Annotated in this window: 52 protein-coding genes, 4 tRNA genes, 1 other RNA gene, 1 pseudogene and 1 riboswitch (1 of these 59 cut by a window edge); of the genes and pseudogenes, 44 read left to right on the top strand and 14 right to left on the bottom strand. The window is 43.8% G+C overall.

Annotated features, from left to right (window positions below; all coding sequences use genetic code 11):
• The 3 genes from metH to ppnP all read left to right on the top strand — a co-directional run.
• Positions 1-925 carry the 3' portion of a methionine synthase gene (gene metH, locus BM528_RS09805; protein WP_083595252.1) on the top strand. The gene continues 1,700 nt to the left of window position 1, outside the view, so the window shows 925 of its 2,625 coding nt (coding positions 1,701-2,625); its start codon lies beyond the left edge, outside the window; the stop codon is at positions 923-925.
• Positions 926-974: 49 nt separating this feature from the next.
• On the top strand, positions 975-1,559 hold the full coding sequence (locus BM528_RS09800) for a DUF938 domain-containing protein (RefSeq protein ID WP_071981250.1): 585 nt from the start codon (positions 975-977) through the stop codon (positions 1,557-1,559).
• Between the two features lie 161 nt (positions 1,560-1,720).
• A complete protein-coding gene (ppnP, locus tag BM528_RS09795) occupies positions 1,721-2,005 on the top strand; it encodes a pyrimidine/purine nucleoside phosphorylase (protein ID WP_071979637.1) in 285 nt (94 codons plus the stop codon).
• A 53-nt stretch (positions 2,006-2,058) separates the two neighbouring features.
• On the opposite strand, the gene BM528_RS09790 is transcribed toward ppnP, so the two are convergent.
• Both BM528_RS09790 and BM528_RS09785 read right to left on the bottom strand, forming a co-directional pair.
• Positions 2,059-2,964: a LysR family transcriptional regulator gene (locus tag BM528_RS09790; protein WP_071979636.1), complete on the bottom strand. Its 906-nt coding sequence runs from the start codon at positions 2,962-2,964 to the stop codon at positions 2,059-2,061.
• Between the two features lie 11 nt (positions 2,965-2,975).
• Positions 2,976-3,917, bottom strand: a complete 942-nt coding sequence (locus BM528_RS09785; protein WP_071979635.1) for a hydrogen peroxide-inducible genes activator — start codon at positions 3,915-3,917, stop codon at positions 2,976-2,978.
• Positions 3,918-4,070: 153 nt separating this feature from the next.
• Here BM528_RS09785 and BM528_RS09780 point away from each other — a divergent pair, with 153 nt between their 5' ends.
• The 3 genes from BM528_RS09780 to betI all read left to right on the top strand — a co-directional run bounded on the left by BM528_RS09780 (position 4,071) and on the right by betI (position 7,222).
• Complete coding sequence (locus tag BM528_RS09780; RefSeq protein ID WP_071979634.1) at positions 4,071-4,733, top strand: carbonic anhydrase; 663 nt, start codon at positions 4,071-4,073, stop codon at positions 4,731-4,733.
• A 12-nt stretch (positions 4,734-4,745) separates the two neighbouring features.
• The gene (locus BM528_RS09775) at positions 4,746-6,389 is read left to right on the top strand and encodes a SulP family inorganic anion transporter (RefSeq protein WP_071979633.1); all 1,644 of its coding nucleotides are present in this window, start codon (positions 4,746-4,748) and stop codon (positions 6,387-6,389) included.
• A 254-nt stretch (positions 6,390-6,643) separates the two neighbouring features.
• Positions 6,644-7,222: a transcriptional regulator BetI gene (betI, locus tag BM528_RS09770; protein WP_071979632.1), complete on the top strand. Its 579-nt coding sequence runs from the start codon at positions 6,644-6,646 to the stop codon at positions 7,220-7,222.
• Positions 7,223-7,475: 253 nt separating this feature from the next.
• Here betI and BM528_RS09765 read toward each other — a convergent pair whose 3' ends face one another.
• The gene (locus tag BM528_RS09765) at positions 7,476-9,554 is read right to left on the bottom strand and encodes a M13 family metallopeptidase (protein WP_071979631.1); all 2,079 of its coding nucleotides are present in this window, start codon (positions 9,552-9,554) and stop codon (positions 7,476-7,478) included.
• Between the two features lie 19 nt (positions 9,555-9,573).
• Positions 9,574-10,782, bottom strand: a complete 1,209-nt coding sequence (locus BM528_RS09760; RefSeq protein ID WP_071979630.1) for a GNAT family N-acetyltransferase — start codon at positions 10,780-10,782, stop codon at positions 9,574-9,576.
• Between the two features lie 205 nt (positions 10,783-10,987).
• Here BM528_RS09760 and BM528_RS09755 point away from each other — a divergent pair, with 205 nt between their 5' ends.
• The 9 genes from BM528_RS09755 (at position 10,988) to BM528_RS09715 (ending at position 18,802) form a co-directional block, all read left to right on the top strand.
• Positions 10,988-11,437 (top strand): regulatory protein RecX, encoded by a 450-nt coding sequence (locus tag BM528_RS09755; protein ID WP_071979629.1) that lies wholly within the window; start codon positions 10,988-10,990, stop codon positions 11,435-11,437.
• A 225-nt stretch (positions 11,438-11,662) separates the two neighbouring features.
• Positions 11,663-14,260 (top strand): alanine--tRNA ligase, encoded by a 2,598-nt coding sequence (gene alaS / locus BM528_RS09750; protein WP_071979628.1) that lies wholly within the window; start codon positions 11,663-11,665, stop codon positions 14,258-14,260.
• 132 nt (positions 14,261-14,392) lie between these two features.
• Positions 14,393-14,584, top strand: a complete 192-nt coding sequence (csrA, locus tag BM528_RS09745; RefSeq protein WP_032094439.1) for a carbon storage regulator CsrA — start codon at positions 14,393-14,395, stop codon at positions 14,582-14,584.
• A 325-nt stretch (positions 14,585-14,909) separates the two neighbouring features.
• Positions 14,910-14,999, top strand: a tRNA-Ser gene (locus BM528_RS09740).
• A gap of 39 nt (positions 15,000-15,038) precedes the next feature.
• Positions 15,039-15,115, top strand: a tRNA-Arg gene (locus BM528_RS09735).
• 52 nt (positions 15,116-15,167) lie between these two features.
• Positions 15,168-15,244 (top strand) — tRNA-Arg (locus BM528_RS09730).
• Positions 15,245-15,433: 189 nt separating this feature from the next.
• The gene (locus BM528_RS09725; RefSeq protein WP_071979627.1) at positions 15,434-15,733 is read left to right on the top strand and encodes an OadG family transporter subunit; all 300 of its coding nucleotides are present in this window, start codon (positions 15,434-15,436) and stop codon (positions 15,731-15,733) included.
• A gap of 15 nt (positions 15,734-15,748) precedes the next feature.
• Positions 15,749-17,668 carry a sodium-extruding oxaloacetate decarboxylase subunit alpha gene (oadA, locus tag BM528_RS09720; protein ID WP_071979626.1) on the top strand — a complete coding sequence of 640 codons (1,920 nt, stop codon included), beginning with the start codon at positions 15,749-15,751 and terminating at the stop codon, positions 17,666-17,668.
• Positions 17,669-17,671: 3 nt separating this feature from the next.
• On the top strand, positions 17,672-18,802 hold the full coding sequence (locus BM528_RS09715) for a sodium ion-translocating decarboxylase subunit beta (protein WP_071979625.1): 1,131 nt from the start codon (positions 17,672-17,674) through the stop codon (positions 18,800-18,802).
• A gap of 106 nt (positions 18,803-18,908) precedes the next feature.
• On the opposite strand, the gene BM528_RS09710 is transcribed toward BM528_RS09715, so the two are convergent.
• From BM528_RS09710 to pspF, 6 genes are read right to left on the bottom strand one after another with little or no spacing between them, the layout of a single operon-like run.
• A complete protein-coding gene (locus tag BM528_RS09710) occupies positions 18,909-19,715 on the bottom strand; it encodes an ATP-binding cassette domain-containing protein (protein ID WP_071979624.1) in 807 nt (268 codons plus the stop codon).
• Positions 19,712-20,707, bottom strand: a complete 996-nt coding sequence (locus BM528_RS09705; protein ID WP_071979623.1) for a peptide ABC transporter ATP-binding protein — start codon at positions 20,705-20,707, stop codon at positions 19,712-19,714. Before BM528_RS09705 ends, BM528_RS09710 begins: the two co-directional genes overlap by 4 nt.
• Position 20,708: 1 nt before the next feature.
• On the bottom strand, positions 20,709-21,602 hold the full coding sequence (locus BM528_RS09700; RefSeq protein ID WP_071979622.1) for an ABC transporter permease subunit: 894 nt from the start codon (positions 21,600-21,602) through the stop codon (positions 20,709-20,711).
• Positions 21,589-22,620 carry an ABC transporter permease gene (locus BM528_RS09695; protein ID WP_071979621.1) on the bottom strand — a complete coding sequence of 344 codons (1,032 nt, stop codon included), beginning with the start codon at positions 22,618-22,620 and terminating at the stop codon, positions 21,589-21,591. Before BM528_RS09695 ends, BM528_RS09700 begins: the two co-directional genes overlap by 14 nt.
• The gene (locus BM528_RS09690; protein ID WP_071979620.1) at positions 22,617-24,350 is read right to left on the bottom strand and encodes an ABC transporter substrate-binding protein; all 1,734 of its coding nucleotides are present in this window, start codon (positions 24,348-24,350) and stop codon (positions 22,617-22,619) included. Before BM528_RS09690 ends, BM528_RS09695 begins: the two co-directional genes overlap by 4 nt.
• 3 nt (positions 24,351-24,353) lie before the next feature.
• Positions 24,354-25,463 (bottom strand): phage shock protein operon transcriptional activator, encoded by a 1,110-nt coding sequence (pspF, locus tag BM528_RS09685; protein ID WP_071979619.1) that lies wholly within the window; start codon positions 25,461-25,463, stop codon positions 24,354-24,356.
• 319 nt (positions 25,464-25,782) lie between these two features.
• On the opposite strand from pspF, the gene pspA reads away from it, so the two are divergent.
• The 7 genes from pspA (at position 25,783) to maiA (ending at position 31,975) form a co-directional block, all read left to right on the top strand.
• Positions 25,783-26,466, top strand: a complete 684-nt coding sequence (gene pspA / locus BM528_RS09680) for a phage shock protein PspA (protein WP_071979618.1) — start codon at positions 25,783-25,785, stop codon at positions 26,464-26,466.
• 71 nt (positions 26,467-26,537) lie between these two features.
• Entirely contained in the window at positions 26,538-26,777 is a 240-nt protein-coding gene (gene pspB, locus BM528_RS09675; RefSeq protein ID WP_071979617.1) for an envelope stress response membrane protein PspB, read from the top strand.
• The gene (pspC, locus tag BM528_RS09670; protein ID WP_071979616.1) at positions 26,774-27,223 is read left to right on the top strand and encodes an envelope stress response membrane protein PspC; all 450 of its coding nucleotides are present in this window, start codon (positions 26,774-26,776) and stop codon (positions 27,221-27,223) included. The genes pspB and pspC overlap by 4 nt, the downstream gene beginning before the upstream one ends.
• Positions 27,224-27,414: 191 nt before the next feature.
• Positions 27,415-28,215: a phenylalanine 4-monooxygenase gene (phhA, locus tag BM528_RS09665; RefSeq protein WP_071979615.1), complete on the top strand. Its 801-nt coding sequence runs from the start codon at positions 27,415-27,417 to the stop codon at positions 28,213-28,215.
• 235 nt (positions 28,216-28,450) lie between these two features.
• Complete coding sequence (tyrR, locus tag BM528_RS09660; protein WP_071979614.1) at positions 28,451-30,007, top strand: transcriptional regulator TyrR; 1,557 nt, start codon at positions 28,451-28,453, stop codon at positions 30,005-30,007.
• Positions 30,008-30,261: 254 nt separating this feature from the next.
• Positions 30,262-31,272, top strand: coding sequence for a fumarylacetoacetate hydrolase family protein (locus BM528_RS09655; protein WP_071979613.1), 1,011 nt, complete (start codon positions 30,262-30,264; stop codon positions 31,270-31,272).
• Between the two features lie 49 nt (positions 31,273-31,321).
• Positions 31,322-31,975 carry a maleylacetoacetate isomerase gene (gene maiA / locus BM528_RS09650; RefSeq protein WP_071979612.1) on the top strand — a complete coding sequence of 218 codons (654 nt, stop codon included), beginning with the start codon at positions 31,322-31,324 and terminating at the stop codon, positions 31,973-31,975.
• Between the two features lie 110 nt (positions 31,976-32,085).
• On the opposite strand, the gene BM528_RS09645 is transcribed toward maiA, so the two are convergent.
• The gene (locus tag BM528_RS09645; protein WP_032094572.1) at positions 32,086-32,553 is read right to left on the bottom strand and encodes an Lrp/AsnC family transcriptional regulator; all 468 of its coding nucleotides are present in this window, start codon (positions 32,551-32,553) and stop codon (positions 32,086-32,088) included.
• Positions 32,554-32,747: 194 nt separating this feature from the next.
• On the opposite strand from BM528_RS09645, the gene BM528_RS09640 reads away from it, so the two are divergent.
• Together BM528_RS09640 and ffs are read left to right on the top strand one after the other, a co-directional pair.
• Complete coding sequence (locus tag BM528_RS09640; protein ID WP_071979611.1) at positions 32,748-33,806, top strand: Glu/Leu/Phe/Val dehydrogenase dimerization domain-containing protein; 1,059 nt, start codon at positions 32,748-32,750, stop codon at positions 33,804-33,806.
• Between the two features lie 83 nt (positions 33,807-33,889).
• Positions 33,890-33,986, top strand: an RNA gene (gene ffs / locus BM528_RS09635) — signal recognition particle sRNA small type.
• 29 nt (positions 33,987-34,015) lie between these two features.
• Here the strand turns inward: ffs and BM528_RS09630 are convergent.
• On the bottom strand, positions 34,016-34,321 hold the full coding sequence (locus BM528_RS09630; RefSeq protein ID WP_071979610.1) for a late competence development ComFB family protein: 306 nt from the start codon (positions 34,319-34,321) through the stop codon (positions 34,016-34,018).
• 300 nt (positions 34,322-34,621) lie between these two features.
• On the opposite strand from BM528_RS09630, the gene BM528_RS09625 reads away from it, so the two are divergent.
• From BM528_RS09625 to BM528_RS09585, 9 genes are all read left to right on the top strand, one after another.
• Positions 34,622-35,719: a tryptophan 2,3-dioxygenase family protein gene (locus tag BM528_RS09625; RefSeq protein WP_071979609.1), complete on the top strand. Its 1,098-nt coding sequence runs from the start codon at positions 34,622-34,624 to the stop codon at positions 35,717-35,719.
• 323 nt (positions 35,720-36,042) lie between these two features.
• Positions 36,043-39,309, top strand: coding sequence for a TonB-dependent receptor domain-containing protein (locus BM528_RS09620; RefSeq protein WP_071981249.1), 3,267 nt, complete (start codon positions 36,043-36,045; stop codon positions 39,307-39,309).
• A gap of 599 nt (positions 39,310-39,908) precedes the next feature.
• On the top strand, positions 39,909-40,241 hold the full coding sequence (locus tag BM528_RS18380; RefSeq protein WP_083595251.1) for a 2OG-Fe(II) oxygenase: 333 nt from the start codon (positions 39,909-39,911) through the stop codon (positions 40,239-40,241).
• A gap of 308 nt (positions 40,242-40,549) precedes the next feature.
• Complete coding sequence (locus BM528_RS09610; protein ID WP_071979608.1) at positions 40,550-41,311, top strand: DUF3450 domain-containing protein; 762 nt, start codon at positions 40,550-40,552, stop codon at positions 41,309-41,311.
• Positions 41,312-41,317: 6 nt separating this feature from the next.
• Positions 41,318-42,676 (top strand): MotA/TolQ/ExbB proton channel family protein, encoded by a 1,359-nt coding sequence (locus BM528_RS09605; RefSeq protein WP_071979607.1) that lies wholly within the window; start codon positions 41,318-41,320, stop codon positions 42,674-42,676.
• A gap of 1 nt (position 42,677) precedes the next feature.
• Positions 42,678-43,202, top strand: a complete 525-nt coding sequence (locus BM528_RS09600) for a MotA/TolQ/ExbB proton channel family protein (RefSeq protein WP_071979606.1) — start codon at positions 42,678-42,680, stop codon at positions 43,200-43,202.
• An 11-nt stretch (positions 43,203-43,213) separates the two neighbouring features.
• A complete protein-coding gene (locus tag BM528_RS09595; protein WP_071979605.1) occupies positions 43,214-43,612 on the top strand; it encodes an ExbD/TolR family protein in 399 nt (132 codons plus the stop codon).
• Between the two features lies 1 nt (position 43,613).
• Positions 43,614-44,225, top strand: coding sequence for an energy transducer TonB (locus BM528_RS09590; protein WP_071979604.1), 612 nt, complete (start codon positions 43,614-43,616; stop codon positions 44,223-44,225).
• Positions 44,226-44,227: 2 nt separating this feature from the next.
• Complete coding sequence (locus BM528_RS09585) at positions 44,228-45,493, top strand: tetratricopeptide repeat protein (RefSeq protein WP_083595250.1); 1,266 nt, start codon at positions 44,228-44,230, stop codon at positions 45,491-45,493.
• 48 nt (positions 45,494-45,541) lie between these two features.
• Here BM528_RS09585 and BM528_RS09580 read toward each other — a convergent pair whose 3' ends face one another.
• Positions 45,542-47,932: a GNAT family N-acetyltransferase gene (locus BM528_RS09580; protein ID WP_071979603.1), complete on the bottom strand. Its 2,391-nt coding sequence runs from the start codon at positions 47,930-47,932 to the stop codon at positions 45,542-45,544.
• Between the two features lie 60 nt (positions 47,933-47,992).
• On the opposite strand from BM528_RS09580, the gene BM528_RS09575 reads away from it, so the two are divergent.
• From BM528_RS09575 to BM528_RS09535, 9 genes are all read left to right on the top strand, one after another.
• Positions 47,993-48,418 (top strand): acyl-CoA thioesterase, encoded by a 426-nt coding sequence (locus BM528_RS09575; protein WP_071979602.1) that lies wholly within the window; start codon positions 47,993-47,995, stop codon positions 48,416-48,418.
• Between the two features lie 155 nt (positions 48,419-48,573).
• Positions 48,574-48,678, top strand: a riboswitch (TPP riboswitch).
• Between the two features lie 56 nt (positions 48,679-48,734).
• Positions 48,735-50,846 carry a TonB-dependent receptor gene (locus tag BM528_RS09570; RefSeq protein ID WP_071979601.1) on the top strand — a complete coding sequence of 704 codons (2,112 nt, stop codon included), beginning with the start codon at positions 48,735-48,737 and terminating at the stop codon, positions 50,844-50,846.
• A 12-nt stretch (positions 50,847-50,858) separates the two neighbouring features.
• Entirely contained in the window at positions 50,859-51,122 is a 264-nt protein-coding gene (locus BM528_RS09565; RefSeq protein WP_071979600.1) for a YkoF family thiamine/hydroxymethylpyrimidine-binding protein, read from the top strand.
• Entirely contained in the window at positions 51,122-51,769 is a 648-nt protein-coding gene (gene pnuC / locus BM528_RS09560; RefSeq protein ID WP_071979599.1) for a nicotinamide riboside transporter PnuC, read from the top strand. The genes BM528_RS09565 and pnuC overlap by 1 nt, the downstream gene beginning before the upstream one ends.
• Entirely contained in the window at positions 51,726-52,571 is an 846-nt protein-coding gene (locus BM528_RS09555; protein WP_232230463.1) for a phosphotransferase, read from the top strand. Before pnuC ends, BM528_RS09555 begins: the two co-directional genes overlap by 44 nt.
• Positions 52,572-52,685: 114 nt before the next feature.
• Positions 52,686-52,762: transfer RNA gene (locus BM528_RS09550), tRNA-Trp, on the top strand.
• A gap of 268 nt (positions 52,763-53,030) precedes the next feature.
• Positions 53,031-53,585, top strand: a complete 555-nt coding sequence (locus BM528_RS09545) for a hypothetical protein (RefSeq protein ID WP_071979598.1) — start codon at positions 53,031-53,033, stop codon at positions 53,583-53,585.
• A gap of 6 nt (positions 53,586-53,591) precedes the next feature.
• Complete coding sequence (gene rimI, locus BM528_RS09540; RefSeq protein ID WP_071979597.1) at positions 53,592-54,083, top strand: ribosomal protein S18-alanine N-acetyltransferase; 492 nt, start codon at positions 53,592-53,594, stop codon at positions 54,081-54,083.
• 205 nt (positions 54,084-54,288) lie between these two features.
• Positions 54,289-55,215, top strand: a complete 927-nt coding sequence (locus BM528_RS09535) for a DMT family transporter (RefSeq protein WP_071979596.1) — start codon at positions 54,289-54,291, stop codon at positions 55,213-55,215.
• Positions 55,216-55,268: 53 nt separating this feature from the next.
• Here the strand turns inward: BM528_RS09535 and BM528_RS09530 are convergent, their stop codons facing one another.
• Positions 55,269-55,448, bottom strand: coding sequence for a hypothetical protein (locus tag BM528_RS09530; RefSeq protein ID WP_156844047.1), 180 nt, complete (start codon positions 55,446-55,448; stop codon positions 55,269-55,271).
• Positions 55,449-56,581: 1,133 nt separating this feature from the next.
• On the opposite strand from BM528_RS09530, the gene BM528_RS09520 reads away from it, so the two are divergent.
• Both BM528_RS09520 and BM528_RS09515 read left to right on the top strand, forming a co-directional pair.
• Complete coding sequence (locus tag BM528_RS09520) at positions 56,582-56,902, top strand: helix-turn-helix domain-containing protein (RefSeq protein WP_000122829.1); 321 nt, start codon at positions 56,582-56,584, stop codon at positions 56,900-56,902.
• Positions 56,895-57,602 (top strand): annotated as a pseudogene (locus tag BM528_RS09515) (type II toxin-antitoxin system HipA family toxin); the annotation flags it as partial. The gene BM528_RS09520 and the pseudogene BM528_RS09515, both read left to right, overlap by 8 nt.
• Positions 57,603-57,671 lie beyond the last annotated feature (69 nt).

Raw genomic sequence — 57,671 nt, 5'->3', positions numbered from 1 at the left:
TGATTTTTCCACACCGCCGGTAACGCCTGCAAAGCTTGGTGTTACACCGATTACCGCTGATCTAGCCACATTGCGTGAATACATAGATTGGACTCCTTTCTTTTTAACTTGGTCACTGGCGGGTAAGTACCCCCGTATTCTAGATGATGAGGTAGTCGGTGAAGAGGCAACTTCACTGTTTGCAGATGCGAACGCAATGCTAGACAAAATCATTGCAGATAAAGCCTTGCAGGCAAAAGGGGTTATTGGGTTGTTCCCTGCCAATAGGTTGGGGGATGATATTGAGATTTACGCAGATGAGAGCCGCACTACTGTGAAAGGCGTCGCCCATCACCTGCGTCAGCAAACCCAGAAGGACAAATTTGCCAACTACTGCCTTGCCGACTTTGTTGCGGATAAAGAAAGCGGCATTGCCGATTATGTCGGTGCATTTGCAGTGACTAGTGGAATAGGTGAAGACAGTCTAGCAGACACTTATATAAAAGCGGGCGATGATTACAACGGGATCATGGTTAAATCGGTAGCTGATCGACTCGCTGAGGCCTTTGCTGAATATCTGCATCAACAGGTTCGACTGAAATACTGGGGATATGCGCCAGATGAAACTCTGAATAACGATGAGTTAATAAGAGAGAAGTACCAGGGTATTAGACCTGCGCCAGGCTATGCTGCATGTCCAGAGCATACTGAGAAACAGCTTATCTGGGATCTGCTTGCTGCCCAGGAACATACCGGGATGAAACTTACCGAGAGTTACGCAATGTGGCCGGGAGCGTCAGTGTCCGGGTGGTACTTTGCCCATCCAGAGTCCAAATACTTCGCAGTAGCAAAAATTCAAGCTGACCAAGTTGAAGACTATGCGAAGCGTAAAAACTGGACGCTGGAAGAAGCTGAAAAATGGCTGGGGCCAAATTTAAGCGATTAGAGCCCGCTAACTGCCGCTGTCGTTAATAATCAGAATGGATGACAAAGTTATGGATAAGCCATTTAGTCAAGCATGTGAAAACAACAAGCGCCCTATTTTAGCCGTGTTAAAAAGGGCGTTTGCTAACAGTAAACAGGTGCTTGAAATTGGCAGTGGTACTGGCCAACACGCGTCATATTTTTCTGCTCATTTGCCTCATTTATTGTGGCAAACAAGCGACCAAGTACATTATCACGACGGAATTAATGCATGGGTAAGTGAGTCTTCACTACCCAACTTAGCTAAGCCAATAGAGTATACCGTTGGGGTTGATTCATTTCCAGAAGGTAGTTTCGACGGAGTTTTTAGCGCCAATACCGCCCATATCATGCAGAAAGACGAAGTAGAATTGTTGATGAAATCGGTAATGAACCACTTGCCCAAAGGGGGAGTGTTTTGCCAATACGGGCCTTTTACCCAAGCTGGGGCTTTTTCATCAGCAAGTAATGAAGAATTTCATAAATCGCTTGTTGAGCGAGGCTATGGCGGTTACCGTGATATTGACGACCTGTTGAGTTGGGCGCCAAATTTAATGCTAAGTGAGCAAATATCGATGCCAGCAAACAATATGATGCTGGTTTGGACTAAAAGCTAGGTCAAAAGCGCGCTAGTAAACCCCCTAATTTTCTTTATACATAAACTCATAAACGCAATGCTCTGAAGCATTGCGACAAATCGCACGGCAAAACCGCCAATGCAACAATGACGTTTTAACTAAAAACGTTCTTTTTCTTAAAACACAGATAGGAACACACCATGACATTTGCAGTGAATCACTACTTTGATAACAAAGTCACCTCAATATCATTTGAATCGGCTAGCGGGCCTTGTACATCGGGCGTTATGTCGCCGGGGGAATATACTTTCGATACGACTAAAAAAGAGCTTATGAAAGTTGTTGAGGGCGAACTTACAGTAAAACTACCAGGCAGTGAAAGTTGGGAGTCTTTTCCAGCGGGCACCGAGTTTAATGTAGATGCGAATGTGTCTTTTGATGTCAAAGTGTCGTCAGCTTCGGCATACCTTTGTTTTTATAGCTAAGCGCATTGTAAGCCAGGTATTCTATACATATATAGTTATTGTGCACGGAGGCATTACTCCGTGCGTTTTGCTTGTTTACCTTGCTCTATGGCCATAGCAACGAAACTGTCAATAAACCCTAGTGTATCTGACTGTTTCCTATGCCCCACGTACAAGGTTTTCTCTAAACCCTTCTCGCCAAGAGACCTATATATAAGGCTCTCACATTCTTTCGATTCTTCTACAAGCCATTTCGGTAACGCAGTTACTCCTCTGCCTGCCGTCACCATTTGTAAAATGATCTCAGTCGTTTCTATTGTTTTATGGCTTTTCACCGACGCGTTGGCAGGCGTTAGAAATTGCGAAAAGATATCTAGCCGACTTCTCTCTACTGGATATGAAATAAGTGTTTCTTTAACTAAATCTCGCGGTGTTATAAATGCTTTATCGCCCAGCTCATGGTCGTTGTGCATCACTAATACCTGCTCGTAACTAAAAACGGGCGTATAAGTAATGGCATCTAAATGCAAAGGGTCAGGGGTGATCAGCACATCAATATCATACCCATGCAATGCCTGAAGCCCACCAAAGGAAAAGGCCCTTCGTACATCCACATCAACATCGGGGAACGCTTTTAAAAAAGGCGCCACTATTTTGAGCAGCCATTCAAAACAAGGGTAGCACTCCATACCAATACGCAAAATTCCCTGCTTTCCCTGTGCAAATCTACGAAGCTGCGATTCGGTATGTTCGAACTGAGGTAGTATGCGCTGAGCCAAGCCCAGCAAACTCTCTCCTGCCTGAGTGAGTATTAAATGCCTTCCCTCTTTTTGCCACAAAGGAACGTCAAACTCATGCTCTAATTTTTTCATAGCATGACTTAGCGCTGATTGTGTCAAAAACAACGACTTAGCTGCTTCTGTCATTGTTCCGTGTGTTTGTATTGCTTTTACAATACGCAGGTGTTGTCTATCAATCATTCAATAAAGCCCTAATCACACATGCTTACGGCATCTGCCAGTCTCGCCTCGATTATCCGCTTTAGAATTATGGATATCTCTCGGAATGTTTGTCTGCTGGGTGAGGTATTTCGCCATGCTAGTGAATGCTGCCTTTCTATAGGCATATCTGCAATTTCACAGACATGCAGAGCCTCAGGTTTGTGCAGTTCTGAGTGAATATAAAGGCCGGGCAAAAATGCCACTCCCATTCCCATCACAACCATTTGCCTCAATGTATCTAAGCTCGTTCCTTCGTAATCACGCTGTAAATCTGCACCAATATCTTCGCATATTCGCTGTACCTGATGATGGAAATGATGTCTATCTTCCAGCGTAAGTACTTTTTCACCACTGATATCCTGTGGGTGCACGAAGGCTTTGCCGGATAGGAAGTGGTCAGAAGGCGTGACAAATTTAAGTGGCTCTTTGAAAAGGGGATAGGTAATTAATTGGGAGTTTTCTGTCGAAAGTGGCGACAAAATCAGATCATATTCTCCTCGTAATAAACCGTGTTGTAGATCATCAGGAGAGGCTTCCCTCACGTAAAATCTCAACCCCGGTTTAAGTTTGTGTAAGTCAGGTAGCACAAACGGAAGTAGATAAGGGCCTAGTGTAGGGGGAATGCCGAGGCGATAGGTAATGATTTCCCCTTTAGACAGATCTCTAGCCATTTCGGTAAAACGTTGAGTTGATTGCAATACCTCTTCTGCACTCGCCAATAAGGCTTTACCTTGCGGTGAAAGTAGGGTTCCAGTGCGGGAGCGCTCAAAAAGCGTTAAATTGAGTGTGTCCTCCAACGCATTTATTTGGCTAGTCAACGTGGGTTGGCTAATACCTAGTGCGCCGGCAGCCTGTCGAAAATTGAGGTATTTAGCAACAGCTACAAAGTAGCGTATCTGGTTAAACGAAGGGGCTTTGCCGCCTAATTGCATGCTGATATTTCCTACTTTCGACTATATTTTTCAATAAAAAACGCTAGCGTGATAGCGACTGGGTATCACGAGCTACTATATTAAACTATTAATCTATCAAGTGACACTAGAGTATTAATATCATTATAACTATTAAAATACCGGGAGTATTCTATGGATCATGTTTTTTCAGGTGTTACCAAATTTCAAAAGGAAGTGTACCCTAGCAAAAAGGCGACCTTTCAAAAGCTAGCTAATGGTCAAAATCCAGAAGTTCTTTTCATAACCTGCTCAGATTCTCGCATCGACCCCAACTTAGTGACCCAGACAGAGCCGGGTGAGCTATTCATTTGCCGTAATGCGGGTAACATCGTTCCACCGCACAGTAATCAAACAGGCGGTATGACAGCGTCTATCGAGTTTGCCGTTGCAGCGTTAGGCGTTTCTCACATTGTTGTTTGTGGACACACAGACTGCGGCGCTATGAAAGGGGCAATTAACCCAGAAGGGCTTGATTCTCTACCTCATGTAAAAGAGTGGCTAGGTCACTGCCGTGTAGCCACTGATGTGGTAAAAGAGCGCTGCGGTCACGATAAATTGTCTATTGACGATTTAGAAGCCGTAACCAAAGAAAATGTACTTCAACAAATACAGCACCTTCGCACTCACCCTGCGGTTGCAGCAAAAATTGCAACAGGTCAAGTTGAACTTCATGGTTGGGTGTATAATATCGGTAGCGGTGACATGCTTTGTTACAGCAGTGAAACAGGTGACTTTATCACTATGGATCAGTCAGAAGCTGAAGCTAGATTTAAACGTGCAAACGCTGCTGAATAAGAGGGAACATTTGTGGTAAAAGTTAATTTTTCAAATTTAAGGGGTGATCTTACTGGTGGTTTAACCGCCGGTATCGTTGCATTGCCCTTAGCGCTAGCACTGGGTGTAGCTTCAGGTCTTGGGCCTATGGCTGGCCTGTACGGCGCAATTGCAGTGGGCTTTTTCGCTGCACTTTTTGGCGGTACACCCGCTCAAATTTCTGGTCCAACGGGCCCTATGGTTGTTGTGCTGGCGGGCTTGTTTGCCAGTCTATCAGGTGACGCTAGCTTAATTTTCACAGCAGTGATGCTAGCCGGTGTTTTCCAAATAGCCTTCGGATTATTTGGCGTAGGACAGTACATCCGGCTTGTTCCTTATCCAGTGATATCTGGCTTCATGTCAGGGATAGGCGCTATCATTATTATTCTGCAAATTGGTCGATTGCTTGGCCATGAGCCTCCTGGTGGAACAATTGGTGCCCTTTCTTACCTTCCAACTGCGTTGGCAGATATCAATTTCTCTACACTAGCGCTTGGTTTGGGCACGCTTATCATTGCTTATAAATGGCCTGCGTCGCTAGGAAAGTATGTTCCTGGTGCTTTAGCGGCACTAATTATCGGTACCTTAGTGAGTTTGGCGTTAAGTGTACCTGTGCTTGGAAATATTCCAACGGGTTTACCAAGCTTACAGCTACCTGTATACGACCAAAGTAAACTATGGTTGGTGATAGAAGCTGCGTTCGTACTAGCGTTGCTTGGTGCAATAGACAGTCTGTTAACGTCTCTTGTTGCGGATAACATGACGCGTACCCGCCACGACAGTAACAAAGAACTTATTGGTCAAGGTATTGGTAATACATTTGCAGGTTTAATTGGCGGTATCGCTGGCGCAGGTGCCACCATGCGTACCGTAGTTAATATTCGTAGTGGCGGTAAATACAACGTGTCGGGTATGGTGCATGCACTCGTATTGCTTGCCATCGTGTTGGGTCTTAGCCCACTTGCAGCACAGATACCGCACGCAGTACTTGCGGGTATTCTGGTCAAGGTTGGCCTAGACATCATTGACTGGGGCTACCTAAAACGTGCTCACAAAGGCCCAAGATGGGACTTCGCTCTAATGCTAGTAGTGCTGTCTTTAACGGTGTTTGTAGACCTTATCACCGCAGTAGGTGTTGGTGTGGTACTTGGCGCGCTAGCGTATGTTAGGCAGGTTGCGCAATTGCAAATTGAAGAGCTGCAAAAAATACCTCAAGAGCTCAACGACCCGAAAGAGAACGCATTGTTTGAAGAGCTTAAAGACAAGGTTTCTATCTTTAGTTTTGGCGGCCCGCTAAGCTTTGGTGCTGCAGCAGACCTTGGCCATCGCGTTCGCGAACGAGTGCCTGCAGGCTCTCAGTTCACGATTCTAGACTTCTCTCGCGTACCGCTTATGGATGTTTCTGCCGCAATGGCGGTTGATACGGTAACCTCTGATGCTCTAGCGGCAGGTAGGCAGTTAATATTGTGCGGAGCCAATGAAAAGCTTAACAAGGTTTTAGAAGGGGTGAATGAAGCTCATCCAGGTATACCTAATTTTGAAACTTTGCATGAAGCGTTGGTATTTGCAAAAAAGAAAGTGGGCGGTAATGGTGATGCCGACGATCAAGCGCCTTTAAAAGCAGCCGCTCAATCTTAATTGATGCTACGCGGTTAAGAGTAAACCGCCAAAGCAATGTTTAATATACAAAGCTCCCTGTTCTTCACGAACAGGGAGCTTTTTTATTTGTGAGTTTAATTGTGTCGTTTATTTTTGTGCAACAATCGCATTTTATGCCTTACTGAGTGAAGTTAGTGGAATAAAGGAGTGTTGATATTTACAATGCGTGCATAAAATTATGAGGCATTTAACGCACAGAGACGCGTGTTAAGTTGATAAGCAGGAGTGGTAGTATGCCCAAAGTCGGTATGGAATCGATTCGCAAAAAACAGTTAATAGATGCAACCTTAGCTGTCATGGCCGAAGTGGGGTATCACGGCACAACAATTAGCTTAATTAGCAAACGAGCCGGGTTGTCGTCAGGCATTATAAGCCATTATTTCGGCGATAAGCAGGGCCTGATTGAAGCGACGATGCGTTATCTTTTAGAGGCGCTAAAAATAACCAAAAAGATTTCAGACCCTCTAGCTCGCATAGATTTTATAATCGAAAATAACTTCTCTCAAACGCAAGGGGCAGCCTCCGCAACGAATACATGGTTTAACTTTTGGGCTCTTTCACTTCATAATGAAAACTTGCACAGGCTTCAATGTATTAATCATAAGCGTTTAGAGAGCAATTTAGCCTTTAGCTACCGTCAACTTTTGCCAAAAGCACATGCAAGACATGCAGCGGCATCAACGTCAGCATTAATTGATGGCTACTGGTTACGCTATTCTATGGGAAGCGTTGGACATGGCGATTTTGCAGAGCCAGTCACTCGAATCAAACAATACGTAAGAGACTTGATAGCACAACACGGCAAATCGTAAGTTTTGTTATTTTGGGCTATTAATCAGCCTTAAACCTAAATCAAAAGTGCTATTCAACTCCAGGGCTTACATTACAGATCTAGTAACGTTTTTACGTATCTCCATCGCTAAATTACCCTAGGCCCAATAAAAAAGGCATCATAGATTACTATGATGCCTCTTAACTTAAGCAGTTTAAATCATGTATAGCAGCTGAACTGAATCCGTCCAGCAATCCTTACTAGTTCGGCTGAATACAGTCTTTCAATACCTATTACCAAATACGTACGCGCTCTTCTGGAGCAAGGTACAGTTCATCGCCAGGCTGCACGTTAAACGCTTCATACCACGCATCGTGGTTACGAGGTGCTTGTGCACGGAAGCGCCCTGGAGCGTGAGTACCTGCGCGAAGCTGATTTAGCATACTTTGCTCAGTACGTTTCTCTTTCCAAACTTGAGCCCATGCTAAGAAAAAGCGTTGGTCGCCAGTAAGTCCGTCGATAACGGGCGCTTCTTTACCATTAAGGCTTAATTTGTAAGCGTGATATGCCATTGCCAAGCCGCCCACATCACCGATGTTCTCGCCTAAACTGTTTCTACCGTTTACAAAGTTGCCTTCAATTGGCTCATATTTGCTGTATTGAGCAGCAAGCGCGTCTGCTTTTTCTTCAAATGCGGCGCGATCTTCGTCTGTCCACCAATTAGTTTGAATACCGTTTGCATCTGACTTAGAGCCTTGGTCATCAAAACCATGTCCCATTTCGTGTCCAATGACGGCACCAATTGCACCATAGTTAACCGCAGGGTCGGCATTGGGATCGAAAAACGGAGGCTGCAAAATAGCAGCAGGGAATACAATTTCGTTGAACGAACTGTTGTAGTAAGCGTTAACTCGCTGTGGTGTCATGCCCCAACGCTCACGGTCGGTTTTTTTAAGCTCACGTTCAACAGACTCTGCATGGAAGAATTCACGTAAATTGCGAACATTACCAACCAGGTCGCTATCACTAATCGTGACGCCATCAAAAGACTGCCATTCATCTGGGTAGCCAATTTTCGGGCGGAAAGCCATCAGCTTTTCTTTAGCGTTTACTTTTGTTTCCTCACCCATCCAGTCTAGTGTGTCTATGCGCTCACCCAAGGCTGCGCGAAGATTTTCAACCAATTCGGCCATCTGAGTTTTAGAACTTTCAGGGAAGTACTCATCAACATAAATTTTGCCTATCGCAAAGCCAAGTGACTGGGTGCTAGACATCTGGCTTAGCGCGCGCTTCCAGCGCGGACGTGGCTCTTGCTGACCGTTTAACGTGCGACCGTAAAAATCGAAGTTGGCCATATAGACATCTTCTGAGAGCAAGTCCGCATTATTAGAGATGGTGTGATACTTAAGGTACGATTTCCAATCTGCAAGGTCTGCTTGATTGATAAGCTTGATGACATCTTTCACCGGTTCTGGCTGAGTGATGTTTAGCTCAGGTACTTGGTAGTCCATTTGTGCGAAGTAAACATCCCAGTCAAAGCCAGGGTAAGTATCTGTAAGCTTACTGCGCTCTATCTGGTTAAGAGTAAGATCGCGGTTACGGCGTTTTTCACGCGGCCACTGTACTTCTGCCAGCTGTGTTTCAAGGGCCATAATATTTGCCGCTTTTTCAGCAGCGTTCTCTTCGCCAGCAAGGGTAAGCATCTCTTCAATATGCGCAACATAGGCTTCGCGAATTTTTACAAATCGCTCGCTATCGCTTAAGTAGTAGTCTCTGTCGGGTAAACCTAAGCCACCCACACCAACGCTTAGCTGATATTCGTTAGGATCGAGTCGGTTATACCACATACCACCGCCAATAGGCGTGCTGTAACCGTATAGCCAGCTTTTACCAAATGCTGCGGTCAGATCTTTTGTGCTTTCGATGTTGTTAATGGTGTCCAACACATCGCTGATCGGAGCAATTCCTTTTTCATTGATTGTGTCTGTGTCCATGAATGAAACATAAAAGTCTTTCACTAACTTTTCGTCAGCATTCAGGTTTTCTTTTTCTGTTAGCCCGTCAATAATGGTTTTTACTTGCTCTTCACTGCGCTCTGCAAGTGCCGTAAAGGCACCGTAGCGAGTTTTGTCAGCGGGTAGCTCATAGTTGTCGTACCAAGTGCCGCTTGCATACATAAAGAAGTCGTCACCAGGCTTCACTTGTTCGTTGCGTGCAGAAAGGTCTACACCGAATGACCCCAGTTCAGCTTCCGTTTTTGGTTGTTCCGCAGGCTCTGCTTTGGTCATCTGTTCTTTTGCTTGTTCTGGTTGACCACAACCGGCAAGGCCTAGTGATGCCGCAACTGCTACGGCTAATAATTTATATTTCATAAGATTTCTCGTTTTGATTTTATGTGTCGTCGTTAGGATGAATGACACTTTTTGTTTTTAAAGTAGGCACAAATTCCTGATTAAAAGGTAAAGCATTCTGTGCCTGATTAAAATAGTGAACGATATGTTGGTTTTCTTGCTGTAAAAAATTTGCGACAGCATCGTGAAAAGCAAACTCTAAAAGTTGATGTTTAGATTTACAGTAAACGGGTTCAAAGCCCCGGAGTATTTTGTGCTCGCCCTGGGTACCGGGGTTAAAGTGAGGTAGCTTGTTGTTAATGGCGAACTCTATTCCCTCAAAATAGCAGCAGGCAAAGTGTAAGCTATCAACCTGCTTTAACGCTCCCCAATATCTGCCGTAAAGGCCTGAGCTGTCATAAAAAAATAGAGCGCTGGCAATGGGCACTTGGTGTTCTTCGGCGGTAACAATAAGAATGCGTTCGCTCATCGTGTTCACCAGGGTTTCAAAAAATGCTTTGTTAAGATATCCCACATGACCGCTTCGTTTTAGATAAGTCGATTGATAGCACTTAACAAAGAAAGAGAGAGTGTCTGCATCAATACTACGGCCAGTTCGATGTGAAAAGCGGATCCCTTTGCCTAACAGCGCTTTTCGAGTTTTTTTAATAGATTTTCGCTTTCTTGACGTCAGTGCGCTAAGAAAGTCATCGAAACCGGCATAATTGTAGTTATGCCATTGAAACTGAACGCTGTGGCGAGTTAAGTATTGGCGTTCTTCATCGAGAGCCTGGTCTTCATCTTCGCCGACAAACAACCAGTGAAGAGAGGAAAGGCTTTCACCGAATCGAGATTCACATTCTGTCTTCAATGAATTGCCAATATCGTGAACGAGATCAGCGCTAAGTAGGTTTTCCTCTTTTACTAATAGTCGTGGTCCCGTAACCGGTGTAAAAGGTACCGCCGCAATCCATTTAGGGTAGTATTCCAATCCATGCTGATGATAAGCGTTGGCCCAGGCATGATCGAAGACGTATTCTCCGTAGCTATGAGTTTTGAGGTAGCCGGGAACGGCAAGAACAATACTGCCCTCGCGTTCCACCGTAACATGAAAGGGCTGCCAACCCGTGTCGCCTCCGCAGCAACCAGAAACCTCTAATGCGCTTAAAAATTCATACTGAAGAAAAGGCCCAGCATTGTGTGCAAGCTGGTTCCACTGTTCTTTCGCAATGGTTGCTATGCTGTCATGTATTACTATTTTTTCGTTCATTGATTTACGCACATTGTTATTTCAGCAGTAATTTTGCGTTAGGGGGTGCGACTCTCAAGCGGTAAAGCTAGAATGTGCTCGTTATTTATGGCTACTTGTTATTGCGGACTTTCTTTATGACAAAAACCTTTATGACAAATACGACACGCCACGTTTATATAAAACAAAATGTTTACGAAAATTGATAAGGGGCTAGTTCACAAAAATGTCAGAGTTTGACAGAAAGATCATTATTGACGCGATTACTCGCATGCTGGCACGACGAGAGCATAGTTACAGTGAGGTAGTGCGCAAGCTTTCTCAAAAGGGAATTGAAAGCGATGATTTCCTGCCCATATTGGATGAATTTCGCAACAGAGACTTGCAAAGCGATCACCGGTTTGCCTGTAGCAGAGCGCGCACGCTTTACTTAAAGGGGAAGGGGCCTAGAGTCATAAAGTTAGATCTGCAGCAATACGGCGTAGATGAGGGCATAGTGCGAGACGCGCTTCTTGAAATAGAAGCCGATTGGTTTGAAAGCGCGAAAAAAGTAAAGACCAAAAAGTTCGGTGATTTTTTTGAAACCGACTACGCACTGCGGCAAAAGCAAAAACGCTTTCTACAATACCGGGGTTTTTATCAAGACCATATCGATTACGCAGTGAGCAACGAGTAAGCACCGAAACACCCTCAAATTAGCGAAATATATGACAGATTTGCGCCATTACAAAGCGTCTTACACTTAACAGAAATGACTGAATCGTGGTATTGTTGCGCAAATTTGTGCGAGATAAACACAACTGTTTGTGAATATCCCTTTGTTAACATTTCGCTCGGCAATTATTTCTGAGGAAATGTTTCGCACAGTCCCATTACTAGTATAAAGGAAGTTAGGTTTTCAATGACAATATCAACTGCTGACTTACGCAATAAGTTTATCGATTATTTTAAAAGTCATGGCCATCACGCCGTAGCAAGCTCCTCACTCGTGCCGGCAGACGACCCTACGCTTCTTTTTACTAATGCAGGTATGAACCAGTTCAAAGATACGCTTCTTGGTGCTGATAAGCGAAGCTACAACCGCGCGGTTTCATCACAGCGCTGTGTTCGAGCTGGCGGTAAGCACAATGATTTGGAAAACGTAGGTTATACAGCACGTCACCATACTTTCTTTGAAATGCTAGGTAACTTTAGCTTCGGTGATTATTTCAAAAAAGAAGCCATTGAGTTTGCGTGGACTTTCCTGACTAAAGAAGTAGGCCTACCGAAAGAAAAGCTGTTAGTTACGGTTTACTCTGAAGACGATGAAGCTTTTGATATTTGGGAAAACCACATTGGCGTTCCTAAAGAGAAAATTATTCGCATAAGTACATCTGACAACTTTTGGTCTATGGGTGATACCGGACCTTGCGGCCCTTGTTCTGAAATCTTTTACGACCATGGTGAACATATTTGGGGGGGCCCTCCTGGAACGCCAGAAGAAGATGGTGATCGCTTTATCGAGATCTGGAATCTTGTATTCATGCAATACAACAAGCAGGCCGATGGCAGTATGGAGTCGCTTCCGGCACCTTCTATCGATACGGGAATGGGACTAGAGCGCATTTCTGCAATACTCCAGAATGTACACAGTAACTATGAGATAGACCTGTTTCAAAACCTTATTAAGTCAGCGGCTGATATCGTTGGTACCACTGATTTGGAAGACAAATCGCTGCGCGTTATTGCTGATCATATTCGCTCTTGTAGTTTCTTAATTTGCGACGGGGTAATGCCATCGAACGAAGGTCGTGGTTACGTTCTTAGAAGAATTATCCGCCGAGCTGTACGTCATGGTTACAAACTTGGCGCAGACGACATCTTTTTCTATAAGTTAGTCGCATCTCTAGCGAGTGAAATGGGAGAAGCCTATCCGGAGCTTGTTGATCAAAAGCCAGTGGTTGAAAAGGTACTTCGTGTAGAAGAAGAGCAGTTTAGCAAGACACTAGCTCGCGGCATGGCAATGCTGAACGATACGCTTGAGTCGTTAAAAGGCGATACTATTCCAGGCGATATCGTATTTAAACTCTACGATACCTACGGCTTCCCAGTTGATTTGACCAACGATGTTGCCCGCGAGCACGAGCTAAAAATAGACGAAGCAGGCTTTGAAGCCGCAATGCAAGAGCAGCGCGCAAGAGCACAACAAGCCAGTAACTTTGGAACCGACTACAACAGCAGGTTGGTGGTAGAGCAAGAAACTGCTTTCACCGGCTACACGGAAGTTGAAGGCAGCGCTACTGTCGTTGAACTTATTGCTGACAATGAGTTTGTAAGTACCTTAGAAGACGGCCAAGAGGGCGTAGTGGTGCTAGATAATACGCCGTTTTATGCGGAAAGCGGTGGTCAATCGGGTGACAAAGGAGTTTTACGAGTTGCTAATGGCGAGTTTGTGGTTTCTGACACGCAAAAAATGGGTAAAGCCTTTGCTCATAGAGGCGTGGCAAAAGGTACGGTGAAGAAAGAAGATACCGTTAAAGCTGCTATTGACATTGCAAACCGAGAAGCGATTAAAAAGAACCATAGTGCAACGCACCTTTTACACGCGGCACTGCGTGAAATTCTTGGCGACCACGTCACACAAAAAGGCTCTCTTGTTGAGGCGCCTCGTATGCGTTTTGATTTTTCTCATTTCGAATCGCTTTCTGCACAGCAAATTGCTGAGATTGAGCGAAGAGTAAATGCAGAAGTAAGGGCTAACCATGCGCTAACCACTCAACTTATGGAACTTGAAGATGCTAAAGCGTCAGGTGCCATGGCATTATTCGGTGAAAAATACGACGAAAAAGTTCGCGTTGTTACCATGGGGCCATTCTCAGTAGAACTTTGCGGTGGTACTCACGTTGAAAGAACCGGTGATATCGGTCTTTTCAAAATAGTAAGCGAAGCCGGTATAGCCTCAGGCGTGCGTCGGATAGAAGCTGTCACTGGCGAATATGCAATAGAAATGATTCAGAACCAGCAAACTACGCTAGCTTCACTGTCTGCAATGTTGAAAACAGACCCAACTAATGTAGTAGATCGCGTGTCTGTATTGCAAAGTCATACTAAAGAATTAGAAAAATCGCTCACTGCGGCGAAACAAAAACTGGCAAGTCAGCAGGGTGCTGATATGCTTAGTAATACGGTAGAAATAAACGGTGTTAAGGTACTTGTTGCGAACCTTGAAGGTGTTGAGGCCAAGTCGTTACGTTCAATGATGGACGATATAAAGAACCGAATAGGCGAAGGTATCGTAGTATTAGGTGTAGCGAACGAATCTAAAGTTAACCTGATTGTTGGCGTAACCAAAAAACTTACCGGACAAGTTAAAGCAGGTGAATTGGTTAACTTTGTAGCCTCTCAGGTTGGTGGTAAAGGCGGCGGTAGGCCAGATATGGCACAAGCTGGTGGAGACCAACCGGAAAATCTTAATAAGGCGTTAGATTCGGTTAACGCTTGGTTACAAGATAAGCTATAATGATAAGTGCATATAACAGTGAGTTTTTGAAGTGACACAGAGACAGGGAATCACTGTGCTTCCGCTGGGTCGTGCCGGCGAGTAAGCGAACTATAATGGAAACGTTAAATATAAAGGAACAGGAGCAAGCGAATGCTTATTTTGACTCGTCGAGTTGGTGAAACGCTTATGGTTGGTGACGATGTTACTGTTACTGTGTTAGGCGTAAAAGGGAATCAGGTACGAATAGGTGTTAACGCACCAAAAGAAGTTTCTGTGCACCGTGAAGAGATATATATGCGCATTCAAGCTGAAAAGGGCGGACAGCCCGATTCTGCAGAGTAAGCGTTAATAGAGCTTCACTGGGAAAGGTCGGCGCACGCCGGCCTTTTTTGTTGGTGTTTTTATTATTGTTGGGTCACCTTGATGTAGAACCACTCCAACGTTTTAAGTCTCGCTGAGTGGGTAAGCATCTATACACATATCTATACACAGCGGTATAAGCCAATTTATGCATGGCATTCTTTGAAATCGTGTTTATACTGTTTAACCAGCATTCAAATTACGTGTTTTTTAAACGAATCGTTTAAAATGACAGCGGACGAACACTTTCTTCCTAAAAAAGGTTTGACTCAAGCCAGTGAATCCGTAAAATGCATCCCGCACTCAAGGAGAGGTGGGTGAGTGGCTGAAACCAGTTCCCTGCTAAGGAACCGTACGTTAATTCGTACCGAGGGTTCGAATCCCTCCCTCTCCGCCATTATTCGTTGATAGTGGCGGTCGACAAAAAGTTTATTGCGCGTGTGTAGCTCAGCTGGATAGAGTACCTGGCTACGAACCAGGCGGTCGGAGGTTCGAATCCTTCCACACGCGCCACTTACTTGAAGCGTCACCTTTCGATGTAAAAATTGAAAGTAAAACAGTTTACGCGTGTGTAGCTCAGCTGGATAGAGTACCTGGCTACGAACCAGGCGGTCGGAGGTTCGAATCCTTCCACACGCGCCATATAAGAGAGCCCACCTCATTGAGGTGGGTTTTTTTATCTCTGTCAAAACAGCATGCCATGAGATAGTCATTTCTCTTACTCGTCCTCCATCTATTTCCTCGCTTTTTACTAAATGTTCCTTAGCTTTGTTGAAGTTTGAGTGACCCCGTGATAGTTATTTAACCACAACAACAAACTTGTGAGCACGCATGAATACCGATTCTGTTGCTAGCCTTCTATTAGAGGCCGCTTCTTTAATGCTAATAGGCATGGTGTTTGTCTTTTCTTTTCTTGGCTTGCTTATATTAGGCATTCATTTAATAGCGAAATTCTGTAGCGTATTTCCAGGCGAAGTAGCCTCAGAATCAGTTGTGGCTGACAGAAGGGCTAATGCGCAACAACCAAGCGTTGAAGGTTCAATCACTGATGGCTCAGGCATCGAAAAGAATGTCATCGCCGCAATTTCTGCCGCTATACACGCACATCGAAAAACCAATAAGAATTCATAATTTCAAGGATTTACCATGACTAAGCCTCTTGCCCTTACTGAGCTTGTTTTACGTGATGCGCATCAATCGTTACTGGCAACCCGAATGCGTATTGAAGATATGCTTCCCATTGCAGAGAAGTTAGACAGCGCTGGTTTCTGGTCTGTAGAGTCATGGGGAGGAGCAACCTTTGATGCTTGTATCCGCTATCTGGGAGAAGATCCTTGGGAGCGCATTAGACAACTAAAAAAAGCGATGCCCAACACTAGACAACAAATGCTGCTGCGTGGACAAAATCTCCTGGGGTACCGCCACTATGCCGATGACGTAGTAACGCGCTTTGTTGAACGAGCGCACGAGAGTGGCGTCGATGTTTTTCGAATTTTCGATGCAATGAATGATATCCGAAACCTCAAAACAGCGGTTAAAGCCACAATCGACAGCGGAGCACATGCTCAGGGAACTATCTCCTATACAGTAAGTCCTGTTCACGGTTTAGAATTGTGGTTAGACATGGCCAAACAGCTGGAAGACCTTGGTGTACATTCCATATGCATTAAAGATATGGCAGGTTTACTCAAACCCTATGAATGTGAGGCATTAATTTCGGGGCTAAAAGAAACAGTTCACGTGCCCATTGCTATGCAATGTCACGCTACTACTGGCCTCAGTACTGCAACTTATCAAAAAGCCGTTGATGCAGGCATTGATATGCTTGACACCGCAATATCCTCTATGAGTATGACCTACGGGCACACCGCCACTGAAACCATGGTGTCGATTGTGGAGGGAACGCAGCGAGATACAGGTATCTCGCTGCCACATTTAGAAGAGATTGCGAGCTATTTTCGAGAGGTAAGAAAGAAATACAGTCAATTTGAGGGCAGCTTAAAGGGGGTGGATGCGCGTATACTTCTCGCCCAAGTTCCAGGTGGTATGCTTACGAATATGGAAAGCCAGCTTAAAGAGCAAGGAGCAGAAGATAAGTTTGAAGAGGTGCTAAAAGAAATTCCTCGAGTTCGTGAAGATCTCGGCTTTATACCTCTTGTTACGCCGACGTCGCAAATTGTAGGTACTCAGTCGGTATTAAATGTATTAACCGGCGAACGCTATAAAAGTATCACTAAAGAAACCGCGGGGGTGTTAAAGGGTGAATATGGCGCTACCGCCGCCCCCGTTAACGCTGAGTTACAAGCGCGTGTGTTAGATGGCAGTGAGCCGATAACATGCCGACCTGCTGATAATATCGAGCCAGAACTTGATAAGCTTGAAAAAGAGTTAGACGAGCTAGCGGACAAAAAGAACATAACGCTGTGCGACGCCAAAATTGATGATGTGCTGACTTACGCACTTTTTCCTCAAATTGGGCTTAAATTTCTGACTAATCGCGGTAATCCTGATGCTTTTGAGGCGCCCCCCGAAGTCTATGATGCAGCGCCTGCTAAGACATCTAAACAAGATGATAAATCAGCAGATGCAACAACTGCGTCTAACACTATTGGTTTGAATGAGATAGGTTCTAATAACGGGGCTTCTGAAAACATAGCCTCTGAAAACATAGCATCAGAAAAAACAGCCTCTTACGACGTTAATGTTGATGGTAAAGTATACCATGTAGAAGTGGCCCCATCTGGAACGCTTACCAGTGTTACATCTGCAACCTCAGGCGCAGCGCAAAATGAAACACCCAAAGAGGTTTCATCGCAGACCACTTCATCGTCAACCCCTGCACCATCTCAGGCGAGCGAGTCTATTGATGCGCCCTTGGCTGGAAATGTGTTTAAAATTCTCGTTCGCAAGGGAGATTCCGTTTCAGAAGGCGATGTGGTCATTATATTAGAAGCGATGAAAATGGAGACGGAAATTCGCTCGGCCTATACAGGTACAGTGAGCGATATTCTGGTGAATGATGGCGACGCCGTAAGCAGTGGGCAGCCACTGATTGCGTTGGGGTAGTACATGGATAAGTTACTATTGCTTTGGGAAAGTACTGCGCTTGCCCATTTTGAGATGGGACAGCTTGTTATGATGCTAGTGGGGTTCGGCTTGCTCTACTTGGCTATTGTAAAGAAGTTTGAGCCGCTATTGCTACTGCCCATAGGCTTTGGCGCGTTGCTTACTAATATCCCCATAGCCGGCTTTTCAGAGGCCGGTGGGTTGCTGCATTATATTTACAAAATTGGCATAGATACCGGAGTATTTCCACTGCTTATTTTTATGGGCGTTGGTGCAATGACTGACTTCAGCGCATTAATTGCTAACCCTAAAATGCTGCTGTTAGGGGCCGCCGCTCAGTTTGGAATATTTGCCACTCTGTTTGGTGCTATTGCATTGAATTTGTTGCCCGGATTTGAGTTTACGTTAAAAGATGCCAGTGCAATTGCCATTATCGGCGGCGCGGACGGTCCTACAGCCATTTTTTTGGCATCGCGATTAGCACCAGATTTATTGGGAGCAATAGCCGTAGCCGCTTATTCGTATATGGCGTTAGTTCCCATTATTCAGCCTCCTATTATGAAAGCGTTAACCTCAAAGGCTGAGCGCGAAATAAAGATGGGGCAATTACGATTTGTGTCCCAGCGAGAAAAAATCATTTTCCCTCTGGCGGTATTGTTTCTTACTATTTTATTCTTACCTGCAGCAACGCCCCTTGTTGGTATGTTTTGCTTTGGAAACTTAATGAAAGAATGTGGGGTGGTAGACCGCTTAAGCAAAACGGCTCAAAATGAACTTATTAATACAGTTACCATATTTCTTGGTCTTGCGGTTGGTTCGAAACTGTCAGCAGAAGCTTTCCTTACGGTAGAAACCCTCGGTATTCTTGGTTTAGGGGCTATCGCTTTTGCAATTGGTACCGCCACTGGGGTACTTATGGCCAGGTTAATGAGCAAACTGAGCGGCGGAGATATTAATCCGCTCATAGGTGCTGCAGGTGTTTCTGCGGTGCCTATGGCAGCTAGGGTGGTAAATAAAGTGGGTCTGGAAGCCAATCCTCATAATTTTCTGTTGATGCACGCCATGGGCCCTAATGTGGCAGGTGTACTTGGCTCGGCCGTTGCCGCAGGAATACTTCTCGCGTTGGTAGGTTAATTATCTATGCGGACTGATGGTACAACATAATTTGTCTCTTGGACTGACGTAAAATCGTCCTCAATTCAGATATCAAAAACGGTGCTTAATGAGGCACCGTTTTTTGTTATCGAATGGTTTGCTGGGGTACGAGAGAATGGTAAGCCGTAACCAATTTTTTGGTTCTGGTATGCTGAGGCCAGCGAAAGATTGTTTCCGTTTTGCCCTCTTCAACAATTTGCCCTTTTTCCATCACAATCACTTTGTCTGCGATGTGACGCACAATTCCTAAGTTGTGACTAATAAAGATAAAGGCTAACCCAAGTTCTTGCTGTAAAGCCAATATTAAGTTCACGGTTTGTGAGCGTATGGAAGGATCTAACGCAGCAAAAGGCTCATCTGCCACAAGTACTTTAGGTTTAAGCATTATTGCTCGTGCTAACGCAATGCGTTGTTGTTGACCGTCTGAAAGCATATTCCTATAGAAGTAATAGTGCTCCCGTAACAAGCCCACTTTAACCAGAGTATCTTCTATCACTTCTTTACGCTCAGAGGCATCTAGCTGAGTATTCAAACGCAAAGGCTCATCAAGAATGCGTCCAACGGGCACCGATGGATTCATGGTTTCACTACTATGTTGTAGAATCATGCGAATGTCATGAGTGCGCTTGCGTTGACCATCTTTAGATTTATATTTGGCTAAATACTTGTGTTCATTAATTTCTATTTCACCCTCGTCGGCACGAACGGCGCCCACAAGCAGCTTTGCCAATAGTGATTTACCAGAGCGGTTTTCGCCAATAATAGCCACGGTTTCTCCCCGTTTAACGGTAAGCTCAATGGGGCCCAATTTAAAAACTTCAGGGCGCTTTAACCAACGCTTTTTTTCATTGTGCAAAAAGGTTAATTGCTTAACGTGCATTACGTCGGTCATAGCTTCTCCATATGTAGCGGAAAGTGGCAACTATAACTGTGGTCGTGAATTTTGCGTACTACAGGCGTTTGAACGCATGCGCGCTGAGCTCTCGGGCATCTTGGTCCAAGTCGACAGCCAATGGGTAAATGTTGCAAAGTAGGAATTGATCCAGCAATAGTCGGCAGGTGAGACTTAGGAGGTAAATCTTTCCTAAAGCTCGGTGCGCTGTCTAGCAAAGCCTTTGTATACGGGTGCAGCGGACGCTTTTTAATATGCTTCATTCTGCCAGATTCAACGGTTTGTCCAGCATAAAGCACCGTCATGGTATGCGACATACTGGCAATGGCAAGCAGGTCGTGACTCACAAACAAAATAGATAAAGAACGGGTTTGGTTTAGTCGAGTAAAGAGCTTTAGAATTTGTGTTTTGGTTGTAGGCTCCATTCCTCGTGTGGGATCGTCTGCAATAAGAAGTGTAGGTTGAGACACAAGCGCCATGGCAATCATAAACTTTTGACCAATGTCTGCGGGTATTTGATGGGGATAGGCACTTAAATAATGCTTATGGTGCTTAATTCCTACTTTATGAACGGTACTGATGGCAATTTTTTTACGATGCTGAGCTCGCTGCCAAAACCAGTTTCCCTGCACAAACTCACTGGGAATACTCTCTTCTAGTTGCTCTCCTAGTGTGGCAGAGGGGTCCAAACTCGCTTGAGGATTTTGGAAAACCACCGCTATCTCACGACGCATAACTTCCCGACGCTGCTGAGCCGACATGCCCAGTAAGTTATCACCATTCCAGCTCATTCTATCTGCAGTAAGTGTCCACTCCGTGGGAAGAGCTCCGCAAATTGCCGCCACAATTAAACTCTTACCAGAGCCTGATTCTCCAACCAACGCGCGAATTTCGCCGCTGCTTACAGACAGGTTGACCTTATCTAATGCCTTAATAGTGCCCTCACTGCTATGCATCTCTAGCGTCAGGTTTTTAATATCTAACATTGGCATTTTAGTGATTAACCCTTTTTCTTAAGGCAGAACGGAGTCCGTCGCCTACTACATTTATAGAAAGCACGAGAAGAAAAATCGTCATTCCGGGTAGAGCAACATTCCATGGAGCTAAGTAGGTTACATCCAGACCATCAGATAAAATGGCACCTAATTCAGGTAGCGGAGATTGTGCGCCTAAATTTAAAAAGCCAAGAGCCGCTATATCGATTACTGCTATTGATAGCGCAATAGTGCCTTGAACTACTAGCATTTCAGTCATATTGGGTAATATTGAGTAAGTGAACAATTGCCACTTGTTTGCACCATCAAGCTTGGATGCCACAATATAGTCTTTTTTCATTTCACTGCGCACAAGGCTGCGGGTATGATGAACAAACTGAGGAATGAGAGCCAACGTAATTGCCCACATACTATTGACTAGCCCAGTGCCGAATATAGCAACGATGATAATAGCAATGAGTAATGTTGGAATTGCCATAAGCGCATCGGGAAAGTGATTGGCAATACTTGAACGCACACCGCGAAGCATGCCTGCAAAAGCGCCAAGGCTTACGCCAATTAGCATAGCGAGTACCACCGTAATAAAGGCGGAGCCCAAGGTGATACGACACCCATAAATAACTCGAGTAAATAAATCTCTTCCCAGCGAATCGGTGCCGAAGAGATGAGATATGGAGCCATTACCCATCCAACTAGGCGGTACTAAAAGGCCGTCTATGTTTTGTTCATTGGCACCGTATGGCGTAAGAAGCGGTGCGAAAATAGCAAAAATCACAAATATGGCAAGCAGCACAGCGCCGGCCATGGCAATGTGGCTGGCTCTGAACGCTCGCCATGTACGTTGCCAAGGAGAGGGGTGAAACTCTTCTTCGTACAAACTAAATTGCGGCATGCTCGTACTTCTCTCTGCTTGGATCTATAAGTCTGTTGAACATATCAACTGTAATGGTGAGCATAATCACCAGCGAGGATACCGCCAGCATTCCCACGCGAAGAGCCGGATAATCCCGTTGATAAATAGCCTGAATGAGCCAGTTGCCAATACCAGGCCATGAGAAAAGAGTTTCCACAATCATAGTATTAGTGATAAGCGTGGTTATTTGAATCGCCATTAGCGGCAATATGGGAAGCAGCGCGTTTCTGAGTATGTGCCTAAAAAAAATCTGGCTCCCAGACAATCCCCTAGACATTGCGGCGGCGATGTAAGGCTGGTTTTTTGCGTCAATCACCGAGCGTCTCGTGATTCGCACTATCGATGCTGTAGATATAGCACCAATGGCAATAGTAGGAAGTGTGAGATGAGACATAGCATCTTTAAATGCTAATCGCTTGTTCTCCAAATCTGAGAGTAAAATGTCTATTAATATAAACCCACTCACGGGCTCAACATCAAATAACAAGCTTATTCTGCCTGAAAGCGGTGCCTTATCTAACTGAAGACTGAAAACGAGTATGAGTAATAATGCAAACCAAAATACCGGAAAAGAGTAAGTTGTAATGCTGGTGGTGTTAATGATGTAGTCGGAGGAAGAGTAGCAACGCATGCCAGCATAGTATCCAAGCGGAATACCAATAACCAGTGCCATCAACATGGAGTAAGTGGCTAACTCAATAGTAGCCGGCATGGCAATTCCAATTTCTTCGCGCAGTGGTATGCCGGAAGTAAAGCTGTAACCCCACTCGCCACTAAACAAGTCTCCCATGTAATAGAAAAACTGAACTAAGTAAGACCGATCTAGGCGAAATTGCTTTTCCAAAGCGGCTCTTTGTTCGTCGTTAGCCGGCACAATACCAGTGAGATTTGCCAGGACATCACCGGGAAATAGATACGCGAGCGAAAACGACATCACCGCCAACACCAGAAGGGTTAGCACAAAAAGAATGCTGTAGCGAGCTAGGATCCGAATCACAGTACTTTTTCTACTCCACCAAAACGAACGCCGCCAAAGGGGTTGATGGTCATCCCTTTCACCTCATTTCTGTATGCTTGATAGCGATAAGCGTGTGCAATTGGAACAAGCGGAAGGCGTTCAAACATGAGTCTATTTACTTGATGATAAATGGCTCTACGCTTGTCGAGATCTTCTGTTTTTAACGCTTCATTAATTAGCCTATCATAATCTTTGTCGCACCACATGGCTCGGTTTGTGCCAGAGGGGATAGCGCCACAACTCAGTAGCGGGCGATAAAAGTTATCCGGATCGCCGTTATCTGCAGACCAGCCAATTAATACTGAATCGTGCAATCCTTCCTGCAGGTGTCGCCTAAACGTTTTCCAATCATAAGTCACAATGTTGGCTTCTACGCCCACTTCTCGCAGATAACGTTGAATCAGTTCAGCCATTTTCATCGCGTTAGGGTTGTATGCGCGTTCTACCGGCATTGCCCAAATTGTCATTGAGAAGCCCGGCTCAATTCCCGCTTCGGCGAGCAGTCTTCTCGCTAAAACAGGGTTGTATGCTGTATCGTCAGCGTCGTTTTGATACGCCCAACTAGCCGCCGGTAGAAGACTCTTAGCTCGGGAAGCACTGTCGAAATATACCGCTTCAAGAAGCGTGTTTTTGTCAATTGCAATGGCTAAGGCACGTCTTACATTTGGGTTGTCAAAAGGAGCCCGTTGAGTGTTAAAAGCCCAAAAACCAATGTTCAGGCCAGGCTTTTCAGCAAGGGTTAAGTCTTCTCTATTTCTTATAACTTCAAGCTCGGTTTGCGCAGGAAAAGCGGTAGCGTCACACTCTCCAGTCATCAGCTTTGCCAGCCTTAGAGAGCTTCGAGGCGTAATATCAAAAATAAGTTGTTTTACGCTAGTGTCGGCATTGGCTACTCCAAGCTCCTCATTGTTATCTTTAGTATTGTCCTCGGTGTTCCCTTCTATACCTTCATCAATATTTTCAGTAAGGGCATTTGCGCTAGCATTAATATCTCGGCGCCAATAATTTTCATGATGAAGGTATTTGATATAGCTATCTTTTCGAAAGCTTTCGAATTTATAAGGGCCGGTTCCAACAGGCAATTGATCAATCTGGCTTGGGTTGCCTTCTTCAAAAAGTTGAGAGCCGTACTCCTGAGACAAAATCACAGAAAAATCAGTAGCCAAGTTAGCTAAGAACGAACTGTCTCTGCGTTTCAACGTAATTTCTACGCGATAGCCATTTACTCTTTCTACATTAGCTATGTTGTCGGCTAATCCTAAGCTTTCAAAATAGGGATAGCTTCCATTCGAAACGTTGTGAAATGGGTGGGTGGGCAATCGCCACCGATTAATGCTGAAGAGCACGTCGCTGGCGTTAAAGTTACGAGAAGGGGTGAAGTAATCGGTATTGTGAAACTCAACATCTCTGCGTAATTGAAAGGCATAAGTTAAACCGTCGTCTGACACCAGCCAACTGCTAGCGAGGCTAGGAACAATACGGCCAGAGTCTGGATCGAAGTCGAGTAATCTGTCGTAAAGTTGATGCGATGTCGCATCAGATGTTGTGCTTGATGTGTCAAGCTGCGGGTTAAATGTAACTGGGTTACTCTCAGAGCAGTAAACCACACCAGTACTGTAAAAGGGTTGCTTGTTTTGCTTTGCGCAAGACACCACGCACACTGCCGTTAAGGCACATACTGCAACGCGTTTTAACATACTGGCTGACATCAATTAATCCTCACTGATTTGTGCAGATGAGTCTAAGAGATTGTACTTTTTCAAGTAACCTCTTAGTTGATGATACGTTAGGCTTAGTTTTTCTGCTGTCTTTTTCTGATTAAACTGACTGTCTGAGAGAGCTTGTTTGATAATATCAATCTCAAATTGCTGTGAGCGTTCTTTAAGATCGATGGGGTAATCTGTGGGCAGTGAACTTTTGGTAGAGGAAACCTCCTGAACCGTGTCTGCCACGTTAGCAGGTGCTGCCTCAGGCTTAGGGGCTTCTTTGGTGGCACCGCTTGTTACTCTATCTTGAGTGCGAACTCTTCCCTTTGGTCTAAATGCCGACTCGAAAGGGTCTAAAACAATCTCATGTACCGGAAGATGTGGATTATTCGTTCTGTAAACCGCACGCTCCACTACATTTTTTAATTCGCGAATGTTACCCGGCCATTCGTATTCGAGTAATGTGCGCTTGGCCTTTTCAGTAAAACCACTGAAAAGCTCCATTTCCATTTCTCTTGCCATATTGATGGCAAAGTTTTCAGCTAACATCATTATATCTTCTCTTCGTTCGCGAAGAGGAGGAATGGTAATAACGTCAAAAGCAAGGCGGTCGAGTAGGTCCGCTCTAAACTCACCGGCATCGGCTAAGGCGGGTAAATCTTCATTGGTAGCAGCTATCAAGCGTACGTCAGTTTTTACCGACTTACTCCCTCCAACACGTTCAAACTCACCGTATTCCACCACGCGCAACAGCTTTTCTTGAATTAGCCCCGACGTGTTTGCAAGTTCATCAAGAAAAAGTGTGCCGTTATGCGCAACTTCGAACCTACCTTCTCGCCGCTTAGCTGCACCCGTAAAAGCTCCAGCCTCGTAACCAAATAACTCGCTTTCTAGTAAGCTTTCGTTTAATGCTGCACAATTCAGCTTTACGTAATTCTGATCCCAGCGCTTCGATAAAAAGTGCAGGCGTGCTGCAATTAACTCTTTACCTGTACCGCGTTCGCCAATAACTAACACCGGCTTGTCTAGTGGGGCAATTTGTGAAATTTGCTCTAATACTTCTAAGAAACTATTTGCTTGTCCTAGCAAATTGTCTTGCTGGCGATACCTACTCATTAAATCTCTCATTAGTTAGTCATTTCGACTAACAAATAGTGTAGAACAAAAAAAATTGATAAACGAGTATTATTTGAAATTAAAAAAAGGCTGAAATTTTAGGCGCTTACAGGTTTGGTAAGGTTGGCAAGCATATTGAATAAACATACCAACAAGTATTTTGAAAAGCGACATACACAAGAAGGGTAAGTTTCAATACAAAATAATCAGTATCAGTGGTCCACTAAGACTTTCACGTATCAATAGTGTACTAAAACAGGCTCAGTCATATTTTCTCAAGATTACATGATGACCAGATTTCTATTAAGAGGTAATTATTATGGGTATCTTCTCGCGTTTTACAGACATTGTGAACTCAAATATCAATTCGCTTTTAGACAAAGCGGAAGATCCGGAAAAGATGGTAAGACTTATCATTCAGGAAATGGAAGACACGCTGGTTGAAGTGCGCTCTGCCTCAGCAAAGACCCTTGCTAACAAGAAAGAAATTGTTAGTCAGATTTCTAAATATGAGAGCGATGCCGCAGACTGGCAGTCAAAAGCAGAGCTTGCATTAAGCAAAGACAGAGACGATTTAGCAAGAGCAGCGCTGCAAGAAAAGAAAAAGTCTGCAGACGCAGCAGAAACGTTATCAAACGAACTCGCTAATGTTGAGGCGCAAATTAGCAAGCTACAGGACGAGATAGGTCAGCTTCAAGAAAAGCTTGCCGATGCGAAAAGCCGTCAAAAAACCATTATTATGCGTCAAAAGACAGCGAGTTCGCGTCTTGAGGTTAAGAAAACTCTCGATAGCAGCAAGGTCGATAACGCAATGGGGCGCTTTGAGCAGTATGAGCGTAAAATTGACGATTTAGAGTCGCAAGTAGATGCCTATGACTTGGGCAGAAAATCGTTAAACGATGAGTTTGCTGAACTGGAAGCTGGTGACAAGGTTGATGATGAGCTTGCTGCGCTTAAAGCAAAAATGAAAAGCGCCAATAAAAATACTGAAAAATCTGAATAAATAATAAGAACTTGCGTCCAGCTTCGCGACTAAGCGAAGCTGGTAAATCAGAGACTGTTGGAGAATTCGAGATGGAAGAAGGAATGATTGCGATATTAGTAATGCCTTTAGTCGTGTTTACTATTTTTGTCGCCCCAATTTGGTTAATTTTGCACTATCGAAGTAAAAAACAAGTGAATCAGGGTCTAAGTTCTGAAGAGTATGCAGAGTTAAGTGCGCTGGCTGACAAAGCTGAGAAAATGAGTGAACGTATCGAGACTCTTGAATCTATTCTCGATAGTGAGGCTCCAGAGTGGAGGAATAGAGCATGAGAAATGGAAAGCAGCTCTATCGCAATTCAGACAACGCAAAAATAGCCGGAGTATGCTCAGGTATTGCTGAATACTTTGGATTAGAAACATGGCTTGTAAGGATCCTCGTTGTCACCGGTTTCTTTTTATTAGCCGGTCCGTTCATCTTTGTTGCGTACATAGCCGCTTGGTTTATCTTGGATAAAAAACCTAAACACCTAGAGGGCAGCAAAGCCGCCCCACAGGAGTTTTCAAAGGGCAAGGGCTGGGTAAACCCCGCGAGTAGCCAAACAAAAGAAGCAAAAGTGGAAGTGAAAACCAAGGTTTGGCAAGCCGGTGAGCCGCCGAGGCAAGCATTTCATGACATAAAAAAACGTTTTGAAAAAACCGAAGTTCGGTTACGTAAAATAGAAACCTATGTCACCTCAAAAGAATACCAGTTAAACAGAGAAATTAGCAGGCTATAACTTTAGCTCATAGTAACAAGAAGCCGCCTCAATGTAGGTGGCTTTTTTGTTTTTAATCAGCCCTTTATGGCTTTATGTAAAAACATTGTTACAGTGTTTCGAGCAGCTCAATATAGTGGAATGCTTTTCGGAAGATTCTTTTTGGTTAGACTAACCATCAAGTTAATCAGCAATTTATTGGTTTAGAAGTTATGCCAAAAACAACGCAATATGCATCGCGAGAATCTGACGATAAAGGTCATATAGCCTGGTCGCAAGAAGAAAATCAGATATGGTCTGAGCTTTACGCACGGCAAATTCCGTTAGTGAAAGAGCGAGCGTGCGATGAATATATAGACGGTTTGAACCTGCTGAATTTGAGTGAGAATAGCATTCCTCAATTGCCGGATATTAACAAAGTGCTCAAAGAGAAAACCGGTTGGCAAACTGCTGAAGTGCCCGCGTTAATTCCTTTTGGAGAATTTTTCCGCCTACTGGCGAACAAGCAATTTCCAGTAGCTACCTTTATCCGCTCAAGAGAAGAGTTTGATTATCTTCAAGAGCCCGATATTTTCCATGAGGTTTTTGGTCATTGTCCATTACTGACAAACCCTGCTTTTGCGCACTTTACCCATACCTACGGAAAGCTTGGCCTTGCTGCGAGTAAGGAAGACAGGATTTATCTTGCACGCCTGTACTGGTTTACCGTCGAGTTTGGTTTAGTGAAAGCAAAGGACGAGTTAAAAATTTATGGTGGCGGTATATTGTCGTCCCCGGGTGAGACCATTTATGCGCTAGACAGTGATGTGCCTGTGAGAAAGCCTCTATTGGCACTGGATGCGCTAAGAACGCCTTACCGAATAGATATCATGCAGCCCCTGTATTATATACTTCCAGAGTTTGATCATCTTTTTGAGCTGGCAGAGATGGACATTATGGCGCTTGTTGGTAAAGCTAAATCGCTAGGTTTGTTCGAACCCTTGTTCGAGCCGAAAGAGAAAAAAGCAGGTTAATTTTAGGTGCTAGAAACTGCCCAAAACATTAATAGTCCTGGGTGTATATTAACCGAAAGTGTCTAAATCGCTTCAAACTTATTAAAGAAAGGGAGACAGAATATGTCTCCCTTTTTTAGTGGTAGTATTTTTCCTACTGTCCCGTTTTTTAATTTTTAGTAACAATTATCTTGTTATCTTTTTGTAAAAGTATGATATCTTGTACATATATCTTTACAAATAAATAATTTACCCTATGCGACTAGAAATCAGCTGTCAGGACCGTCTTGGTATTGCTCAAGACGTACTGGATATTCTCGTAAACAAAGAAATAGACTTACGCGGAATCGAAATAGATCCGGTAGGAAAAATCTTTCTTAATTTCCCAAACATTGAATTTGAAGATTTTCAACATCTCATGCCCCAAATTCGTAGAATTGACGGTATCGACGATGTCAAAACCACGTTATTTATGCCCGGCGAGCGTGAAAAAAATCAACTGTCGGCCATACTTCGCACATTGCCAGACCCAGTATTTTCTGTAGATGCAAAAGGCCATATTCTTCTTTGCAATGAAGCGGTGAGTGCTGGATTAGAGCTTCCCTCAGAAACAATAATCGGCATGGAGATAAGTGAAGTTGTCAAAGGTTTTAACTTTACGAAGTGGATGGACGGCAAAGCGCCCGGCCCGCAATCGTCAAAAGTAAAATTTATTCAACAAGATTATCTTGCAGATATGTTGCCCATTACTGTAGCTGATGGCGAGCAGAAAAGTATCATGGCGGGAGCCGTGGTTATTTTGAAATCTGAAATGCGGCTAGGCCAGCAGTTTACTGCTTTTCACCAGTCTCCCACAGACAGTTTTGACAGGTTTGTCACTCAGTCGTCTTTTATGAAGCGCGCTGTTCATGAAGCAAAACGCGTGGCTGATTTAGACGCGCCCATTTTGATTTTTGGTGAAACCGGTACAGGTAAAGAGATGATAGCGCGGGCTTGCCATCAGTCGAGTCGGCGCAGTGAAGGCGCTTTCCTTGCTTTAAACTGTGCGTCTTTACCAGACAGCGTAGCGGAAACCGAACTATTTGGATGTGCCGCTGGCACTTACAATCAGTCAAGCGGTAAAGTGGGTCTGCTTGAGCAGGCCAAGGGGGGAACACTACTACTAGACGAAATTGCAGACATGTCTTCCCAGCTTCAAGCTAAATTGCTTAGGGTGCTAGAAGACGGCGAGTTCAGAAGAGTAGGGGATGCACAGCCGGTTTCTGTGGACGTACGTTTTATTTGCACAACCTGTCGAGATTTAGGTCAGCTAGTAGAAGAGGGGCGATTTAGAAAAGAGCTTTACTATCGCCTTAACGTGTTAAGCCTTGTTATGCCGTCGCTGAAAGATAGAAGGCAGGATATTGTGCCGTTAGCCGAGTCATTTATTTTGCAGCACAGTACCAAGCTAGGGCGCAGACCTGCGAAATTAAGTAAGTCTTGTGTCGACTTCTTACAGCAATATCCATGGCCTGGAAATGTAAGGCAGCTACAAAATGCGCTTTATCGCGCTCTGTCGCTTCTTGATGGGAAAGAAATTACCAAAGAAGATATTCAGTTGCCTAGTTGTGCTCCTAGTGTTACGTATATTGATGAGAACTTTGAAGGGACACTTGACGAAGAGGTGAAAAAATTTGAAAAAGACCTCCTCAAGCGTCTTTACCCTTTTTACCCAAGTACTCGCCAACTGGCAAAAAAGCTGGGGTTAAGTCACACGGCCATAGCAAACAAGTTACGAGAATACGGCATAAATAAAGCGACGGTAAAACTCTAGGCTTCACTATAATACGCTGTTAATTTGTTTTTTTTAGCTAAGTGATTATTACCGATATAGACGTGTTGTGTTTGGTTTACAACACGTCTACGGCAAGCTAGCTTAGGTGTTTACCTGCCATTTTCATAATCTACGCGTACACCCTTTCTTACACCCACGATAAACTTGTGCCTCTACTTACTTCTCTTTCACCCGCATGTAATGGCATAAATGTAATTATTGTTAACATACCAATTGTTTATCGAGGAAAAATAATGAAATTTGCAACGTATAAAAACGAAAGCCGAGATGGAATCTTGATGTTGGTATCACGAGATTTAGCAAGGGCCTGCGAAGTTAGCGACATTGCACCTACAATGCAACATGCACTCGATAATTGGCAAGAGGTTGCTCCGCAACTGCAAAGCCGCTACGAGCAACTAAACGACAATGTTGGCGAGAGTGTTTCTTTCGACACGAGCCGATGTGAGTCTCCACTACCCAGAGCATACCAATGGGCAGACGGCAGCGCCTATGTTAATCATGTTGAATTGGTGAGAAAAGCTCGCGGTGCTGAAATGCCAGAAAGCTTTTGGACCGATCCTCTGATGTATCAAGGCGGTTCAGATGACTTCATTGGCCCTAATGACGATATCATTTTGCCCAGTGACGAGTGGGGAATCGACTTTGAAGGTGAGGTGGCCGTTGTTACTGATGATGTACCAATGGCGTGTACACCTGAGCAGGGCGCCGAGCGCATCCGTTTAATCATGTTAGTAAACGACGTGTCTCTTCGTGGACTTATTCCAGGCGAGTTAGCGAAAGGATTTGGCTTTTTTCAATCTAAACCTGCTTCTAGCTTCTCCCCGGTAGCCGTGACACCAGATGAATTAGGTGATGCTTGGCAAGACCGTAAAGTGCATTTACCGCTGCGTTCTATTTATAACGGCGAGTTGTTTGGCAAGCCTGAAGCTGGCCAAGACATGACGTTTAACTTCGGTCAGCTCGTTTCCCATGCAGCTAAAAGTCGCAATTTAGGTGCCGGTGCAATTATCGGTTCAGGAACGGTGTCGAACAAACAGGGAACAGAACATGGTTCAGCTATCTCGGAAGGCGGCGTAGGTTATTCCTGCATTGCTGAGGTGAGAATGATTGAGACAATTCGAGACGGCAAACCGTCAACCCCATTTATGCAGTTTGGCGACCGCATTCGCATGGAAATGCTCGACAAAGATGGCGTTAGCATTTTTGGTGCAATCGAACAGCAAGTTAAGCCGTTGCGCTAAAATTTGATGCTATTTTCAACCCTATTTAATGTATGGGAGCAACAGTGAGATGAGTATTAAACTGTATGGCTATTGGCGCTCTACGGCAACGTATAGAGTTCGAATCGCACTTAATTTGAAAGGCGTAGAGTACGAATATGTGCCGGTTCATTTAGTGGCTAACGGCGGTGAGCAGCACAGTATGGATTATGCGCGCCTGAACCCCGCTGAACTTGTGCCTACGCTGGTCGATGAAGACGAAGATATCATTTTAAACCAATCGCTTTCTATCATTGAGTATTTAGACGAGCGGTTTGACAGTGAGCATCAACTCATACCAGAGCACAAAAATGAGCGAGCACGAGTTCGTGCCCTCGCGCAAGATATTGCCTGCGACATCCAGCCTGTAGGTAATTTACGTGTGTTAAACGCACTTAAAGGAAGCTTTGATGCAAGCCAAGACGATGTGGCAACGTGGGCGGCCCACTGGATCACATTAGGCTTTGATGCAATTGAAAAGCGACTTCAAACCCAAGCAGGGAAGTACTGCTTCGATTTCAACGTTACTATGGCTGATATTTGCCTAGTGCCGCAAGTTTACAATGCAAAGCGTTTTAATGTTGATATGAACCACTATCCGCTTATCAGCAAGATTGCAGATAATTGCAACGAATTAGATGCGTTTGAAAAGGCTCGACCAGAAAACCAAGTGGATGCTACGTGAACGTTGTTGTCGAAGTGAAGTAAAAAGAAGCGTGTTTAAAAGCAAATAGTCAAAACGACATTCAATTTTAAGGGGCCTACGATTATGTGGCCCCTTCTTTATTTGAATATCTACTGACGCTTAATCGGCAGTTCTGTCGTGTTCTTCACCTGTTTAAGCGCGAACGTGGAGCTTAAATGATCAACCAAAGGTAAGTGAGTCAATTTGGTTTTTAGTAAAAATTCATACTCTTCAATGCTCTCAACAATGACTTTCAGCAAATAATCCTTCTCTCCGCTGGTCGTATGGCATTCGACAATTTCATCGATGTTTTGTACCGCAGTTTCAAAGTCTGTCAGCGAGTCGCCATCGTGATTTTTTAGTGTGACGTAGATAAAAACCGACACGCCTAAATTTAACTTTTTACTGTTGAGTAAGGTGACTTTACCTAAAATGATACCGTCGGCTTCCATCCGTTTTACGCGGCGCCAACACGGTGTGTGAGAAAGTCCTACTTGTTGACTTAAATCAGCCATAGAAACTGTGGCATCTTGCTGTAGGACGCGCAAAATTTCACGGTCAAACTTATCTAATTTCATAACAGCTATTTCCATCATTCTTATGATAGCTATTATATAGTAAAAAAAATTATAGGATAGCTGTCCTAGTAAAATAGTATTCATTTCCTTTGTCTTTCGGTTTACAAAAACCATGTAAGAAACTCGCAACGCTTGTCCTCAGAGTCTTCGGCTAGACTAGAGCGAATAATCGGCAAATAAAAAATAGGGAATGTATGTCAGTCTTCGACCACTCAGAATTCGATAATCATGAGCACGTGGCTTTCTATCACGATGAGAAAGCGGGGCTTAGTGCAATAATTGCTATTCATAATACTAACCTTGGACCAGCGCTTGGCGGGTGCCGTATGTGGCCGTATGTAAATAGTAGCGAAGCGCTGACTGATGTGTTGCGATTATCAAAGGGCATGACATACAAGGCAGCACTGGCAAATCTTGAACTGGGTGGTGGTAAGTCAGTGATTATTGGCGACCCTAGAAAAGCCAAAACACCCGAAATGATGCGAGCAATGGGTAAGTTTGTTGATTCGTTAGGCGGCAAATACTTTACTGCGGAAGACTCGGGTATTGCGGTAACCGATTTGCAAATCATGGCAGAAGAATCTGACTATATCGCTGGTGTTAGCGCAAAGTATCACTACGCTGGAGAAGAGGCGAATGGCAATCCAGCACCATCGACGGCATACGGCGTTTTTGTTGGGCTTAAAGCGTCAGTAGAGTTCGGTTTAAAGCGCAGCTTAGATGGTGTATCTGTTGCTATTCAAGGAATGGGACACGTTGGCTACAGACTAGCCAAGCACCTTTACGAGGAAGGCGCGAAACTTTACGTTGCTGACATCTTCCCTGAAGGTCTAGAAAAAGCCGAAAAAGAGCTAGGTGCTACAGTAATTGCCCCAGAAGACATACTAAGCCTTGATGTAGATGTACTTGCACCTTGCGCATTAGGGGCGGCGATAAACGACCAGACGTTGCCAGATATCAAAGCGAAAGTCATTGCAGGCGCGGCAAATAATCAGCTAGCCAGAGAAGAGATGGGTGAGCTGCTAAGCCAGCGAGGCATTCTGTATGCGCCTGATTATGTTATTAACGCTGGTGGCGTTATTGATATTTTCCATCAGCGCATGGAATCTAGCTCGAATGAAGCATTGCGTGCACACATTGAACAAATTGGCGACACGCTTAAAGAAATATATGTTCGCGCCGAAAAAGAAAATACAGCCACCAATCGAATTGCAAATGTAATAGCGGAAGAGAGATTTTCTAATAAGGCTTGAAACTTAGCATTCAAATAGTCATAATGCGCCCCGCAATTAGGAGGGCGCAAGCGACTCGTTAATTGCAGTTTTCTATGGTGGGCTTTTGGTCCTCCCGCAATGATACTCTGTGAACTCGGTCAGGCCTGGAAGGGAGCAGCCGCAGCAGACGACTCATGTGCCGGGATGTGGCTGGAGGCCTGCCACCCAAACTCCTCTCATAATTACAACTAGTCTGCTTGTTCTTCTTTTTGTGATTCGCTTCTTTCAGCGTCATGTTCGGCATCATTCAAAAACCGCAGCGCTTTGCTTATGGCATACTCCACGTTCATTTCCATTTGTTTCCGTTCGCTCTGAGGCAGGTAAAATGCCATGTCTACTTCAAACCTAATATAGCGGGGTGGCACTTGATTCAGTGCCAAACAGCACAAGTCTGCAAGATAGTCTGCCGACTTTGATTTATCCAATCCTAACTTTGCTATTCGCTCCAAAACCAAATGTTCGTAATAGTTATGAATATCATCATCAAGTTTCATTAAATTTACCTCTCATCCGTTGGGTAACCGCCACTCGTTGCGGTTCAGCAAAAAATTTGATAGCGCGCTTGAATGTATGCATATCGCTCAAATTGCACACTTTTTTCTACAGTCGTTTACGTTACTCAATAGACAGTGCCCTGTCACTATTAAGGTATAGCTTGTATTCTATATAAGTCGAATACGCCACAATGAAAAATAAATAAAGGGAAAATTTAATAGAAAGAAAAGCAAAAGTAAGTGGCAAGGTTTATATAAAACGGCTTCGCGTATATCAGTACCCAGACAGAGACAAACATTATGAAAAAGAATATAGAGCCCTGCTATTACGGTGACTACTTACAGTTAGACAAAATCCTCGGCGCACAAAAACTTCAAAGTGAAAAGTATTCAGATGCAGCGCACGAGGAAATGCTATTTATTATTGTGCATCAAGTTTATGAGTTGTGGTTTAAACAAATTCTACACGAGCTAAACGCCACAATTGATACGTTCAATCAAGAGGTAGTGAAAGACCAGCAGCTCACTCAGGTTGTGCATCGCCTGCAGCGAGTGATTACCATTCAGCGATTAATGAATGATCAAATTGCGGTAATGGAAACCATGACGCCGCAGCAGTTTCTTTCATTTAGAGATTATTTGGTGCCTGCCTCTGGTTTCCAAAGCATTCAATTCAAGCGGTTGGAAATTTCGCTTGGGTTAAAGCGAGAGTTTCGCGTCGATTTTGATAAGCAGAGTTTTTATAGTCGCCTAACAGATGATGACAGAGCATTGCTTGAAGGCTTAGAGAAAAAGCCTAGCCTATTCGATTTGGTCGATAAATGGCTATCAAGAATGCCATTACTAAAAACCGATGATTTCGACTTTTGGGAGTATTATAAAAAAGCCACCGCAGAAATGCTTACCGATGACCACGACACAATATCTACAAACGACACTCTCTCAACTGCAGATAAGCGTCAAGAGCTGAAAGATTGGCAGTCTACCACAGAAAACTTTGATGCACTGTTCGACCATGAAAAGTTCGAAAAGCTGCGCAAAGAAGACAAGTTTAGGCTTAGCCACGAAGCCTTATTGTCAGCCTTATTTATAAAGCAATATTCTGAAGAGCCAGTATTCAATCTACCTTTTCAACTTATTACAGCATTAACTGAAATTGATGAACAGTTAACCATCTGGCGTTATCGGCACGCCATGATGGTACAACGAATGCTGGGTACCAAAATTGGTACCGGTGGGTCTTCTGGCCATCATTATTTAAAACGTACTACTGAGTCTAATCGCATATTTCTCGATTTTTTTAATATGGCTACTTTTTTGTTGCCAAAATCGGCCTTACCCGAGTTACCGAATGCCATAAAACGAAAGCTTGGATTTTATTTAAATTCGATAAGCTAAGACTCAAGCGTCGACTTTTTTGACTGTAAAAAGCTTTTTCTCGTTTTCGATAACGCTGCTGCATGGCTACTTTTTATACTTTAGTGTAAAAAGTAGCCATGCATTAAGAAAAATGTAATAAAAGTATGTTTTGTACGCAAGGCTTTACAATTCGTGACTTTATTCAAAAAAAAATTGAACTTTTCAGCAAACAATTGTACCACTGCGTATTGACCCCCAGTCGTTTTTTGTATTCTATAGAAGCTGGGCGAAAGCCTTACAAAAATATTCGCAAAAGCGAAAAAAAACACACAGACAAAAATACTAGGTCCAGGGAGACTTACATGTTTAAAAATTCTAAGTTGGCTACGTCAGTCAAGTTAGCTTGCGTATTTGGTTCTGCACTCGCAGTATCAGCAAGTAATCTTGCATTGGCACAAGAAACAACGAACGACGACGCAACTGCTGATGAAGCAGTTGAAAAAATCACGGTCACAGGTTCTCGTATACGCCGCGTTGAGCTGAGCGAGAGTGCACCTGTATTCTCATTTGGTGAACAAGATTTAGATGTGCGTGGATTCACAAACGCCGCAGACCTACTTAATGCATCGCCATTGTTCGGTGGCTCACTAACTCCTGCTGGCGCTCAGGATGCTGAGAATGCTGGTCAAAACCAAGCAAACTTGTTTGACCTTGGAACCTCACGAACGCTTACACTAGTGAATGGTAAGCGTTTTGTAAGTTCTCAATCTGCTTCTCAGGGTGGCTCTCAGGTTGACATTAACGCCATACCAGTTGCGCTTATTGAACGTATTGAAGTGGTTCCACTAACCGGTGCTGCGACTTACGGTGCTGATGCAATCGCAGGTACCGTTAACGTAATCTTGAAAGATGATTATGAAGGCTTTGAGGTAACTGCGCAGTACGACGGTAACGAAGATGGCAATGCTAGAACATTCCAAATTAGCGCACTAGGTGGTGGTAATTTCGACGATGGTCGCGGTAATATAACTTTCGGTATTGAGTATACACGAAACAATGGTTTGCTTCTGTGCGACCAAGATTTTTTGTGTAACAACAATCCAGGTTTTGACTCTGCACAAAACGAGTTGCTTGATTTAGATGGAGATGGTTTGCCAGATGACTTCAATGGCGACGGTACGGTTGACGCAGCCGACAGACAATCTGTAAGTCTTGTTTATAATGAATTAAATCTACAGCTGTTTACACAGAATGGTGCTATCACTCCTGCCGGCGGTGGTTTTCTTCCGGCGTTTGGGTTGGGCTCTATGCCAGACGGAAACTTTTACGAGTTCAGCCAAAATGGGGACCTACAACAGTGCCAGCCAGGTACAGTACAAGCACGTAGCTTGATTACCCAAGGTGGCGAAGGCGTTTGTGGTTTAGATTTCTTCGACAGCGTGGCGCAAATTCGCTCTCCTACCTCACGTATGAACACATACGCGTCATTTAATTATGACCTTGCCGATAATGTGAGAATTAAAAACGATTTCATGTATGCGAACACAAAAGGAAGTGAATTGGTAAACCAAGGTGGTTTCCAAACCGGTTTCTTCGGCGGGACATCTGCTGCTATTAACATGAGTATCAACAACCCATTCCTATCTGAACAGGCGCGCTCGACGATAGTAAATACTGGGTACGGCGCAGACAGCTTTTCTGTTCACCGGTTTAACAATGATCTAGTGAGCCTTGGTGGCAACTCAAACGAAACACACGTTTGGCGTGCAAGCAGTATGTTAGAGGGCGAATTCGAAGCTTTAGACAGAGATTTCTACTGGGATGTGTCTGTAGTTCACGGCCGTTCAGATATTAATATCAGAACTACAGGTATTGTCGATGGTCGCTTCCTAAATGCAGTTGATGCACAGCGTGTCGACGACACTATGCTTGAACGAATTCGTGATGAACAGGGTCTAGACACACTAGATGATGCGTTGGCTGCTCTACAGGGAGCTCGCTCTCAGTTCACCGGTGGTTTCCAGCGTGGAGACATTATTTGTGGTGCCTATGCAGATTTAGCGGCAGGAACACTAGAAGGATTTAACTCACGTGCTTCTGGTTCGGGTCTTGTTGATGAGGACCTTCCGTTCCTAGATGGCTGTCAACCGCTTAACCTATTCGGGTCTCAAGCATCGCCTGAGGCACTAGACTTCATCACTGGTGGTTCGCAAATGTCTCAAGCGAGTAACTTGCAAACTGTTTACACGGCAAACATTGGTGGTACAGCGTTCGAACTTCCCGCAGGCCCACTAGATTTCGTAGTTGGTGTTGAGCGTCGTATAGAAAAGGGTGACTACGAGCCTGCAGTAGGCGGACGTGTTCCTATTACTCGTTCAACTATTGACCGTCCTGTAAGCGGTGGTTTCGACACTAATGAATATTATGTTGAGGTTGTTGCACCAATCGTATCTGAAGATATGGACATCCCCTTTGTTCAATATTTTGAATTAAGCGGTGCTTTCCGAAATCAAGAGTTCAATACAAATGCGCCTGCAGGTTTCCAAGACAGAACAACAGAAGAGGACGTTTACCAAGCCAGCATGAAGTGGCAGGTAATTGATGACCTCTCGTTCCGTGCTACCTATGCAACGGCGTTTAGGAACCCATCTATAAATGAATTGTTCCAGCCTAAGCAACAATCATTCATATCTGGAGATGACCCTTGTGATGCACGCTCTGTGGGCTTAGGTCCAAATCCAGCAGCACGAAAAGCCAACTGTGAATCACAAGGTATTGATACCGACACCTTTGTTTCAAGCATTCAAGACGGAACCATCCCAACAGGCTTGATTTCGGGTAACCCAGAACTAGGCGCTGAAACTAATAAATCCTACTCTTACGGTTTCGCTTACACGCCTGAGTTTGTAGAGGGCCTTCAGCTGAGTGTTGACTACTATAATCTAGAAATTGAAGATTTTATTGCTCAAGTTGATTTTGAAACGTTGGCGGCGACATGTTATGACTCCAATAACTTCCCGAATGAACCAGCTTGTAATACATTTGTACGTGGCGATGACTTCCAAGTTATTGAAGCTCGTAATCAGCCGGCGAACGTTGCACTTTCTACGTTTGAAGCGGTTTCTATCTCATTGTTCTATACTCATGATTTAGGCGAGTACGGTAACTTGAGTGTGAATTCATCGACGCAAAATAATATTACTAACGAATTCCAGGCAACTCCTGCCGCAGAAGTTACGGAAGATGTTGGTGACTTTGCCGACCCTGATTGGATTGGTACGGTTGATATCAACTGGTTGTACGAAGACTGGATCGTAAGTCATCGTATTCGTTGGCAGAACCCAGTTAAAATTGATGCGTTAGATCAGCGTCTATACGCGGATAGTTATACTGAGCTTGAAGATGGTACTTTCCAAGGTAACTTCACCAACGAGACTGATTGGCGTGCGATTCATGAGCTAAGTATCGGATATACTCTGGATTCATCGACAAATATACAGCTGAACATACTGAACCTTCTTGATCGCAAACCAGACGAAAATGGCGATATTGCATTTGCTGCAGGCCATTTTGGTATTGATGAGCGTTTAGGCCGTCGATTCAGCCTACGTGTTAACCATAAGTTTTAAGTAAAAAAGCTTAGTACTCTTCAGTAAACATATTGCTGAGTATAAAAAGTAAACAAAGCCGCCCTTTTTCGAAGGGCGGCTTTTTTGTTTGCCCAGCGAAGCTGGCAAACCCGTCAGGTTGAAAGAAACCTGAATCACCCTGACTGAGGGGAAGATAATCCGAATGGCAAGGGCTTAGCAAGTGATATGAAGTATGCAGGAGCCGTATACGAGGCCCGTACGTACGGTTCTGTGAGAGGGATGAGGCGCAAGCCTCACCCTACTCGATATTTTGATTGCCTCGTCACTTCTAACTCAAAAAACTTCGTGTTTGCGACATTTTGTCTTTTGAAGAAGCAGCTCACTTATACCAAGCGTTGAGTGAAAATGTGACTTTCGATACTGCTATGACGGTTGATGGCAAACGCATAGTGGTTTCTGCTTAAGAGTGGAAAGCGTTGAATGACGAACAAAGAAAGCAAATCTATTTCAATCTCGTGGAAAATGCGGCGAAAGGAAATGGCTTTTCTTTCGGGCGACGCGATATTAGTGAAAATGAGACTAATACAGTACTCAACCACTTCTTTTCAGCGATAAACAGCTAAAGGGTATTAAGCGCTATGAGTGAAATGACTGGGGTGGGAGATTTGAATTATGCCAGTATGCAGGCTACTCGGATTGTACCTGGCCAATTTCTCACTCGTCACAAAGATGTGGTGGAACAAGAAGGAAGAAAATTAGCTTACGTATTTAACTTGTCGCCAGAATGGCATCCAGACTGGGGCGGATTGGTGCAATTATTTAATGAAGATGGTACTACCACTGAAAGTTGGACTCCGAATTTTAATACCCTAAGCATATTCACAGTAGAAAATATTCACAGCGTAACTTATCTCATGCCGTTCGCTAAAAAACCACGATATGCTCTTACGGGCTGGTTTGGTAAACGATAACGCAACAATTTTAAAACAAAATACGCGTGAAACTTTAAATGGGTAAGTAACAAAACTAAAGTACGAGGTTGTACGTTCCGAGGTGTCTGTTTTTTGTTCAGGCAGCGCGCCATTTCCTTGCTAGCCGTGTAGTGTTGCTTGACTAACCCTTACATTCCATGTGAGTATAATAGGTTCGTGGTACTGGTTAGCGCCACAGGTACCACATTTTTGAAACAACATTGTAAAAATTTAATACGCCCCTTGCCCGAATATTTTCCTATCGGCGAGGATTCAAATAAGAAATTTGGTTGGGAACTATGTCCAAAATGAGCAAGAGAACTCTTATTGCTTCTACTGTTATGGGTGCATTCGCACTAACAGGTAGCGCAGTCTCTGCAGATACGCTTGAAGATCTTCACAGAGAAGAAGCGAAAATTCATGCGGCTGCGGCGAAATCGCAAGAAAAAATCAACACGTTGTTTGAACAATCTCAAGAGCTACTTGTAGAGTATCGTCAAACAGTAGATCAGACAGAAAACCTAAAAGTCTACAATGATTATCTAGCTAGCCTTGTTGCTGACCAGCAGCGCGGGATCGATTCTTTGCAGCGTCAAATTGACAGCATCGAAGAAACTAAGCAGGGCATTGTTCCGCTTATGTTCCGTATGATCGACAGTCTAGAGAAGTTCATCAAACTAGACCGTCCTATTCACCTTGAAGAGCGTCTTCAGCGTGTAGAACGTCTACGTGACCTTATGGCTAACTCTAACGTTACTGTTTCTGAGCAGTTCCGTCAGGTTCTTGAAGCATACTTAGTTGAAGTTGAATACGGCACTAAGATCAACTCTTACCAAGGTACGATTGACGATGCAGGTACAGAAGTTACTGTTGACTTCTTTAACCTAGGCCGTGCAGCACTAGTAGCGCTTTCACTAGACCAAACTCACGCGTGGGTATGGAATAACGAGAGCCGCACATGGGAAAAACTTGGTGATGAATATCTTTCATCAGTTGTTGATGCAGTTAAGATGGCTAACAACGTCATTCCTGCAGATCTAATCAAACTACCAATTAGTGCAGCGGAGTAATTGTTAATGAAACCAGTATTCAAATCTCTTTTAGCCGCTGCAACAGTTGCAGTTGCGGCAACCGGAGCACAGGCTCAGGAAGCAAAGAGCCTTAAGGATCTGTTAGACCAGGTCCAGCAAAATCGTGTATCTGAAGCACGTCTAGACAAACAGCGTGAGGCGGAGTTCCAATCTGCTCGTGCTGATAAGCAGGCGCTTTTAAGAAAAGCACAAAGCGAACTTAAAGCTGAAGAAGATCGTGGCGATCGTCTACAGCAGCAATTTTCTGATAACGAAGTAACGTTGAACGAAAAGGCAGCTGAATTAGACCAAGCAACAGGTACTCTTGGCGAAATGTTCGGTGTTGTTCGTCAAGCATCTTCTGAAGCTCACGGTCGTATCTCTACATCAATTGTTAGTGCTCAGTTTGAAGGCCGCGGTGAATTCCTAGCAGCAATGTCTGAAGACTCTAAAGGTCTTCCTAACATTCAAGAACTAGAAGACCTATGGTTTGCACTTCAAAAAGAAATGACTGAAGGCGGTGACGTTGTTAAGTTCACTACTGAAGTAGTAAACCTAGACGGTGGTTCATCACAGCAAGAAATCGTTCGTATCGGTACGTTTAACCTAATCGGTGAAGACGGTTACTTGGCATACGATCCTGAAGCAGAAGTTGTACAGCCTCTTGGCCGTCAGCCTGATGCGCACTTTGTAGCGTCTGCTAATGACCTAATTGATGCAACGTCTGGTCTTGTACCTTTCTATGCTGACCCTTCACAAGGTGCAATTCTTGGCCTATTGAAGCAAAAAGCAACTATGTCAGAGCGTTACCACGCAGGTGGCCCAGTTGGTTATACCATCACGCTAATGCTAGCTATTGGTCTACTGATTGGTGTGTATAAACTGATCACGCTTACTATTGTTGGCGGCAAAATGCGCTCACAGCTCAAGAATGTAAGCAACCCTTCTGAAGGCAACCCTCTTGGTCGTATTCTGAAAGTATACAAAGAGAACAAAAATGCCGATGCAGAAAACTTAGAGCTTAAACTTGATGAAGCAATTCTTCGTGAACTTCCACGTATCGAAAGCGGCATTAACGTAATTAAGATCTTCGCAGCAATTGCACCATTACTTGGTCTACTTGGTACAGTACTTGGTATGATTGAGACGTTCCAAACCATCACATTATTCGGTACTGGTGACCCACGTATGATGGCAGGAAGTATCTCAATGGCTCTTGTAACTACTGCTCAGGGTATTATTGCGGCACTTCCGCTAATTCTTACTCACAGCATCGTAGCTTCTCGCAGCAAGTCAATCATCCACATTCTTGATGAGCAAACAGCGGGCATCGTTGCTGCTCATACAGAGTCGGAGAAGGCGTAATATGAATTACCTGATTGGATTATTCGAATCGGTCAGGGACTTTATCGCTACCGGCGGTGACGTACTTTACTTCGTTGCTGCCGCGCTCTTTCTCATGTGGGTTTTAATGATTGAGCGTTATTGGTATTTAACCTCTGTTTTTCCAAAGGTGAAGAAAGACATCATCGCTAAATGGGATGCACGAGCTGATACCACTTCATGGTATGCGCATAGAATCCGTGACGCGTGGATTTCTCAAGCGTCAGACGACTTAACCGCAAGAATGCTGATAATACGCACCATCATTGCAATGTGTCCTCTTATTGGACTACTTGGAACGGTAACCGGAATGATCAGCGTTTTCGAGACAATGGCCACACAAGGAACCAGTAACGCACGTCTTATGGCTGCTGGTATCTCTATGGCTACAATCCCAACTATGGCGGGAATGGTAGCAGCGCTATCTGGACTGTTCATCAGTTCACGTCTTGAAGCGAAAGTGAAGCTGGCAAGAGAAGGGCTAGTTGATAGCCTGCCACATCATTAGAGAGAGAGATTATGGCTCGAAAAGTCAGAACCGAGGAAGAAGATGCACAGATAGACATGACTCCCATGTTGGATATTGTCTTCATCATGCTTATCTTCTTTATCGTTACCACTGTTTTCGTTAAAGAAGCAGGGATTGAAGTTAACAAGCCAGATGCGAGCCAGGCGGTTCTTCACAAAAACGCCAACATTTTTATCGCCGTAACTGAAGATGGAAACGTTTGGTTAGATAAACGTGAAGTAGAGCCGCACAGCGTAAGAGCGAATATTGAAAGACTGCTTACCGAGCAGCCAACTGACTACGTAATCATCCAAGCTGATGTTAAAGCAAAGCATGGTTTAGTAGTTGAGATAATGGATCAGGTTAAAGCCGCTGGCGTTAACCGAGTCTCGGTAGCGGCAAGGGGATAAGATGTTACGTATAATTGTATCTATATTATTAGGTGCTGGTGTTGCATTTGCCCTATTCGTTCTAATGGCTAAGTTGATTGAAAACTCATCTAGGCCTGCAGACGAAGTGCCGCCTGCGCCAGTGATCGATATTGTGATGCAGGAACCAGACGACCAGACGCAAACGCGTCAACGTGTTCCGCCTCCACCTCCGCCTCCACCGCCTCAGCCTCCAAAAATGGAGCAAGTTGAGCCGGAAGCTGCGGAACCTGACACAGACGGATTTAGCCTAGCTATTCCAGCTGTAGACACAGGTGGTGTTGGTGTAAACATTGGTGGCGTTGGTGCAATGCAGCGTGATGGTGAAGCAACGCCTATCGTTCGTATCGATCCTAAGTATCCACCTCAAGCGGCGCGTGATGGCCGTGAAGGTTGGGTTAGGTTGTCGTTCACTATCAACGAAGTTGGTGGTGTTGATGATATCGAAGTTATCGAAGCTGAACCAAAGCGTATTTTCGACCGCGAGGCACGCCGTGCCCTTCGCAAATGGAAATACAAGCCTAAGATTGTTGATGGCAAAGCTGTTAAACAAACTGGTATGTTCGTACAACTAGACTTCAAACTGGAGCAATGATTATGATGATACGTTCATTTAAAATGTCAGCTGTTGCTTTAGTGCTAGGCGCGGGGGCGATGTTCACATCGTCTGCTGCCTTAGCGCAGTCTTCTGCAGTGGTGTGTCCTGGATATGAAAAGGGCAAAACTACGTTGGTAGGCGAGCGTACTGGTAAAAAAGTACAGAAAGCGTTTGAGTTTTACAATGAAGACCAAGTCGATGAAGCGTTGAATATCCTATACGATATTGACCCTTCTGATGATTTTGACAAAGCATATGTAAAACGCTTCATTGGTAACTTACTTGCTTCTCAAGAAGGCAAAGGGATGAAGGCTTACGGTTTCTTGGCTGATTCTGTTCAGCCGAAGGTACTAAACGATCTGGAGCATTCTCAGACTCTCAAGTTATTGGGCGATTTGAGTATGCAGGAAGAGAAGTTTACTGACGCCGTTAAGTGGTATAACGCGTGGATGGATTTCACTTGTAAAGAAGACGCCGATGTATATACGCGTTTGACTCAGGCTTATTATGAATCTAAGCAATTAGACAAGATGATAGAGCCAGCAGATAAAGCAATAGCTTTATACGAAGAGCCAAACAAAAACCCGTATGTATTGAAACTGACGTCTTTCTACGAGCGTAAGATGTATCCAGAAACTGTGGCTGTGGCAGAGGAACTTGTACGTAAATTCCCTGAAGAGCCGCGTTGGTGGAGTCAGTTAGGTTTCTTCTATCTTTCTGTTGAAGATTATAAGAAAGCTTTGTCTACATTCGAACTTGCTTACATTCAAGGTTATCTTGAAAAAGAAAGCGAGATAAAAGCACTTTCTCAACTTTACCAAACAAATGGCATGCCGTATCGCGGTGCCAAGGTTATGGAAAAGTACATAAAGTCCGGCTTGCTTGAAGAAGATGAAAAAATGTTAGCTAGTCTAGCTAATGCTTATCACTCTGCGAAGGAATTTAAAACAGCGGCGTCGCTTTATGGTAAAGCTGCTGAGATGAGTTCTGATCCAGAGCTTTACAAAAAGCAAGGCACGCTTTTACTTGTTGCTGAAGACTATAAAGGCGCTATTAAGGCATTAGAAAATGCGCTTGATAGAGGCGTTGAAAAGCCTGCTAAAGTTCACTTCACACTTATGGAAGCGAATTTCTATGCGGGTAACTTCAAAGAAGCCTTCAGACATATTCAAGAAGCTAAGAAAGATCGCTCTCTTCGCCGTAACGCATCGGCGTGGGAACCTTATATCAAGGAAAAAGCGAAAAATCGCGGCATAAGCATTTAATCGATTTGCTTGTTCAAAAAGCCTCCTCACGGAGGCTTTTTTGTTTTACTAATCCTTTTGACTTTCTACATTGCACAAAAAGCGCTGTACTAAGCTTTTAAGGCTATTATTAGTCTCCTTTTTTCCTGAGGTTTCTATAACGCCTTCCAGTGTTGCATAGTTGAGTTCTTGCTTTGATAACAAGGGTATTAGTTTTTCACTAGTGCATTGGGGGTAGGTTGCGAATATTGCATCGTGAAAGCAATCGCCAAAGTTGATTGAGCTCGCCTGGTGTTTAGAACAACTATCTTGCCGCTTAATCGTATTGTTATATCTACACGTGTTTTCGGATATAGATTTTGCCAGGGAAGAGACTATAGGCCAAACGCTTTCTAGATGCCTATATCCGCTTACAAAGTGCGATAGCTTTTTGATGTACAGGTCTTGCAACTGGTAGCTAATATAAATGAAAGGAAGTTGTTTTCGGTGACTCTCGTAGATATTGTTAAGTATAGACTCTACTTCTTTTGCGCGGCTTGAAAGTGAATAAATGCTTAGCGCACTCACTTCTCCACTAGCTTTATTTCTTTTTTCACCCCTATACACGCACTTGAAATGATTGGCATCCCAAAACATATTTACATGTTCGTCGATTCCGTAAGAGGTAGTTAAAAAATCCACTTTTTTTCTGCTTGCCGCCTGCTTTATCTCACTAAGAATAGCTTTACCAAATCCCTTTCTTTGATACTTAGGGTGTACAGCAATACGGTTGATACGCCAGTAGGTTAACGCAGCATTTTTACCATTAGCGGTGAGCAATGTAATTCGTTGAGCGCTCAAGTGACCTTTAGGTCTTCGTTTCCCTATGGCAATATCATCCCCCAACTCTTGAAGCGCATTACCGCCTTCTTTATTGACTACCGCGGCGCCCACAACACGAGAATGGTGAAAGTGCACGAATAAAATAAGGTCAGGGCTGTCCATTAGGCGCATGAGATCGTCTGGTGAAGTTTGATAATGCGCAAGGGCTAATAAACTCATCACTTGAGAAAGCTCAGTCTCGTTAAGACGGGTAAACGCTGTAGCTAGTATTTGGGGATGTATATTGAGCTCATCGTTTTTTAAATGATTTTCAATACTGGTCTCTTGATTATCTACTTTGTCGTTAAGTTGCTTCTGTCTCAACTCGTCAGTGCTGTTAACCGAACTAGCCGATAACTCAATAGTTGATGAAGCGTTAACGTCTTCAAACAAGAACACACCTCTTAAAAAGTCCTCGATAGGATCATTTTCCAACCAGCGCAGTGGCGTTGTAAGTTCTATCTGATTAAGGTCGGTGCTTTTTGTGCGTTTTAGGAAGTTGGTTAAACGCGGCATAAGTTTATGCAGGAAGCCACTTCCGCTCCCCTCATAACCTTGAATAGTGGTGCTTAATACCCAGCTACAGTTTTTTTCAACAATTTCAAAAAGCATAGGCAGAGGAAAGGAGGCGGCTTCGTCGATAAGGATAACGTCATTATTACCTTGCTTAAGCAGTGTATTATCGGGGGCCATCCACTCGATAACACCATCGCCCAATATGTATTTTTTATCAGAAATTTTACGCATCTTTAGAAGCTGAGTACTTTCCGATATCTTTTCTAATTGGTTAAAAACAACATGTACATTGTCTATAAGGGTACTCGTTAACAACACCCGTTTGCCTTTACACAACAGGTACCAAGCAAATATACCTAATAATGTAGATTTCCCGCGGCCTCTTGGTGCAGAAACAATTGTGTTTAGATTGCCGTTGCTATATTGCTCACAAAGTGCGTTAAATGCCTGCTTCTGTTGGGATGATAGAAAATGAACACTCCCATTTTCAAAGTCATTTTCTACCAAACTCGTGCTGCTCTGTTCAATCTTAAAGTCATCACTATGTGATGAGACAGTCATAGACTGTGCTTCTGGTATGTAAGTATTCTCTTGGCTGTGAAGGGCTACTCGCTTGTCAGCGTTCAAATGCTGTACAACCCTTGTTATATAGGCACTGAGGTTAATTGAATAACCATGAGAAATAAACGGGAAGTCGTGTTTATACGGCCATGTCTTAAGTGCTGGGGTTACTAGAATTAAACAGCCAGACTTTTTTACAGTTCCTGCTAGGGCCATAACGTTGCCTGGGCTGAATGATTCATGGCAATGTAAAATACCGATATCTCGTTCAGAACCTAAAAGCACTTTTCTGTTTTTACCTTTTAGTTCTGAGCCGGTAAAGGAACCTACCTGAATATTCTCAGGAATATTGTTCATCAAAAAACTAAGGCTGCTACGACAGAAGGCTTCATCTCCCGATATAACAAGTATGCGCCTGTGATAATCAATAGGTTCGCTTGCTAATGCTGCGTTGCCCATGTCGAGCTTCGACTCATAGCTATCGGGGGTAAGAAGCCATTCGCGTAATTGTTGTAGCGCCATGTAAAGTTTTTTTCGGTATAATTAAAGTCATATAGTAGCGATTTATATTAAGGAATTCGAATGCGCTTTCTCTCTCGGCGTTTAGTTATGCCCAACGATCTCAATTATGCCAACTCATTGTTTGGCGGTAGAGCACTAGAGTGGATTGACGAAGAAGCTGCCATATGGGCGATATGTCAGCTTGAAACCAATTGTTTGGTTACCAAGCACATTGGTGAAATTAGTTTTGAATCGCCAGCAATGCAGGGCGATATTGTTGAGTTTGGTTTAGAGACCAAGGCAGTGGGGCGAACCTCTATTACCGTAAGTTGCCTTGTGCGTAATAAAGCGACGAAAAAAACAATCTGTTTTGCCGACGATATTGTTTTTGTAAAAGTTGACCCTGAGTCTAGACAGCCTACTGCCCACGGAAAAACATTAGAAGGGTTAATAGCGCAAACCGATGATGAAGTTCGCAGATTAAATCTGAATATAGATAAAAGCTGAAGGCCGAATGCAAGCGCATGTAAATTTTCACAACGTTTTGAATTTTTAATAAGTTAGAAGAAATATGAACTTAGCTTAACGCTTGCTGTGCTTGACCGAACAGAGGGAGGTGGTACACTCCGTCGCGTTCGTTATTTTTCATTGATTTTTAAACGAATTATACCAAGGGGTGTCCGTTTTACGGTCTGAGATCCACAACAGTGGGAACCCTTAAACCTGATCCGGATAATACCGGCGTAGGAATGGTTTACAATATAGCCTGAACACCTGCCGTTAATCCCGGGTCTTTTTTCTTATTAAGAGAACAAGAGATCCTATGTACAAACAATTTTTCACTCTATCCTTAGTTGCATCCTCTATTCTTGGGCAAGCAAGCTCTGCATTTGCACAAGCGAGCGTTACCGAAAATGTTCAAAATGACGCTGTAGCAGCACAAGAAATAGAAAAGATAGTCGTCACGGGCGACTTTCGTCAAACCACACTAGACCAGCTTAGCACCAGCGCGACTATTTTGGGCCAAGAGCGCTTGCGCAGTAGACAGCCTTCACATATCGATAGCGTGTTAAACAGCATTCCCAATGTAAACTTTGCTGCGGGTGCGTCTCGCGGAAGGTTTATTCAAATTCGCGGTATTGGTGAAAGAAGTCAGTTCGCAGAGCCGATTAATCCATCAGTAAGCTTTATCACCGATGAATTCGATTTTTCAGGTTTAGCCGCAGCGGGCATTATTTTCGATACTAAGCAGTTAGAAGTATATCGAGGACCGCAGGCGACGCTTTATGGAACAGGAGCTTTAGCGGGTGCGGTAAAATTATCGAGCAACGATGTGGGCAGCAGCGCACCAGATTATGTAGAAGCCCGAGTTGGTAACAAAGATAGCTATCGTGTTGAAGCGGCTACCGGCGACGACATCAATGCGAATTGGGGATATCGAGTTGCCTTAGTGCATAACAGAAGTGATGGCTTTGTTGAAAATACCTTCTTAAATAGAGACGACACCAATAACATAGATGAAACCGCAATGCGTGTGGCAGTTGAGGGTAATGTAGATAAAAACACCACTCTGGCACTTGCATATCGCTGGTATGACATCGACAACGGCTATGATGCGTTTTCTTTAGACAATGACAATAGAACGCTTTCTGACGAGCCAGGTTTTGATGAACACCAAACCCATGCTGTTAGCGCTCGCTCAACAACAGCAACACGCGCTGGTGACCTTATTGTGATAGCCACTCATGCTTCTCACAACATAGCCTATGGTTATGATGAAGACTGGACATTCACGGGCTTCCATCCGTTTGGATACACCTCTTTCGACGCCTACTTTCGCGATGTAGATACTCAAACTGGGGAAGTGCGCTTTGTATCTTCAGATGATGCTGCGCTATTTAATGGCAAAACAAACTGGACCGTGGGGGCCTTTTACAAAGGCACCGAAGAGAAGCTGTTGCGCCAATATACCTATCTAAGCGGCGATTATGCTAGCGAGTTTGCGCCTACCACTACAGCACTTTATTTGCGCACAGAAACTCGTTTACAAGATGATTTAACCTTAATTGCAGGCGTTCGTGCAGAAAATTACGATTTTGAATTTGCTGATAATCGTGGTTTAACTCGAAGTAATGATACCAATATGGTGGGGGGCAAAATCGCTCTTCAATACACCCGTGGAGATCATTTTTATTATGGAAGTATCTCAAGAGGCTTTAAAGGCCCGGGGTTCAATCCAGACAACAGAGTTAATGAAGACCAACGTTTCTTCGACGAAGAATACAATTGGAACTATGAAGTCGGTGTTAAAGGTCCGCTTCTTGTTTCTAACTTAACAGCCCGTGCTGCTATTTTTTATATGGACAGAACCGACACACAAGTGAGCGACTTTGATGTTATAACTCGCGAAGATGGTACTGCTGGATTTGTAGATATAATCGATAACGCTGATTTAGGCACAAATAAAGGGGCTGAACTTGAGCTATCGTGGCTTGCTTCTGATGTGTGGCAAATTAGCGCGAGTGCCGGTTACCTATCGGCCACGTTTGAAGGTTATACACTAGCAGACGGTACTGTGGTTGATGAGCAACGTCAGGCACAAGCTCCTAAATGGACAGGCAACTTATACAGTGAATATGCGCTTACAGATGCTATTACATGGCGAGTGGATATAGATTATAAAGATGAATACCGCTTTTCTGATGGGCATGATGTGACTGCGCCTTCCACGACGTTAGTAAACTCAGAGATTGTTTTTGTTAACGGCAATTGGCAAACCTCGGTTTGGGTGCAAAATGCGTTTGACAGAGAATACTACACGCGGGGCTTTGGTGGTTTTAGTAACGATCCCAGGGATGAATATGCCTTTGAAGAGCCTTACTATCAGTTGGGAAATGGTCGACAGTTTGGTGTTACTGCTAAATACGAATTTTAAAGGGGTAGGTTTATGCAAGTTATGGTTGAATTGTCACTGTATCCACTGGTGAATGAATACATTCCGCCTATTCAGCAATTTATTGACAGACTAAATAGCTACGAGGCGCTCAATGTAACAACATGCTCAACAAGCACGCAGGTTACTGGCGATTACACAGAGGTAATGACGATTTTAGGCGAAGAAATGCAGCGCATACACGAAGAAGTAGGGCAGGCCATTTTCGTTGCTAAATTTCTTAATTTTGATGCAATGCAAGCAAGAAAGTCCTCATAGTGCAGGACTTTCTTTCAAGCTTTTATACTCAAATAACCGCGACCTCGCCATTAGAGTGGATAGCAGTCGTATTGGCATTGGCTCATGTCGCACTCGCGGCAAAGCAAAATAGTTGGTGTTGGCTTTGCGCATTTGTCAGCACCGCTATTTATACTTGGTTGTTTTGGCAAGTTACCTTGCCTTTTCAAGCAGCGCTAAATCTGTTTTATATGGTAATGGCGGGTTACGGATATTATCAATGGTCGAAGGGAAGCACGGCAGACGGAGGCGTCAAGAAGGTTCATTCTTGGGCGCTTTGGATCCATAGCCTAATAGTGCCTGTGATGTTGCTACTTGCGTATGGTCTATCTTCGGTAGCAAGCTCTCAATTTAACAGTGAGTACTTACTACTTGATGCCAGTATAAATTTACTGAGTGTGATAACGACATTTATGGTTGCGCATAAAATTCTTCAAAATTGGGTCTATTGGTTCTTTATCAATCTCGCTTCGGCCTATCTCTATTTACAGGTTGGCTACGCGCTTTCAGCTTGCCTTTTCTTGGGCTATGTTGGCTTCTCAATATTTGGTTACTATCAGTGGTTTACGCAATGGAAAGCTCAGAGTGAAAATAGAATACATTCTCAGTCAGTTACACGAAGCGCTTAATTTGAGCCCTGAAGCGACACTGCACAAGTGTCCTTCAGGCGCCGTAAATCATGTTTACCAATTGTGTGATGTTAACCTTCACGCAGCAGTTAAATGGCTGGGTGACGACGACTTTAGCGGGGTTAACAGGCAACAACAGTTTCAACTTCAGAAATCTTTGTCTGACTTAGGTGCTGCTCCTGTGCCTTTTTGGTTAAGCGAAGATGCAACTATCTGGGCTGAACAATGGGTACATCAATCGGAAGGTCAAGTCAAAACCGGAGAGGCAGATAAAGAAAAGGGCACTCAGAGTGACGCGTCTCTTACCCCAGCAAAAATGGCCAAGGTGCTTGCGCAATTGCACGCTTTGCCAGTTGTTGATGGCCCTAAGTTGCATTTGCATGAAAGATGGCACCACTATATCACCATTGCAAACCTCGATAAGCGCAGTGATTTATTTTGCAAAGCATGTGACCTCGAAGATGCAGTCATACGCAGTGAGAACGATAAACAGGATGTGGTGCTTTGCCATAACGACTTACTTGAAGCCCACGTATTGGAATATTCCAGTTCGCCTCCTATGGTTGTAGATTGGGAATACGGTGCAGTGGGTAACCGTTATTTCGACATTGCGTCATGCTGTTTGATAAATTCATATACGCACAATGAAAGCCTAGAATTGATATCTGCTTACGCTGATATTGTGGGGATAAGTTATAAAGCAGCGCTACAGCAATATTCACTTTTTGAAAAAATAGTAAGCGTAACCAATGCTCTTTGGAACGCTGCACTGGTGAAAACATCTAGTGATAACATGGTTTGAAACGTCGCCTAGATGGAAAATTAAACGTTTTGAGCGTAATTTAAGCATGAGTGTAGGAGAGTCAATAAAAAGGCTTTACCTTTTCAAAGTCATACGTATAATTCACTTCGCGCTAGGGGTGTAGTTCGAATTGGTAGAACAGCGGTCTCCAAAACCGATGGTTGGGGGTTCGAGTCCCTCCACCCCTGCCACTCTTCCTCTTTCTTTCCAATTGCTATTCGTTTCATATTCAATGTATTTTGCCTAGATTATTTCATTATAGTTTTGATGGAACCGATTAGTCGTTCAATATTCTTATTGATTAAAGTAAACTAATGGATACTACGTGAGTTGCTTTTAGAGTTAATTCTTTTCTTTACTTGCGTATTTTTTCAGTTTGACGTTTGTATAAAGCGGTCGGTTTTTTACGACTCTCTTTTCTGATTCTCTTTATTGCTCTCTCTTTCTCTGGAGAATGTTATGCATTTATCGTTATACCAACACGCAATTTTACAAGAGATGGGGATCCCTGTTTGGATGTCCAAAGAAGCGTATATATCGTCTTTGAAAAGTGAAACTAATAGGAACGAAAACGAGAGCGGCTCGAGCAGAGACGCGATTGCCTCTCAAAAAATTGGAGGCAATGATCAATTCGCCGTCTCTCAGCCCATATCTCAGGAAGCAAAGCAGTCTCGTTTGGAGCAATTGCGTGCAAATGTTGGAGGTGTACCTAAATCTAAACCCAAGGCTAAGTCTACAGTTACGCCGCAAGAGATCTCAACTGCTCAGTCTCAACCTTTGGGAATACCGCTTAGTGCGCAACAAAAAGCCATCAGTGCAGAGTGGTTGTCCGATATTACTTTAGCATGTGTACAGTTGGGACTTGCTTCCAATCAAATGACAATTTTGCTTGGTAAATCGCTAAATATTCACGAGGATGTGATTGTTTTGCCAGTACCGCCTGAACGACTCTCTGGAGCACAAAAACGCACGCTTTGGCATGAGCTCGTTAAAGTAAGCCAAGTAAAAAGGTAAGGCTACATGTCAACGTTGCATTTAGTGAGTACGCAAACTGAGAGTGATAATTTAGTTCAAGCTCATCACATCCATCAATCTGTACAGATAGAACCCTGGTCTTATGCGACCTTTGAAGATTGCTTTACCCCGCCTTATTACGGTGTTCTTGCCTTTGAGGCAAACAAGGTGGTTGGTTTCGCTATTGTGCTTGAGGTGCTCAGTGAAGCTACGCTAATGGATATTGCTGTTGATGAAAGTGTAAGAGGTAAAGGCGTTGGAAAAGCACTTTTAAGCTTTGTTTTACAGCGTTCTCATCATAATGGTATGGAAGAGATGTGGCTTGACGTACGAGAGAGTAATCAAGTCGCTATATCGTTATACGAAAAGCTCGGTTTTCATTATATCGACACACGCAAGAACTATTATCCTACAAGAGATGGTAAAGAGGATGCTCTCGTCATGAAGTGGAGTGCAGTGGGAGATAAAGGTTTACCAAGAGGTGTAATTAAAAATTGACCGTATAGTCAGTTTTTTGGTTGCGTATTGTCATTCCCCATTTTATTCAACTTCTTTTTCATCTATAGTCGCGGCACTTCTATGCAGTGCGCTGCGAGTACCTTAGTTGGTTTGATCTAGCTGTGCTCATTTACTAAGCGCCACTCGTTTATCAAGCGTATCTTTTAAATAATGCGTAACTTTGTTTTTTGTGGATTACAAACCTATGTCTACCCGTTATATATCAAATGACGTACAGTCGAAGGGCATTAAAATGCTATTAGTTGCTGTGCTTTGTCTGGGATTTAATTGGCCGGCAATGAAGGTGGGTTTAGAGATAGTTACGCCGCTTTGGATGGTAAGTCTTCGATTTTTGCTCAGCATACCCGTTTTGGCACTTTTCGTTATGTTAACAAAGAAGCGGGTTCCCATTTTACACCGCAAAGATCGTGCTGTTGTTGCTGTTGTCGCGCTTTTTCAGTTTATATTGTCGATGGGGCTAATTACGTTGTGTCTTCAATTCATTCCGGCAGGAACGGCAAGTATATTAATTTACACCACCCCGCTATGGATGCTGCTTATCGATACGCTTTGGTATCGTCAGCAGGCAACGTCAAAGCGATTGATACTTACTGCTGTCTCTACTGTTGGTTGTGCAATGATATTGTTCGCCTCAGGTGAGCCCGGAGCAAGAATACCGCTACTGGGGATGTTAGTTGCCTCGGCACTCTGGGCCATCGCCATCCGAAGAGTGTCTTTTCACCGCTGGCACGGGAGTGTTATTGAAGCAGTATTCTGGCAGTTTGTAATTGCTGGTACTGCTATGCTGTGCTTCGCTATTGCTTTCGAGCCCTTTCCCGACTTTGCGCAATATAATGCTTTAAATTGGCTGTTACTAACCTATATAGGGCCTGTTGCTACTGGACTCGGATTTGGTTTAATGGTCGCAGCCGGACCAAAGCTAGCACCTGAAAAAATTGTGCTAATTTCTACCTTAACGCCAATAGTTGGCTACGTCAGTTCAGTGCTACTGCTAGATGAAGTTTTGCTGCCTTTGGTTGTAGCTGGTGCCGTTTTAATGATAGCGGCACTTGTAGTTAATGGCCTCCCTGCTAAAATTCTAAAGAAAATTGCTCGACATAATCGTTCCTAATTTTATTTCGTTTGATAGCAGTGTCATCTGCTATTCTAATTTAATCCTCAGTACTACAAGCTAAGCCTCGGTTGAATAAAATTTAGAAACGCAGAAATTCTTGAGGAGACAGTGCTGTTTTTATAATAAACAGCTTGAACCGCTTCTCTTCGATTTGGCGTAATGATTTCGTCTTCAAAAACGGAAGTTAACGTATCGGCAGCGATGTCTTTGTGCACCATAAAATTAGACATTAGTGCTAAGCCCTGACCCTCAAGACACAATATTCATTCGACCTTATGTAAAAAAGTTGGTGTTAAAACCAACGGCCTTATCTTCAAAAAAAGGTACTAATTACTCGTTCAACGTGCAAAACAGAAGGTAAAAGCAACCATTCATTGTTTAACGAGACAAGATAAGAGAAAATAGCGCGCATTAATGAGTAATTAGACAGATTTATTGCGCAAAGCGTGAATTATCGGCTTTTGATGTGCTTTTCAAATCTGTGTCAAACCAAAAGAATGCATACATGGCAAACCAAGATTTTCTCAATGAAATCAGTAAGCGAAGAACTTTCGCTATCATCTCGCACCCTGATGCCGCCCAGCCTTTCAACGCTTAAAACCACCTTTCATTGCACACCACAATCACATCTCTACGTACTGAATTTAAAGGCTTTTTGTCTTTTTCTCGTTTCTTTGCTTTTCAATGATGTTCAAGCGTAACCTCGGAAAGTGTGTACAAACTTGAGTACAAATCGCCATATTTACCGTTTTTAGCGAAATTCCATGACACAAACCTGGCTGTAGGCCTTGTGGTTACTGGGTTTGACGTAAAAAGTACTACCGTTAAAAAGAGTCTCTTTTTTTGGTAAATGTTTTCTTCTGTACCAAATTACAAAATTTAATGAGGGAGTTTATTATTGGTGTAATTTTTGCTTTAGTGTTTGTTTTTGAAGATGCTTGAAGCGAACCAATACGGTTATTTCTAATTGAGATATCAGACTTACCTTCAAATTTAGTTGCTGTTAACACCATCATTTTGCACTTTATTTTCGACCTGTGTGTACAAAATTTCCTGTAACTGTGTACAAACTTCCTCTTTGTTGCACTTATCTTCTGGCGATTTGACGCGAGTTCTTCTGTAGCCCATGCTGTATAAGGGCTGAGCGACAAAAGTACTTAGGGAGTTTGATGCGTCAGTTCGCGATTATCAGCGAGAGTATCGCTCTTTTGTCGATGACAAAAATCTCCTTCTACTTATATGTAATTATGTATCAGGTCATGGCTTTTGATATGTAATGGCTAATCGAATTTGTGTTATTTGAGTTACTGTGATATGTTTTTGTATATAATTATTCTTAAGTGATGCATTAAGGCGTATCGAAATGAGCTATGTAACAGAGCAGATACTAGAAAGTCTTCGAGAAGCTCGGGTACGAAAGGGGTTTAGCCAGAGAGAGTTAAGTGCTCGTTCGGGTGTGCCTCAAAGCCATATTTCGAAAATCGAGTCTGGCAGTGTTGATTTAAGAATATCCAGTTTGATTGCACTTGCCCGTGTACTAGACCTAGAGCTATTGGTTGCGCCTAAAAAGTCTGTACCTGCCATCAAGTCGATCATTCGAAGTGGCCAAGGTATTAACGGCATCAGCGATGAGGGTGAGCCAATGTCGCCCGCGTATCAGTTAGAGGAAGACGACGATGACTAACCATGTCTCTACGCTCAACGTATTGCTCTATGGTGAACCGATCGCAACGATCACCAACGTGGGTAATGACAGAACACTTTTTGCCTTTATGGATTCGTACATTAATGACGAATCGCGGCCTGTGTTAGGGCTTGGCTTTAAAGATTCGCTCGGTGGCCTGCTGACTAGCTTCAAACCTACCCAAAATAAGTTAACCCCGTTTTTCTCCAACCTTTTACCAGAAGAAACCATGCGTAATTACCTGGCTGAGCGTGCTGGTGTGAACCCAGCACGGGAATTTTTTCTATTGTGGGTACTGGGGCAGGATCTGGCTGGAGCGATCACGGTTGAGCCTGCGGATGGTGAAGCCTTACCACCTAATGTGCATCAAGGTATTGAAGATAAAACGAAAATAGATGCTCCAATGCGTTTTTCATTGGCGGGTGTGCAATTGAAGTTTTCAGCCGTGCAACAGGCTAACGGCGGCTTGACCATTCCAGCAACTGGTAAAGGTGGCTCTTGGATTGTGAAGTTGCCGTCATCTCGATTTGACGCTGTGCCAGAAAATGAATATTCGATGATGGAACTGGCTCGATTGCTTGGGATGGATGTGCCAGAGACTCAGCTACTTTCCATTAACCAGATTGCTAATATCCCAGATGGTATTGGTAAATTTGGTGATGCTTTTAAAAATGCTCAGGCGTTTGTGATCAAGCGCTTTGATCGTGCAGGTGATCAAGCCGTACATATTGAAGATTTTGCGCAAGTGTTTGGCGTCACCTGGGTTGGT

The sequence above is a fragment of the Alteromonas sp. RW2A1 genome, from assembly GCF_001886475.1.
GTDB lineage: Bacteria > Pseudomonadota > Gammaproteobacteria > Enterobacterales > Alteromonadaceae > Alteromonas > Alteromonas hispanica.
The sequence above is the reverse complement of the archived record's forward strand: the minus strand, read 5'-3'. Positions and strand labels throughout refer to the sequence as shown.

What these genes read in the sequence shown, in the direction of transcription:
- BM528_RS09580 (WP_071979603.1), bottom strand. Translation starts at nt 47,932, where the DNA reads ATGGCGCTACAACAATTACGCGAATGGCTTCTTACCCCCGATAGCTAT.
- BM528_RS09645 (WP_032094572.1), bottom strand. Translation starts at nt 32,553, where the DNA reads ATGAAATTAGATAAGTTTGACCGTGAAATTTTGCGCGTCCTACAGCAA.
- BM528_RS09565 (WP_071979600.1), top strand. Translation starts at nt 50,859, where the DNA reads ATGCAAGTTATGGTTGAATTGTCACTGTATCCACTGGTGAATGAATAC.
- BM528_RS09725 (WP_071979627.1), top strand. Translation starts at nt 15,434, where the DNA reads ATGAATACCGATTCTGTTGCTAGCCTTCTATTAGAGGCCGCTTCTTTA.
- BM528_RS09595 (WP_071979605.1), top strand. Translation starts at nt 43,214, where the DNA reads ATGGCTCGAAAAGTCAGAACCGAGGAAGAAGATGCACAGATAGACATG.
- BM528_RS09690 (WP_071979620.1), bottom strand. Translation starts at nt 24,350, where the DNA reads ATGTCAGCCAGTATGTTAAAACGCGTTGCAGTATGTGCCTTAACGGCA.
- ppnP (WP_071979637.1), top strand. Translation starts at nt 1,721, where the DNA reads ATGACATTTGCAGTGAATCACTACTTTGATAACAAAGTCACCTCAATA.
- BM528_RS09620 (WP_071981249.1), top strand. Translation starts at nt 36,043, where the DNA reads ATGTTTAAAAATTCTAAGTTGGCTACGTCAGTCAAGTTAGCTTGCGTA.
- BM528_RS09790 (WP_071979636.1), bottom strand. Translation starts at nt 2,964, where the DNA reads ATGATTGATAGACAACACCTGCGTATTGTAAAAGCAATACAAACACAC.
- BM528_RS09715 (WP_071979625.1), top strand. Translation starts at nt 17,672, where the DNA reads ATGGATAAGTTACTATTGCTTTGGGAAAGTACTGCGCTTGCCCATTTT.
- BM528_RS09755 (WP_071979629.1), top strand. Translation starts at nt 10,988, where the DNA reads ATGTCAGAGTTTGACAGAAAGATCATTATTGACGCGATTACTCGCATG.
- BM528_RS09655 (WP_071979613.1), top strand. Translation starts at nt 30,262, where the DNA reads ATGAAATTTGCAACGTATAAAAACGAAAGCCGAGATGGAATCTTGATG.
- BM528_RS09785 (WP_071979635.1), bottom strand. Translation starts at nt 3,917, where the DNA reads ATGCAATTAGGCGGCAAAGCCCCTTCGTTTAACCAGATACGCTACTTT.
- BM528_RS09705 (WP_071979623.1), bottom strand. Translation starts at nt 20,707, where the DNA reads ATGCCAATGTTAGATATTAAAAACCTGACGCTAGAGATGCATAGCAGT.
- BM528_RS09760 (WP_071979630.1), bottom strand. Translation starts at nt 10,782, where the DNA reads ATGAACGAAAAAATAGTAATACATGACAGCATAGCAACCATTGCGAAA.
- BM528_RS09605 (WP_071979607.1), top strand. Translation starts at nt 41,318, where the DNA reads ATGAAACCAGTATTCAAATCTCTTTTAGCCGCTGCAACAGTTGCAGTT.
- BM528_RS09590 (WP_071979604.1), top strand. Translation starts at nt 43,614, where the DNA reads ATGTTACGTATAATTGTATCTATATTATTAGGTGCTGGTGTTGCATTT.
- BM528_RS09610 (WP_071979608.1), top strand. Translation starts at nt 40,550, where the DNA reads ATGAGCAAGAGAACTCTTATTGCTTCTACTGTTATGGGTGCATTCGCA.
- betI (WP_071979632.1), top strand. Translation starts at nt 6,644, where the DNA reads ATGCCCAAAGTCGGTATGGAATCGATTCGCAAAAAACAGTTAATAGAT.
- BM528_RS09545 (WP_071979598.1), top strand. Translation starts at nt 53,031, where the DNA reads ATGCATTTATCGTTATACCAACACGCAATTTTACAAGAGATGGGGATC.
- BM528_RS09530 (WP_156844047.1), bottom strand. Translation starts at nt 55,448, where the DNA reads ATGTCTAATTTTATGGTGCACAAAGACATCGCTGCCGATACGTTAACT.
- csrA (WP_032094439.1), top strand. Translation starts at nt 14,393, where the DNA reads ATGCTTATTTTGACTCGTCGAGTTGGTGAAACGCTTATGGTTGGTGAC.
- BM528_RS09640 (WP_071979611.1), top strand. Translation starts at nt 32,748, where the DNA reads ATGTCAGTCTTCGACCACTCAGAATTCGATAATCATGAGCACGTGGCT.
- phhA (WP_071979615.1), top strand. Translation starts at nt 27,415, where the DNA reads ATGCCAAAAACAACGCAATATGCATCGCGAGAATCTGACGATAAAGGT.
- pspB (WP_071979617.1), top strand. Translation starts at nt 26,538, where the DNA reads ATGGAAGAAGGAATGATTGCGATATTAGTAATGCCTTTAGTCGTGTTT.
- BM528_RS09780 (WP_071979634.1), top strand. Translation starts at nt 4,071, where the DNA reads ATGGATCATGTTTTTTCAGGTGTTACCAAATTTCAAAAGGAAGTGTAC.
- pspA (WP_071979618.1), top strand. Translation starts at nt 25,783, where the DNA reads ATGGGTATCTTCTCGCGTTTTACAGACATTGTGAACTCAAATATCAAT.
- BM528_RS09710 (WP_071979624.1), bottom strand. Translation starts at nt 19,715, where the DNA reads ATGACCGACGTAATGCACGTTAAGCAATTAACCTTTTTGCACAATGAA.
- BM528_RS09535 (WP_071979596.1), top strand. Translation starts at nt 54,289, where the DNA reads ATGTCTACCCGTTATATATCAAATGACGTACAGTCGAAGGGCATTAAA.
- BM528_RS09765 (WP_071979631.1), bottom strand. Translation starts at nt 9,554, where the DNA reads ATGAAATATAAATTATTAGCCGTAGCAGTTGCGGCATCACTAGGCCTT.
- BM528_RS09800 (WP_071981250.1), top strand. Translation starts at nt 975, where the DNA reads ATGGATAAGCCATTTAGTCAAGCATGTGAAAACAACAAGCGCCCTATT.
- BM528_RS09520 (WP_000122829.1), top strand. Translation starts at nt 56,582, where the DNA reads ATGAGCTATGTAACAGAGCAGATACTAGAAAGTCTTCGAGAAGCTCGG.
- oadA (WP_071979626.1), top strand. Translation starts at nt 15,749, where the DNA reads ATGACTAAGCCTCTTGCCCTTACTGAGCTTGTTTTACGTGATGCGCAT.
- pspC (WP_071979616.1), top strand. Translation starts at nt 26,774, where the DNA reads ATGAGAAATGGAAAGCAGCTCTATCGCAATTCAGACAACGCAAAAATA.
- maiA (WP_071979612.1), top strand. Translation starts at nt 31,322, where the DNA reads ATGAGTATTAAACTGTATGGCTATTGGCGCTCTACGGCAACGTATAGA.
- BM528_RS09575 (WP_071979602.1), top strand. Translation starts at nt 47,993, where the DNA reads ATGCGCTTTCTCTCTCGGCGTTTAGTTATGCCCAACGATCTCAATTAT.
- BM528_RS09625 (WP_071979609.1), top strand. Translation starts at nt 34,622, where the DNA reads ATGAAAAAGAATATAGAGCCCTGCTATTACGGTGACTACTTACAGTTA.
- BM528_RS09700 (WP_071979622.1), bottom strand. Translation starts at nt 21,602, where the DNA reads ATGCCGCAATTTAGTTTGTACGAAGAAGAGTTTCACCCCTCTCCTTGG.
- BM528_RS09630 (WP_071979610.1), bottom strand. Translation starts at nt 34,321, where the DNA reads ATGAAACTTGATGATGATATTCATAACTATTACGAACATTTGGTTTTG.
- tyrR (WP_071979614.1), top strand. Translation starts at nt 28,451, where the DNA reads ATGCGACTAGAAATCAGCTGTCAGGACCGTCTTGGTATTGCTCAAGAC.
- BM528_RS09570 (WP_071979601.1), top strand. Translation starts at nt 48,735, where the DNA reads ATGTACAAACAATTTTTCACTCTATCCTTAGTTGCATCCTCTATTCTT.
- pspF (WP_071979619.1), bottom strand. Translation starts at nt 25,463, where the DNA reads ATGAGTAGGTATCGCCAGCAAGACAATTTGCTAGGACAAGCAAATAGT.
- rimI (WP_071979597.1), top strand. Translation starts at nt 53,592, where the DNA reads ATGTCAACGTTGCATTTAGTGAGTACGCAAACTGAGAGTGATAATTTA.
- BM528_RS09585 (WP_083595250.1), top strand. Translation starts at nt 44,228, where the DNA reads ATGATGATACGTTCATTTAAAATGTCAGCTGTTGCTTTAGTGCTAGGC.
- BM528_RS09600 (WP_071979606.1), top strand. Translation starts at nt 42,678, where the DNA reads ATGAATTACCTGATTGGATTATTCGAATCGGTCAGGGACTTTATCGCT.
- BM528_RS18380 (WP_083595251.1), top strand. Translation starts at nt 39,909, where the DNA reads ATGAGTGAAATGACTGGGGTGGGAGATTTGAATTATGCCAGTATGCAG.
- alaS (WP_071979628.1), top strand. Translation starts at nt 11,663, where the DNA reads ATGACAATATCAACTGCTGACTTACGCAATAAGTTTATCGATTATTTT.